Genomic DNA, 44,633 nt, shown 5'->3' on the forward strand with positions numbered 1-44,633 from the left:
GGCGGCGTAATGCTGCCGCATCATCGGCCCCTGGTGGTGGCGGAGCAGTTTCTCATGCTGGAGGCGCTGTTCCCGGGTCGTATCGATCTCGGCTTGGGGCGCTCGCCGGCGTTCACCGCCCCGGTGCGGCGGGCCATGCGGCAGGACGAGGCCGCACCCCACCGGTTCCCGGACGATCTGGCCGAACTGCGCGACTATCTCGACGGCACCGGTCCGGTCACCGCTCATCCGGTGAGCGACCGGAAGATCCCCATGTTCGTTCTGGCCACCGGGCAGGGCCTGACCGTGGCCGCGCGGCTGGGGCTGCCGGCGGTGCTCGGCGGGCCGCTGCTCGACAGCCCGGATCTGGCGGCGGCTCTGGCCGGTTACCGCCGGGATTTCCGGCCGAGCCCGCGGGCCGAGCGGCCGCGCGTGATGCTCGCGCTGGAGGTCACCGTCGCCGAAACCGACGAGCAGGCCCGCGCACTCGTCCTGCCCGAGGCCTGGGCGATGGCGCAGTCCCGGTCCACCGGCGTCTTCCCGCCGTTGGCGCCGGTCGGTGAGCGCACGGCGTGGACCGACCAAACGCGTCGTCGCGTCGAGGCGGCGGTGCGGCGTGCGATCGCGGGCACACCGCAGACGGTGCGGCGCCGGATCGAGCAGCTCACCGACCGGACCGGCGCCGCGGAACTGCTGGCCACCACCTCCACCTACGACCGCGCGGCGCTGGCCGCCTCCGATGCCGCATTGGCGCGGATCGTCGCCGGTTGAGCGTCAGGGCCGAGTGGGAGCCCAACGGGCTGTGGTGAGGCGCCGGATCTCCTCGACCACCAGGTCGGGTTCGGTCAGCGGGACGTAGTGGCCGGAGGCCGGCGCGAGCACATGGCGCCCGGCGGGCGATACCGCGGCCCGGTGGGCGTGGGCGGCGTTCGCCGCGGCGCGGATACGGGCGGTCATCCCGTCCCCGGCGCGGCCGCCCGAGATCACCGTCACCGGGATGGCGCCGAGTTCGGGCGGATCGTCGCGCCAGGTGGCGAGCTCGTCGAGGAAGGTGCGGGCCTGGACCGACTGCGTGCGCATGGCGCCCGGAGTGAACGCCTCTCGTTCCATATCCCGCCGGACGTCCGCCGGGACCGCGTTCAGCATCGAGCGGTACATCGATCCGAGCAACCCGAGTCGCGCGAGGGCGCTGTGCACCACCAGGGTGAGGCGCTCCACCCGGCGGATCGCCGCACCGAACAATAGGTCGGTCGCCTCGTCGGTGGGATCGACGAGCACGAGTCCGCGGATCCGTGCCGGCCGGCGGCACGCGGCGAGCCGGGCGACGACACCACCGGCACTGTGCCCGACCAGGACGAACGGACCGGGTCCGAAGTGATCGAGGACATCCGCCAGATCGCCGGCGATCCGGTCCAGGGCACGGCCGGCGGGGTCGGCCGGACTGCGGCCCAGCCCGGCCCTGTCGTAGACCACGGCCCGGGCGAACAGGCCGACCGCGGGCTGCACGAGACCCCACGACGAACGGGTCGCCGCCGCACCCGCTTCGAAGACGACGGTGGGTGCTATCGTTCCCGGCGGACCGGGCAGGACCATGGCGTGCAGCGGTCGGCCCTCCCGCGTGGTGATCCGCTCCGGCACACCCTGGGTGTGCTGATCGGGTCCGGAAACGAAATCCGTCTCGGGCAATTCGAGGGCACCTCATCGATTCGGCACCGCGGGCCGGACGACCCGGAGCGGCGGGCAGCGGAGTCGGGAGCGCCGGTGGGGCGCGGAGGCGACGCTATCATTCGTGGGGCGCCGACCGGGCACCTTCCTCGACTCTGCCGCGCGCTACCGGATGGGGGACCGGTTGCGCCGCAAGCTTTTCGATCACCCGCTTCCGGCCGCGCCGAGAGCTTACCCGCCCCGTGGGCCGCTCCGGGCGCTAACCGACGCGGGACGCGAGGAACTCGCGGAAGGCGCGCAGGGTCTCGGTCGGCGCCTCGAGCTGCGGGTAATGCCCCACATCGGGCAGTTCCACCACATCGGGCTCGGCGACCAGCTGCCGGTACCGGCGCACCATTCGCGCGCCCGATACCGGGTCGCGCAGGCCGTCGATCAGCCGGACCGGGACCTGCGGGCGGACCAGCGCCCCGACCCAGCGCTCCCGGTGGGCACGCCGCTCGGCCATATAGCCCATCAATTTGTGGCCGTTGCGCTTTCCGTGCTTACTGCACCACAGCATCCAGAACTGGTGCATCTGTTCCTCGTCCGGTCGCGACTCGGCGGCGAACACCGCGCCCAGGCTGTGCGCGAAGGTCTTCTCGTTGCCGAACCGGCCGACCAGCGGCCCCAGCGGGCTCGCGAGCAGGTTCTGGATGGGCCGGGGCCGATGGGCCTCGGGGAAGAGGCCGCCGTTGAGCAGGCAAACCGATTCGATCACCAGGGACCGATCGCCGGCGGCCCGGCGTTCGGCATCCCGGGCCAGCATTTCCTGGGCCACCGTATCGCCGTAGTCGTGGGCCAGGATGTGGAACTCCTGCACACCTTGTTCCCGGAGCAGCTGTTCGGCCAGATCGGCCTGGTCGGCGATCGTGTAGTCGTAGTGCTGCGGTTTGGCGGACCAGCCGAAACCGATCAGATCCGGGGCGAGGACCCGCTCGAACTGCTCGCACAGCTCCGGCCACAGGGCGTGCCAGTCCCAGGACGCGGTGGGGAAACCGTGTAGGCACAGTAGCGTCCCGGACGATCCGGTACCGCCCGCGCGCCAGAAGATCTGGTGTCCGCGATGGGTGAAACGCGCTCCGCTCGACCGCCAACTCGCAAACTCGTCCATAGCCCCAGCATGCCCCGCCGCGGGGCGCCGGTCGAGTAGGTCGCGGGCGAGTCGGCGCGACGTCGCCACCTGCGGAATGCGCGGGCAGTACGCAGGTAGGCTCGGCGCCCGGAGGAACTGCCGGCCGGGCCGGCGATCCGGCCCGGCCATTCGACGAGGAGGCACACCGTGCGTATCGGCATTCTGCTCAGTGAACGGTCCGGCGCCGACGCGCTGCGCCTGCTCACCGACGATCTCCGCCGGGTCGCCGAGGAGGGGTTCGCCTCGGCCTGGCTCTCGCATATCTTCGGCGTGGACGCGCTCACGGCGCTCGCGGTCGCGGGCGGCCAGGTGCCCGGGATCGAACTCGGCACCGCGGTGGTGCCCACCTATCCACGCCATCCCGGGGCGCTGGCCCAGCAGGCGCGGACCACGGCGCTCGCGGTGGGACCGGACCGGCTCACCCTCGGTATCGGACTGTCACACCAGGTGGTCATCGAGAACATCTACGGGTACGGGTTCGAGCGGCCGGCCCGCCATATGCGCGAGTACCTCGCTGTGCTGGGCCCGCTGCTGGAGCGGCGGCCGGTTTCCTACAAGGGCGAAACGCTGAGCGGGAACTTGGAACTCGGAATCCCCGACGAGGGCCGGATTCCCGTGCTGCTCGCCGCGCTCGGCACCCAGATGCTGCGGCTGGCGGGCCGGCACGCCGACGGCACCGTGCTGTGGATGACCGGCCCGGCCACTATTCGCGACCATATCGCGCCGACGATCGACGCCGCCGTCGCCGACGCGGGCCGGCCGCCGGCGCGTATCGTCTGCGCGCTTCCGGTATTGGTGACCGATGATGTCGCCGGCGCCCGGGAACGGGCGGCCACCACCTTCGCGATGTACGGCACCCTGCCGTCGTATCGAGCGATGATGGATCGCGAAGGCGTGGCCGGGCCCGCGGATCTGGCCATCATCGGGTCCGAGGAGCAGGTCGAGGCCCGTATCCGCGATATCTTCGACGCGGGAGCCACCGAATTCGTCGCCTCGGTCTTCGCCGGCGGGGCGGAGGCAACTCGAACGCGCGCACTGCTGTCGGGGCTGACGGGCTGACCGCGGCGCCGCCGTCCCGGGCCCGGTGGTGCGTCAGGCCGGATGGGTGATCATGACCGGGCACGCGGAGTGCTGGATGAGCGACTGGCTGGTCGAACCGAGCAGCAGTCCACGGAATCCGCCCCGGCCCCGGCTGCCGACCACGACGAGTTGCGCGCGTTCGGACCATTCGCGCAGATGCTGGGCCGGTGTGGACGGGTACACCTCGCGGTGCACGGTGACCTCCGGATAACGCTGCTGCCAGCCCGCCAGCCGTTCGGCCAGCACCGCCTGTTCGGCGGTCTGCAGATCCTCGGCCGGGATCTCGATCAAACCGGTGCTCGCGAATTCGGTGAAGGTCAGATCACTCCAGGTGTGGACGGCGACCAGATCGGTTTCGCGTTCGGCGGCCTCGGCGAAGGCGGCGGCGACCGCGGTGTCACTGACCGGGCTGCCGTCGACACCGACGACCACCGGGCCGCTGGTGATCTCGTCCCCGTTCTCGCGGACCGCGACGATCGTGCCGCTGCCGTGCGCGGCGACCGCCAGGATTGTCGAGCCCAGATGGGAGACCGCGCCACCCCGCCGCGAGCCGAGTACCACCATATACGCGGATTCGGACAATTCGATCAGCATCTTCGCTGGGCTGTGCTCGGAGAGCAGAGTATCGACCTGCACCCTCGGCGCCGCCTCCCGGGCCACCTGGGTTCCGGTCGCCAGCGCCTGCTCACCGTGGGTTTTCAGCATGTGCACGGCTTCGTCGACCATGGGCTGGTAAGCAACCAGCCAGGTCTTGGCCGGGGTCGAATTCATCGCGTAGGCGAGGACCAGACGGCGGCCGCGCCGCGCGGCGACCGCCGCTGCCCAGCGGATGGCCGAATGCGCGTCGGGAGTACCGTCCACACCCACTACGACGGCAGCGGATACGAGCCGGTGCGGAGTGTCTTCGTGTGCGGTCATAGGCCGAGTATCCCTCCGGCGGACAACCGCGGCGATATCCGCCGGGCGTGTCCGGCGAATTCGATTACGCGTATCGCGGGCTCGCCGTCCCGATATTCGCTACCACGGTTTTCGTTCGCGGCGCGCCGTAGCCGAGGCTTGTCGAATGCGGCGTGATGTGCAGATCATGATCGCGTGCTGATATCGGATGGGGTGATCGGGCTACGGCCGATCGCGGTAGCCGACGCCGCCGCGCATCTGGCGGCTCAGGGCCGGGAATCGATGCGCCGCGCCCCAGGACCGGGAACCCCGAATGTGGTGGCCGATTTCGAACGCTGCGCCGACCAGTGGGCACAGGACGGCCCGTACAAAACCTTCGGCGTGGTGGACGCGCTGACCCATGCGCTGGCGGGGACCCTGGACCTGGCGGTGGAACAGGAGTTCCTCGCGAAACGTCAGGCCGATATCGCCTTCGGTATCTACGCGCCGTGGCGGGGCCGGGGTGTCGCCGGCCGCAGCGTCGTGCTGGCGTGCCGCTATCTGGCCCGGCACGATCTGGCCGACGAGGCGGTATTGCGGATCGATCCGGACAACACGGCCGCGATGGCGCTGGCGCACCGGCTCGGATTTCATTACCACCACACCGGCGTGGGCCCCGAGGGCCGCCTCGACTGGTTCATCCAGGCGGTCTGACCAGGGTTCACGCGCCCTTCCGGGTTCGCTTCTGGGCGGTTTTCCGGGTCTTCGGCTCCGCCGTCTTGCGGGGTTGCGCTTTCCTGGTCGTAGACTTTCGCGCCTTCTTCGGGGCCGTGGATTCGGCGTCTCCGCCCGCGCCGCTGGCCTCCAGGCTGCGCTGCAACGCGGCCACCAGATCGACCACCTCGGCATCGGACTCCGCGGCGGCCGCCTCGGGGCGTTCGGGTGCCTTCCCGCCCCCGCCGGCGACGGCCTCGTCCAGCAGGCGCTGCAACTCGACCTGATATTCGTCGGTGTACTGGTCGGGGTCGAAATCGTCGGACATGGACTCGACCAGCGTCTCGGCCATCTTGATCTCCTGAGGCCGCGGCGTGCCCGCTTCCTCCAGCGATTCGAAGGAGACCGCGCGTACCTCGTCGGGCCACAGCAGGGTCTGCAGTACCAGCATGCCGTCCCGGACCCGCATGGCCGCCAGCCTGGTCTTCTGGCGCAGGGTGAAGTGCACGAGCGCGGTGCGGTCGATACGTTCCAGGGTGGCGGCGAGGAGCACATAGGCCTTGGGCGTATTCGAATCCGGTTCCAGATAGTAGGTCTTGTCGTACAGGATGGGATCGATCTGATCCGACGGGACGAATTGCAGTACCGGAATCTCGTGTTTCTCGGCGACCGGCAGTTTGGCGAAATCATCGTCGGTGAGGACGACTTTTTCCCCTTCCGGTGATTCGTACTGTTTATCGATATCGGCGAATGCGACCGATTTTCCGCATATCGTGCACACGCGGTCGTATTTGATCCGCCCGCCGTCCGCGGCGTGGACCTGATGGAATTTGATGTCGTGGTCCTCTGTGGCGGTGTAGACCTTCACGGGGACGTTCACCAGCCCGAACGCGATCGAGCCTTTCCAGATTGACCGCATCACTCCATGATGACCGAACCGGGCCCCCGGGGCGAGATCGGTCGAAGTCCGAGTGTCGCCGCCGCGAGCCGGGCCCGCACGGGGCCCGGAAGTCCGAAAAAGAGCCCGGACATGGCGGTGAGCATGCCGACCGGGTCGTCACGCCGAGAGAGATAGGCGCGTTGCAGTTCGATATCGAGGTCGAAGAACGCGTCGAAGAAACGCGGGATCTCGGTCGGCGGCAGCGCCAGCAATGCCCGCAGCCCGGCCTGCCGGAGCCGGTGGACCGCGCGCGCCGCGGCTGTCCACCCCGAGCCGCCGGCGGCAACGGACTCGGCGGCCGACAGTGTGGCCGCGACGCTGTAGCCGGTGGCGGGATGCAGATACCCACCTGCTGCGCCGAAGCGGCCGGCGCCGGGCCTGCCGCCGGCCACCGGGAAACGCACCCGCTCGACCGGTTCGTCGCCCGCCGTCGTGATGTGCCGGGCCCGCAGCCGGCGGTGCAGGCGGCGCGCGAGTTCCTCCTGAGTGAGGGCGGGTGCGCCCACCAGGCAGGTTTCCTCGTACAGCACGGAGTCGGCCCCCAGCGGTACCGCGTACAGGAACGAGGGGGGAGAATCCGGCGCGGCACCGTTGTCCGTTCGCCAGTCCATGAACAGGGCGGGGTCCGATGTGGCGTCGCGGGGCAGTTTCAGGCCGTAGGCGGTCTGCTCGGCCCGGCCCGGGCGGCGTCGCAGCCCGCGTGCGTCGATGACCCGGCCGGCGCGCAGGATCCGGCCGCTGTGGAGTGTGACCGTGCGCCGGTCGAGTGCCACCACCCGCCCCGGCACCACTGTGGCGCCGGTGAGGTCGAGGGACTGCTGAAGCAGCCCGGTGTCCAGGACGGAGTACGCGCGCGGGATGCTGTGGTCGCGTAGGCCGTGCGCCCGCGGTCGCGCGACGGTGGCCGCGACGACGGCGCTGTCGAGCCAGGCCGGGAGTTCGTCGGACCAGGCGGCGTAGGTCGCCCGCCAGACCCGCCGCGGATTCGGGTCCACGACGAGTACGGTCATCCCGCGGGCCAGACAGCGGTGGGCGAGCGCGCGCCCGGCCGGCCCGAGCCCGCAGATGGCGATATCGGCGCTCACCGTCGGATCGAAACACGGCCGCCGCGCATCGCGCGCGCCGGGGTGGTGGTGACCGTCGCCGCTCGCCGCCGTGGCCCGGAACAGCCGCTGCGGTTACGCGTGTTACGACTGGGTGAACCGACGACTCGGAAGGAACGTGGATGACGAACGTGGAGGCGGCGCGGGCCGCACCGGATACGAGCGGTGGACGGCGTGCCTGGTTCGGTCTGGCCGTACTCCTGCTGCCGGTGCTGCTGGTTTCCATGGATATGTCGGTGTTGTTCCTGGCGTTGCCCACTCTCACCGCCGACCTGGATCCGACCGCCGCCCAGCAATTGTGGATCCTCGACATCTACGGGTTCCTCATCGCCGGTCTGCTGATCACCATGGGCAATCTGGGCGACCGCATCGGCCGCCGCAAGATCCTGCTCGCCGGTGCCACCCTGTTCGGTATCGCTTCGGCGATCGCGGCATTCGCGCCCAGCGCCGGCGTACTCATCGCGGCGCGTGCGCTGATGGGTATCGGTGGGGCGACGCTGCTGCCGTCGAGCCTGGCATTGATCTCGAATCTGTTCCGCGACCAGCGGCAGCGGTCCACCGCGATCGGTATATGGACGGCGTTCTTCGCCGGGGGTTCCGCGGTCGGGCCGATCATCGGCGGCGTGCTGCTGCATCATTTCTCATGGGGTTCGGTCTTCCTGATCAACGTTCCGGTACTGCTCGTACTGCTGTTGTTCGCCCCGGTCCTGCTACCCGAACACCGGGCGAGCGCGCTGGGCCCGCTGGATCTGCCGAGTGTGCTGCTCTCCATCGGCGGCATCCTGCCCGCGGTGTACGCGGTCAAACACGTGGCCGAATACGGCCCGGATGTCGAGGCGCTGCTGTGCGCGCTGGTCGGCGTGGTGATACTGACCGTCTTCGTCCGACGGCAGCGCCGGCTGGCCGAACCCTTGGTCGACCTGGGTCTGTTCCGCCGGGCCCGCTTCTCCCTCGCCATCGGGTCGAGTACCGCGGCCATGATGTCACTGGCCGGACTGAGTTATCTGAGCAGTATCTGGCTGCAATCGGTGACCGGGCGTGATCCACTACAGGCGGCGCTGCTCGGGATACCGATGGCGATCACCGTTTTCGTTTTCTCGGTCAGCGGTTCCGCGGTCGGTCGCCGGCTCGGCGTGCGCTGGGCCTTCGCGCTGGCACTACTGGTGGCCGCGCTCGGCAATCTCCTGGTGCTGGGTATCGGCACAAGCGGCGGCACCGGCTGGTACCTGGCCGGATCGGCGCTGGCCGGTATCGGCTACGGGATCGTGTTCACCCTGGTATCCGAAGTGGCGGTGGCCGCGGTACCAGCGGAACGGGCGGGATCGGCGGTCGGCATCTCCGAAACGAGTTTCGAACTCGGTAACGCGCTGGGATTGGCGCTGCTGGGTTCGCTGGCGGCGCTGGTCTTCCGTTCCGGGGGCGATTTCGCTCCCACACTGGGCGAGACGATCGAGCGGCACAACGCGGATGCCGGGTTGCTCGCGGCGGCCCGGGAGGCGTTCGTCACCGGTGCGCATACCTCGATCTCGGTGGGTGCGGGCGTCCTGCTGGTCGTGGCGGCGATCGCAGTAGTGGTGGGGAAGGGCGGCCGCTCGGCCCCTACCGAGCCGATCGGCCCGTAGGCGTACCGCAGTTGGCTGCCGGATGTGAATGCCGGCACGTTCTGCCGCGGCGTCGTCGGGGGTTGCTGCGCCGAAACCGACCTATCCCCGCCCGTCAGGTGTCCGGCGGGTCAGCACCCGCCGGACACCCCGAATCACTGCGGCGGTGTGCCGTACGGTGCGGCGGTATAGGCCTCGGCCGCGCCGACCGCCCCGCCGATGGCCGCGCCGGTGAGTATGGCAGGCGCCGCGACGAGCGTGAATGCGGTGGTCGCGGCGATTACGGGCATATACACCAGACCGGCCGGCATGAACGGTATGCCCACGACCAGGCCCACCGCCCCGCCGACCAGCGCAGCGACGCCGGCGACCGGTGACGCCACCGCACTGCCGACCGATGCGCCGACCGCCGCGGAACCCAGGGTCTGCGCCGCCATCCGGTCCGATCGGCTCCGTTCCACACCCACCGAGTCGTAGAAGGTCGCCAGCTGCGCTTCGGCCTGCGCGGCGCCGGTATTGATCTCCCGGACATCGAACGGCGGCGCATCGATGACGACATTGCCCACCCGGAGTTTGCCGGGTGGAGCCTCGATCGGCGCCACCGGCGCGACCGGCTCGGGCGCGTGCAGCTCACCCTGCGGTGCGAGGTAGGCGTAGTTCGGCACCGGGCGCGTCGCGAGGGCGGGCGCCGAGGCGGCCGGTTCCGCGATCACGGTCGGCCGCGGGCCCGTGGGCACCGCGGGCGCGGTGTGGGTGAACGGTGCCGTGGCCGCGGTGATGGTATCGGTGGCCGATCGGACCGCGACCCGCGTGGCCTCCTGCACGGCATCGGTGGCCGTGCCCAACGGGTCCACCGCGGCGGCGATCGGGGCGCCGGGTAGCGCCGGTAGCGCGGCGGGGATCGGGGATGACGCGGGTGGAGCGGGGAGTACCTCGGCATTGGCGGTGCCGGCGCCGATCAGTGTCGCGATGAGCGGGATCGCGCCCGCCGCGACGACCGAGCCGGCAGCACGCCGGGACGGACCGGTTGCCCTGTGCTTACCCATGGTCGCCTTTCTCCGGGAATTTGTCGGTTTGCCAGACATTCGTTCCGGAGTGCGGCGTGGATGGGTTCGGCCTGTTCAGTCGGCTTACAACAACAGGTGGTCCGGGTTTTCCGGGCTTGGGTTGATAGTTGTCCGGCGGTTCGCCGGCGTGGCCGGTGTAAGTGGCGGTATGCGGGGATCGCACGTTGGGCCGCGCGGATGATCGGCGACGCGCAGGTTCGCCCTCCGGCCACACGACAACCGCGACCGCCGGACGCGACGTCAGCGCAGGGCCGGTCACCGTAGTCGCGGTAATCGAGGCGCCGTGGGCCGCTGGACCGGGACGCGGGACCGGTTCGTCATCCGGTTTCGCTCGGGGTTACATCGAAAGGGCCGCTGCATTCTCCGGGTGGCGACCGCCGGACCGGGCGTCCGGTTACAGGGGCGGCAGCGGGCCGAACGGTTGCGTGGTGAAACCGTCGGTCGCCCCGAAGGCGGCGCCGAGCGCGGCTCCGGCGATCACGGCCGGTACTGTGACGATCCCGTAGGCAAGGGTCGCGCCGAGGACGGGGCCGACGACGAGCCCGGTGGGGAGGAAGGGCAACCCGACCACGAACCCCGCGGCGGCGCCGAGCATCGCGAACGGAATGGCCACCGGTGCCGCGGCCGCGGCACCGATCCCGGCACCGATCAGGCCCGAACTCATGGCCTGGGCGGCGACCCGGTCCGCCCGGCTGCGCTCGATACCGGACGAGTCCAGGAAGGCCGTCAGCTGCTCTTGGACCCGGTCGGACCCGGCATTGAGCTCTCGCGTATCGAACGGCAGGCCGATCTCGAGGTCGCCGACCCGTAGGGTGCCGGGCGACGCCTCGATCGGTGCGGCCGGGCGGGCGGCGTGCGATGCCGTTCCGGGCGCCGGGTGGTCGTCCACGAGCTCGAGGCCCGGAGTCGCCGCCGGGATCGGGCCCGCGGGCAGCAGTGCACCGGGTACCGGGTGGATGAACCGGTCGGTGGCCGCGGTGACGGTATCGGTGATCGACCGGGTGGCCTCCTGGACAGCGCCGGTGACCGCGCCGAACGGATCCACGGCGGGGCCCGGAGCGGGCGGAAGCAGAACGGTGGGCAGCGTGGGCAGCGCCGGCAGTGCCGGGGGCGCAGCGGGCAGCGGGGGTAGCGACGGCAGTGCCGCGGGAACGGCGGGTGGGGCGGGAAGAACGTCGGCGTGGGCCGTCCCGGCGCCGATCAGTGCCGCGATGAGCGGGACGGCTCCCGCCGCGACGACCGAGCCGGCGGCATGCCGGGAACGGACGGGTGTCCTGTGCTTACCCATAGACGCCTCTCTGGAGATGATCTGATTGCCAGATGTTAGCTCCGAAAGGGCGTTGAATCGGGGAGGTGGGCCCGGTCAGCCGACTTTGCGATCGCCACCCGGTTTCCCGGGGAGGCCGGCTTCGGCGGTGACGGCCGGAGTTCCGGGCGAGGGAGCCGGAGGCCGGCGCCCCGCCGCGCCGCGCACGAACTCTTCGCCCTCCTCGCTGTCGCCGTACACCGCTTCCAAGGCCAGGCGCGCGAAGATCCACTGTTCGGTCGCCGCCATCTGGCCACGGGTACGGCCGAGGAAGGTGACGAACCACTGGATGATCGTGGTGATCCGGCTGCGGTAGCCGACCAGGTAGTACAGGTGCAGGCCGAGCCAGGCCAGCCAGGCGATGAACCCGCCGAACTCCAGCTTGCCCACCTGGCAGACCGCGCTGAAACGCGAGATCGTCGCCATACTGCCCTTGTTGAAGTAGGAGAACGGCCTGCGTTCCTGTGCCGTCTGCTTACCGGCCAGCTCGGCCCTGATCTGCTTCGCGGCATAGGTGGCGCCCTGGATGGCGCCCTGGGCCTGGCCGGGGACGCCCGGCACCGACATCAGATCGCCGACGACGAAAACGTTCGGATGCCCTTTGACCGTGAGGTCGGGTTCCACCACGACCCGCCCGGCCCGGTCGACCTCGGTGCCGTCGGACTGGTCGGCGACCATCTTGCCCAGCGGGCTGGCCTGCACTCCGGCCGACCAGACCTTGCACGCCGATTCGATGCGGCGGCTGGTGCCGTCGGCATCCTTCACCGTGACCCCGTGCGCGTCCACGTCGGTGACCAGGGCGTTCAATTGGATCTCCACGCCCATGGACTCCAGACGCCGCTGCGCCTTACCGCCGAGTTTCGGCCCCATCGGGCCCAGCACCGCGCCCGCGCCCTCGACCAGGATCACCCGGGCGTCGCGGGGGTCGATGTTGTGGAAAGTGCCTTCCAGCGTGCGGTCGGCGAGTTCGGCGATCTGCCCGGCCAGTTCGACCCCGGTAGGCCCGGCGCCCACCACCACGAAGCTGAGCAGCCGGTCGCGCTCCTCCTGAGTCTGTGTCACCTCGGCCTGTTCGAAGGAGCCGAGGATACGACCGCGCAGTTCCAGTGCGTCGTCGATGGTCTTCATACCCGGCGCGAAGGTGGCGAAGTGGTCGTTGCCGAAATACGACTGCTGGGCCCCGGTGGCCAGGATGAGGCTGTCGTAGGGGGTGACCGTCTTTTCGCCGAGCAGCACCGAGGCGACGGTGCGCTGCGCCAGGTCGATCTCGGTCACCTCGCCCAACAGCACCCGGGCGTTCTTTTGTTTGCGGAGCACGAGCCGGGTCGCCGGTGCGATCTCGCCGACCGACAGGATACCGGTCGCGACCTGGTAGAGCAGCGGCTGGAAGAGGTGGGTGGTGGTTTTGGAGATGAGGGTGACGTCGACATCGGCGCGTTTGAGGTGCTTCGTGCCGAACAGGCCGCCGAAACCCGATCCGATGACGACGACGCGGTGCCGGCCGTTTCCAACAGGTTGCGTGCTCATGGTCGCTCCTCGCCGGCGGTGGGCCCGGTGCTGCCCTGGTGATCATTTCCTGACAACGCACACGGTAGTAGCAGTACCCGGGTACGACACAGTCGGACGCACGTTGTTCACCCGCGGTGGTGCGGCAACTCACCACGATAGCGATTGCGACGGGATCTCGGCGGGGCGCGGGATGATACCGATTCGGTGGAATCGGCTGAGCCGTTGCAACAAAGACAATACGATGGGTACTGTCTCTCAGGAGGTTTCGCCATGGTCACCGTCGACCGTGTCGCCGCGCATCGCGCGCGTGCGCGCACCGATACCGAGAATTCGGCGCTCATCGAGATCCCGCATCGAACTGTGGTCGACCGGCTGCTGTCGAAGGTGCCGGACCGGCAGCGGACACTGGCCACTCCGCCCCGCGGTAGCCACACCGTCGCGGTGCGCGGTGACGCGGGCCTGCCGTATGTGGGGCGTACATTCCACTACATGCGCTGGGGTCCGGCCGAACTGCTGGACAAGTACCGCCGCTTCGGCCCGGTGAACATCAACAGTTCCATGGGTATGGACCGGGTGTTCGCCGCCGGGCCCGAAGCCATCGACGAGGTGGTCGGCCGGCGCCGTCGCGACTTCGGGCAGGGCTGGGACTACTTCATCGGCCCCTTCTTTCGCCGCGGGCTGCTGCTGCTCGAATTCGACGAGCATATGTTCCACCGCCGCATCATGCAGCAGGCGTTCACGCGGGAACGTCTGGAAGCCCACCTCGCCGAGCTGACTCCGGTGGTGCGCGCCAGTATCGGCCGCTGGGTGCCGCAAGGTGGTGGCGCGAGCCGGACCGTGCAACTGTTCCCGGCGATCAAGGAACTGGCCCTCGATATCGCGGGGGAGACCTTCATGGCGGTCGAGGTCGGTGACCGGCGCAAGGATCTCACCGACGCCTTCGTCGCCTGCACCCACGCCGGGCTGGCCCTGATGCGCCACAGTGTGCCCGGCGGGAAATGGCGCGCGGGGTTGCGTGGCCGCGCCGTGCTCGAGGAGTACTTCACCGCGATGGTGCCGGAGAAACGGCGCAGCGATGCCCCGGATTTCTTCTCGGGCCTGTGTCACGCGCGCGCCGAGGACGGGTCGGTGTTCGGTGACGCCGACGTGGTCAACCATATGATCTTCCTGATCATGGCCGCGCACGATACGACCACGACCACCGCCACGGCCGTAGCCTACTACCTGGGCAAACACCCGGAATGGCAGGAGAAGGTGCGCGCGGAGGTGCGGGCGCTGGATCTGGACAACCAGTCTCCGACGATCGCCGATCTGGACACTTTGCGCACGCTGGATCTCGTGGTGAAAGAGAGTCTGCGCCTTATGCCGCCGGTGCCCGGGATGGTGCGCCGTGCGGTGCGCGATACCGAGATCCTCGGCCACTATATCCCCGCCGGAACTCCGGTGGACCTCGGCTACCAGGTGAACCATCTGCTCGAGGAGCTGTGGACCGATCCCGAGGTCTTCGATCCGCTACGGTTCTCCGAGGAGCGGCGCGAGGACAAATCGCACCGGCTGGCCTGGATGCCGTTCGGCGCCGGTTCGCACAAGTGCATCGGGATGCATTTCGGCACCTTCGAGGTCAAGACGATCATCTCGGCGCTCGTCCGCGATTACGAGTGGAGTTTCCCGGATACCTATCGCATGCCCTGGGGCTTCACCACCATCCCGTTCCCCCGCGACGATGCCCCGATGCGGTTGCGCCGGCTCGAGTGAGACATCACTCGAAAACGACTCCGGGCCCCCGTCGCGCAACGGGGCCCGGAGTACGCCGGTCGCGGTGATCAGCGTCCGGCCAGCAGTTTTTCGGCGATCGTCGTATCGGTTTCGGCGCCCTCCCGGTAGCCGCCCTCCCCGTTCATCGCGGTCATGATCGCGAGCGTGTAGCGCTCACCCGGCCCGGCGAAACCGACCGAGTTCACCACCCAGCCGCCCTGCTCGTCCGACCAGCCGTTCTTCAGACCCGGCCGCATGGCCGAACCGGCGCCCCACACACCCCAGTGCTGATTGGAATCGACCCGGCGCATAACGTCGAGCAGGTAGCCACGATCGTCGGGGTGCATCCGGTCCAGCACATTGGACATGAGCCGGTCCAGATCGGCCGCGGTGGTCTTCTGGAAACCCCAGTTCGGGCGCCCGTTGGGTGATGGTTCGGGCCGCAGACTGGTCATACCGTTCGCGCGGAACGCATTGTTGAACGCCTGGCCGTCGAGGCCGGAGTACTTGTTCCACAGGATATCGGTGGCCTGGTCGTTGGAGGTGGCCATCATCTGCTCCAGGAGCTGACGATCCTCCGGCGGCAGGGTGATGGCCCCGACCCGGGCACGGTTGAGTAGATCCGAGGCGATGGCCAGCTTGATGGTGGACGCGGTGAACACCATGTCCTCGGCATGCGGGCTGGCGTAGACCGCGCCGGTCTGGCGGTCACGGAAGACGTAGCCGGTCACGCCGGGGCGGGAGTCCAGATACGCGTTCACGGATTCGATGCGGGCGGCCAGATCGCAGTCGAAGCCGTTCGCGCAACCCTGGGTATGGGCGTGCGGTACGGCGTCGGCCGAGGGGAGGCCGGAGGGCGCACCGGCGAACAGGATCGCGGCGGCGGCCAGGACAGTGGCGGGTGCGGCCACGCGGGGAGCCGCACCGGTGAGCAGGGGGTAACGCACGAGGAAACACCTTGTCATATCGGCGCTCTGCGCGCACGTTTTCCCCTCGGGCCGCTAACGGACTCGCGCGGTGGCCTTCAGCGCGGCGGCGGCGCGGCCGTTGAGCCGATAGCAGTGCTCGAATGCTTCGGTGTGTTCCGCGCGCGGCCACGAGTGCAGTACGACGGTGCGTCCGTAGTGCCGGGAGTTGACGAGCTCCCACCGGTCACCGGACCGGCGGACGGTGAATCCGTCCTTCGGTATCAGGGGCACAACCAGCGCTTTCATCGACGCGAACCAGCCTTTCGTGCGGTAACCGTTCCTCCCGGAGTTGCACTGTGACACAGTGCGTCCGCGAGATCGCTGCCATGCGACCGCGTGTCGGTGACTCATGTGCGCTAAATCACTGTGCGCCGGCTGTCGATATCCGGTAAAAGCTGTTGGCGCTAGGGACATTCGGGGATGATCTCCTGTCCCGGGGTTGTCCGCTCCGTCGTGGGGTCTTGGCGAGCGGTGTCGGACAGCGGGCGTATAAACGGGTGGACGATGCGCCCGCCCGAGCAGTGCGGACGTGACGAAGGATGGTGATCGAGCCGAGCGGAAGGGCGGAGATGGCGCTGCACATCCACCGTGCCGAACGCGCGGATACGCTGGTCACCGCGTTGGCCGGGCTGCTGGCCGAACCGCTGCCCGATCCGTTCGCCGCCGAGGTGATCGCCGTGCCCGGTAAGGGCGTGGAACGCTGGCTGACACAGCGACTCTCGGGTGTGCTGGGGGCTTCGGCGGCCTCCGGCGATGGTGTCACGGCCAATATCCGGTTCCCCGCCCCGGCCGCGCTGGCCGCGGAGGTATCGGCCGCGATCAGCGGTTTCGGTCCGCACGAGGATCCGTGGTCGCCCGATCGCGTGGTGTGGACGCTGCTGCGAGTGATCGATGAATCGGTGCGTGAACCGTGGTGTGCCGTGCTCACCCGCCATCTCGGCCTGGACGCCGAAGATCCGGTGCCCACCGGAGCCGAGCCCGTGCCCGCCGCCGGCCCCGAGCACCGGCGCGGCCGCCGCTACGCGACCGCCGCCCGGCTGGCCGCGCTGTTCGAGAGCTACACGGTCCAGCGCCCGGCCCTGATCACCGAATGGGCGCGCGGCGACGATACCGATGGCACCGGCCGGCCGCTGCCCGACGATCTGAGCTGGCAACCGGCCCTGTGGCGGCGGCTGCGCGACGCGGTCGGCGCGCCCGATCCGGCCGAACGGCTGCACACCACCTGCGCGCGATTGCGGGACGATCCGGGCGCGGTGGATCTACCGCCGCGGCTGTCGGTCTTCGGCGCGACCCGGCTGCCCGCCGCCCACCTGGCGGTGCTCACCGCCGTGGCCGAGCACCGCGAGCTGCATCTGTGGCTGGCCCATCCCAGCCCGGCCATGTGGGACGCGCTGGCCGGAATCGGCCCGAAACCGCAACGAGCGCGCGATGATTCGGCCACCCGGGTGCGGCACCCGCTGCTGGCGGGCCTGAGCCGGGATATTCGGGAGCTCCAGCTGCGCCTGCCCGCGGCCGCCACCGATATGCGGTATCCGGAACCGGCGGGCGCCCTGGTCCGCGCCGGTGCCCCGGCCGGGCACTCGGACGACGCGTCCCGCCGGGACGAGCCCCCGGCGACACTGCTGGGAACGGTTCAGCGGCACCTCCGTGACGATCGCTGGCCGCCCGGCCCCGAGGACGCCGACGCCGACGGCAGTGTGCAGGTGCACGCGTGTCACGGCCCGGTGCGGCAGGTGGAAGTACTCCGGGAGTGCCTGCTCGGCCTCTTCGCCGCCGATTCGACACTCGAACCCCGCGATGTGCTGATCATGTGCCCGGAGGTCGAGACCTTCGCCCCGCTGCTGCGGGCGGCGTTCGGGCATCCCGGGCCGGTGGGCCCGGAAACCCCTGCCGCTTCCGGGCATCCGGGGCACCGGTTACGGGTGCGTCTCGCCGACCGCGGCCGGGCGGTCACCAATCCGCTGCTCGGCGTGGTGGCGACCCTGCTGGAACTGGCCCGCAGCCGGGTCACCGTCACCGAGGTGCTGGATCTGGCGGCCGGCGAACCCGTGCGCCGCGCCTGCGGTTTCGACGACGACGATATCGAGCGCTTGCGGGAGTGGGCGGTCGAGGCCGGTGCCCGATGGGGCATCGGCCGGCGGCAGCGGCAGGCATTCGGTCTCGGCGATTTCGAGCAGAACACGGTGAACGCGGCGGTGGACCGGATCCTGCTCGGGGTCACCGCCGACGAGACCTCCGGGAGCTATCTGGACCGGGTGCTGCCGCTCGACGATGTGGACAGCAACGATATCGACCTGGCCGGCCGGTTCGCCGAATACGCCGACCGGCTGGCGTCGGTGCTGCGGGATCTACAGGGGCCCGGGCCCGCGGCACAGTGGACCGCGGTGCTGGACCGGGCCCTGGATCTGCTGACCGATGTACCGGAGTCGCAGTCGTGGATCCGTACCGAGGCGCGCCGGGAGCTGACAGCCGCCACCGCCCACGCCGGTGCCGTCGAGCTACGGCTGGCCGATCTCACCGGTCTGCTGCAGGAGCGCCTCGCCGCCGCCCCGGCCCGGTCCAACTTCCGCACCGGCGAGCTCACCGTGTGTGGCCTGTCCCCGATGCGATCGGTGCCGCACCGGGTGGTGGTACTGCTGGGCGTGGACGACGAGATATTCCCGCGCGGTGCGGGTATCGACGGTGACGAGGTGCCGGCCCGGGAACCGCTCCTGGGTGAACGCGACCCGCGCTCCGAGGACCGGCAGCTGCTGCTGGACGCGATCGGCGCCGCCCGCGACACCCTGGTGGTCGTGCACACCGGTGCCGATCCCGTCACCGGCGCCTACCGGCCGCCCGCCGTGCCGGTCGCCGAACTACTCGATGTGCTGCGTGCCCACGTCGGTGCCGCCGGGATGGCCGAGGTGGTCACCCGCCACCCGCTACAGGCACACGACCCGCGCAATTTCGCCGCCGGGCGGCCGTTCAGTTTCGACGCCGTCGCTTTCGCGGGTGCCCGGGCCACGGGCGCGGCGCCCACCGCGCCACCGGAACTGCTCACCCGCACCCTGCCCGGTACCGAGACCACCGAGATCGGGCTGGCCGAGCTGATCTCGTTCCTGGAACATCCCGTACGCGGTTTCCTGTGGCAGCGGCTCGGGGTGCGGGTCCCCGACCAGGACGACGATATCGCCGACCGGCTGCCCATCGAGTTCGGCGGACTCGAGACCTGGGCGCTGGGTGAGCGGATGCTCGCCGCGCGCCTGGCCGGCGCCGACCCGGCCGAATTGCGGGCCGCCGAATGGCGGCGCGGAATCCTGCCGCCCGCCGAACTGGGCCGGGCCGTCCTGAACGATGTGGAACGCACCGTCGAAACCCTGGTCCGGGCCGCCGGTCCCGACTACACCCGGCCGCCGCGCGATATCGATATCTCGTTCGACCTCGGCGACGGCCGCCGTCTCACCGGCACGGTCGCCGAGGTGCGCGGGGACCTGCTGGTACGCACCACGTATTCGCGGGTCGCGCCCAAACACCGGCTCGCGGCATGGGTATCACTGCTGGCGCTGGCGGTCACCGACGAGCGGTCGTGGCGGGCGGCGGTCACCGGCCGCGGCCGTTTCCCGACGCCGGCCTGGCGCGCCGAACTCACCGCGCCCGGCACGGCCGAGGCGACGACGATGCTGCGCACCCTGGTCGCGCTGCGCGATGCCGGTCTCACCGAACCGCTGCCCATTTCCACGGCCACAACCGCCGCCTACGCCGAGGCGCGATACCGGCGGCTGCCCCCGGAAGAGGCGATCGCCGCCGCCGACCGCGAATTCGGCGGCGGGGACAAGACCAGGGATTTCGCCGAACACACCGACCGGAATCTGCGGTACGTCTGGGGGCCGGCACCCGACCTGCGCGACCTCACCGCCGCCCCCGCGCCGTCCGGGGAACCGATCGAGAACACCCGTTTCGGGTCGATCGCCCGCCGCCTGTGGGTGCCGCTGCTGCGCGCCGAACAGCAGGGGGCGCCATGACCGCCGCCGTCCGCCGCCGTGGAACGGAGCAGCTGTGACCACGACCGCGCCCGCCCCACCGGCGGGCAATGCGTTCGAGCTGTGCGGCCCGTTGCCGCACGGCACCACCGTCCTCGAGGCGAGTGCCGGTACCGGCAAGACCTACGCCATCGTCGGGCTCGCCGCCCGATATGTCGCCGAGGCCGGCGTGGACATCTCCCGGTTGCTCCTGGTCACCTTCAGTCGCGCGGCGACCCAGGAGCTGCGCGAACGTACCCGCGACCGGTTCGTCGCCGTCGCCGCCGCACTCGCCGATCCCGACGCCGCCCGGACCGCCGCCGATGAACTGATCCGCCATCTGGCCGACGCGGAGCCGGAGGAGGTGCGTGCCCGCCGGACCCGGCTGCGGGCCGCGCTCTCGGACTTCGATGCCGGGGTCATCGCCACCACCCACAGCTTCTGCCAGCGCATGCTGGCCGAACTCGGTCTGGCCGGCGACCTCGAGCCCGGTGCGCGCCTGGTGGAGGAGGCCGACGACATCATCCGCACCGTCGTCGACGATCTGTATCTGAGCCGCTTCGCGCGGACCGCGGCACCGTTCTCGGTGAAACAGGCCCAGCGGTTCGCGCTCGCGGCGGTGCGCGACCGGCAGGCCCGGCTCGCGCCCGATACCGATGAGACCTCGGCGCAGCGGGTCGCGTTCGCGGCCGCGGTCCGCGCCGAAACCGAACGCCGGAAACGACTGGCGGGGTTGCGGGACTTCGACGATCTGCTGGTGCTGCTACGCGATATCCTCGCCGACCCCGCGCGCGGCCCGGCCGCGTGCCGGCGTATCCGGGACCGCTACCAGGTGGTGCTCGTCGACGAATTCCAGGACACCGATCCGCTGCAGTGGGAGATCCTGCGCCGGGCCTTCCACGGCCACAACCCGCTGGTCCTGGTGGGCGATCCGAAACAGGCGATCTACGCGTTCCGGGGTGCCGAGGTGCTGAGCTATCTGGACGCGGTCGGGCACGCCACCGCACGCCACGAGCTCACTACCAACCGCCGCAGCGACGCGGGATTGCTCGCCGCGCTCGACCATCTGCTGGGCGGAGCGGCACTGGGCCACGACCAGATCGTGGTGCCCGCCGTCACGCCCACCCAGCCGTGGAGCCGATTGCGCGGTCCCGCCGAACTGACCACCCCGCTGCGGTTGCGGTGTCTGCCGCGGACCGGTGCGGGCCCGCGCGGCGCGTCCGGGTTCCCGAACATCCACCGGCAGCGAGCCCGGGTCGCGGCCGATGTGGCGGCCGATATCGTCGCTCTCCTCGAATCCGGGACGGTCGTGGCGGATTCGCCGGGCACCCGGGCGGCCTCGGACGTCGCGGCCGACGACCGCCGGGAAAGGGCGGCGGGCCCCGGTGATATCGCGGTGCTGGTCCGTACCCACACACAGCTCGAGGTGGTGCGGGCGGCGCTGGAACGTGCCGGCGTTCCGGTGGTCTTGACCGGTGGTAGCAGTATTTTCGCGACACGCAGTGCCACCGACTGGCTGTGGGTGTTACGCGCGCTGGAACAGCCGCATCGCGCGGACCGGGTGCGGCTGGCCGCGCTCACCCCGCTGTTCGGGCATACCGCCGCCGAGATCGACAGCGGGGGCGCGGATCTGGTCGGCCGGGTCAGTGCCGATCTCCGGGACGCCGCCCGGTTGTTCGCCCGGGCCGGTTTCGCCGCCGTATTCGACGAACTGGCGACCGGGACCCGGCTGGCGCCGCGGCTGCTCGCGGTCGAACACGGCGAACGGCGGCTCACCGATATCCGGCATGTCGCCCAGCTGCTCGACGAGGTCTCGGTGACCGAGGGCCTCGGTCTCACCGCGCTCACCCGCTGGCTGGCCGACCGGGTCCGCGAGCCCGCCTCGGGGTCGGTGTCGGGCCGTAGCCGCCGGCTCGACCGGGATATCGCGGCGGTGCAGATCGCGACCGTACATGCCAGCAAGGGGCTCGAATTCCCGGTCGTCTATCTCCCGTTCGGCTGGGACAGTTCCGCCGACCCCAAACCCGCCACCCTGCTGATGCACGAGGACGGCGCGCGGGTGCTGGATATCGGTGGGCCGGATGCTCCCGGGTACGGGATGCGCAAGGAACGCGCCGACAGCGAATCCGCGGGTGAGGAACTGCGCCTGTGCTATGTGGCGCTCACCCGGGCCTGCTGCCAGGTAGTTGCCTGGTGGGCGCCGTCGTTCGGTACCGGCGCCGCGCCGCTGCACCGGTTGCTGTTCGGTCGGGCGCCGGGGGCGGCGCAGCCGAGTGCCCGCGCCGCGGTCGCCGAGGATGCCGTGGTGGTCGACCGGCTCCGGGCCTGGGCAGCCGGGGCGGGCGAGTCGATCTCGGTGACCGCGGCCGATCCCGCCGCCGAGCCACCCGCCTACCGGCCGCCGGCCGATGCCCGGCCCGGTGCGGTGTCGGTCGCGACCTTCGATCGGGAGATCGACGTGCACTGGCGGCGCACTTCGTATTCGGCGCTCACCGCGGCCGCCCACCTGCCGGCTCCGGAGTCCGAGCCGGTGGACCCCCTCGGTCCCGGTGACGAACCCGAGGCTCCGGCCCCGTCGGCCGAGCCCGAGCCCGGCGCACCGTCGCTGATGAACGAACTTCCCTACGGCGCCGAATTCGGCACCCTGGTGCACGGAGTCCTCGAGCGCGTAGACACCGATGTCCCGGATCTGGTCGCCGAGGTACGGGGGCGGTGCGCCGAAGCGATCGGCGAAAGGCTTTCCACCGCCGATCCGGAATTGCTGACCGCGGCCCTGGTGGAGGTCTTGCGCACGCCGATCGGGTTCGGCGCCCTCGCCGATGTCCCGGGCCGGGACCGGTTGTGCGAGCTCGAATTCGAATTGCCGCTCACCGGCGGTGACACCCCCTCCGGGGCGGCCGCCACTCTGGGCCGTATCGCCGCCACCGTGCGTGCGCACCTGGACCCCGCCGACGATTTCCACGCCTACGCGGACGCACTCGACACCCTCGAGGATGTCCCGTTACGCGGGTATCTCACCGGCAGTATCGACGCGGTGCTGCGCACCTCGGATGAGCGTTACGTCATCGTCGACTACAAGACGAACCGGCTGGGCACCGGCGACCTCACCGTCGCGCATTACACCCGCGACCGGATGGCCGCGGAGATGGTCCGCTCGCACTATCCCTTACAGGCGCTGCTGTACTCGGTGGCGCTGCACCGGTACCTGCGTTGGCGGCTCGCCGGCTACGATCCCGCGGTTCATCTCGGCGGTATCCGCTATCTCTTCGTGCGCGGCATGATCGGAATCGAAACCCCGGCGGGCGCGGGCGTTTTCGACTGGACGCCGCCGCCCGGCCTGATCGTCGCCCTGTCGGACCTACTGGCCGGAGGTGCGGTGTGATCCCCATCCGGGTGGCGCAACGGGGGACCGGAATCCTGCGCGAGTTCAACGAGGCCGGGGTGCTCTCGGCGGCCGATGTACACGTGGCCGAACGGCTGGGCAGGTTCGGTGGGGAGGACCGGGAACTGGTCCTGTTCGCCGCCGCGCTGGCGGTGCGCGCCGTGCGGTCCGGGTCGGTGTGCCTGGACCTCACCCGGATGCGGGATATCGGTGTGGACGCCGACCAGGAACGGGCGGAACTGCCGGTCGCGCCCGCGGATCTGCCGTGGCCCGAGGAGGCGCGAGTCGTCGAGGCATTGCGGGAGAGCCCGCTGGTGCTGGGCGGTCCGGCCGGACCGCTGCGCCCGCTGCGGCTCACCGAGCCGTCCCGCGCGGGAATGGGCCCACTGCTCTACCTGGATCGTTACTACCAGCAGGAGCAGATCATCCGCCGGGTGCTCACCGCCCGCGCCGCCGACCATCCGCGCACCGACCCCGCGGTGGTGCGCCGCGAACTGGACCGGTTGTTCGGCCCCCCGGCCGGCGTGGTGGACCGGCAGCGCATCGCCGCCGCGCTCGCCGCCACCCACTGGACCACCGTCGTCGCCGGTGGTCCCGGTACGGGCAAGACGCACACCATCGCCCGTATTCTCGCCTTGCTCGTCGCGCAGCACGTGGCTGCTCCCGCCGGCGCCGCCCCGCCGCGGATCGCGCTGGCCGCGCCCACCGGGAAGGCGGCCGCCCGGCTGCAAGAGGCCGTCCGGGACCAGGCATCCGACCTGGGGCTGCCGGAGCTGTCCGCCGCCACCCTGCACCGGCTGCTCGGCTGGCAACGCGGCCGTACCACCCGATTCCGCTACCACGAACACAATCGACTGCCCTACGACGTAGTGGTCGTGGACGAGACGTCCATGGTCTCGCTGACCATGATGAGCAGGTTGCTCGCGGCGCTGCGGCCCGATACCCGGCTTGTTCTCGCCGGCGACCCGGACCAGCTCGCTTCGGTGGACGCGGGCGCGGTGCTCGCCGATATGGTGGCCGCTCCCTTTCCCGGGACCGCCGATCCGTCGTTCGAGGAGGTGCTCGGCGGCGAAATGGCGGCCGCCCGGGAGGCGGAGCCGGCCGATACCGAGGCGTTCACCGAAACAGAACGGGACCGCTTGCGCGGCGGTATCGTCCGCTTGACCCGGGGCCGGCGGTTCGGTGGCCGGATCGCCGATCTCGCTGTCGCCGTCCGGGCCGGGGATACCGAGTCCGCGCTGGAATTGTTGCGGGCCGGCGGCGATATGCTCGAGCTGGCCCGCCCGGATGAGATCGCGGCCGTCCGTGCCGATGTCGTCACCACCGCGCAGCAGGTCACCACCGCCGCCCGCACCGGTGACGCGGCAGGCGCGCTCGCGGCCTTCGAATCACATCGACTGCTGTGCGCCCACCGCCGCGGTCCGTTCGGGGTCGAACACTGGGGCCGTGCCGCCGCCGAATGGGCCGCGGCGGCGGGGTCGGGCCCCGAGAACCGGTACGGCGCCTGGTATCCGGGGCAGCCGCTGCTGGTGACCGCCAACGACCACGAGGCCCGGATCTACAACGGGGACACCGGGGTGGTGGTGTGCCGCCCGGACGGGTCGCTGCGGGTGGCGTTGCAGCGCGGGGACCAGCCGTTCCTGGTGCATCCCACCCAGTTTCCCGCGGTCGTCACGGTCTTCGCCATGACCATCCATCGCAGCCAGGGCAGCCAGTACGACGCGGTGACCATCGTGCTGCCGGAACCGGGTTCGAGTCTGCTCACCCGCGAACTCCTCTATACCGCGATCACCCGGGCCCGTCGGCACGTACGCATTCTGGGCACCGAGGAGGCCATTCGCGCGGCGATCGACCGGCACGTCCTGCGCGCCAGCGGCCTCGGCCCGGACGACGCCGGCCCGGTGCCCGGCCCGGAAGGCTGACTTCGACGGCCGCGTCGTCCGCCCGTTCGACCGGGCGGACCCCATACGGCGAAAGGGTCACGGGGCCGGAGCCGACGGGCTGCCCTGCTCCGGCGACGTCTGTACCCCGTGGCCCACCGGTCCTCGCCGGTTCGGGGTCGCCGGGTAAGGCGACGAGGCGGGCCGGTGTTGTCCGGCCGCGGCGGTGCGAATGCGCGCGCATCGGCCGTGCCAGGTGCGGGCCTGCCGGTTCCACGGTGGCGTGCGTCTGGTGAGTGGCCGCCTTGTGGCGTCGCGGTCAGTGGCCGGGGGAGTCCGCCGGCGCCGCCGGGAAGATACCGGGCAGGCTCATCGCGTACTGCACATCGCCGGTGTTGCCGAGGGTGGCGAGTACCACGCGGATCATGGTCAGCCGGGCCGCGGCCACGGTGTCCGGATCCGGTTCGCTGCCCGGTTCGGCCGCGGCCGATATCCGGTAGACCACGTATTCGCACACGTGCAGCGCCGCGTCGAGATCGAGAGGCGCGGGAACCGGGCGGTCCAGTTCGGCGAACTTGGTGCGGACGATCGCGCGGATGCCGTCCAACGCGTTGTTGCGGTACTCCGACACCGGCGACCCCGGATCATGGAGTTCGGCGAACAATGGCCGCAGCATGGGGCCGTGCCCGCGCGCCCAGTCGAGATAGGCGTCGATGAGCCGGATCCCGAGATCCACGCCCTCGCCGGACGCCTCGAGGGCGGCCCCTATTCCACCGACGAGCTCGGCGTTGGAGACATCGAGAACCACATTGAGCGGTTCGGTGGCGTTGGCGAAGTAGCGGTAGAAGGTCGGGCGCGACAGTCCCGCCTGTTCGATGATCTGCGCGACGCTCGAACCGCGGGAGCCGTTGCGGGTGAACACCTCGGCGGTGGCCCGCACGATCCGGGCGCGCACCTGATCGGCCTGTTCCGGCGTCTGCGGTGGCCGGCCGCGCCGTGGCGCCCGTTCGGTGTCCGGGGCGCTCATGCCGCGGCTTCCGGTGGGTCTGTGAGATCCCACAGCCTGCGGTGGTTCCGGACTGTTGTGGGGAACGGAGCCCTTGACACGGCGTACGGCACGAGGATTACCCTAACACCGCTGTTCAATTAATCATTTCCGCTGTGGTTCTGCGGCCGCGGCGCGCGAACGTCCAGGAGAACGCCGACCATGACGACCGCCCAGCGTCCCACCGCCACCGGCGCACTGACCCCGGATCTGGTGAAACCGCTGCTCGCGCGGGCCGCAGCCGGTGGCGCCCCGGCTGTCACGGTGCACGCGCCGGCCACTGGGGAACGGATCGCCGAACTCCCGCAGTCCTCGGTCGCCGATATCGAGGCCGCGTTCGACCGCGCACGTACCGCGCAGCGGCGGTGGGCGAAGGTTCCGGTCCGCGACCGGGCCGCGGTGCTACGGCGTTTCCACGATCTGGTGCTGGCCGAACAGGACACCATCCTCGATATCGTCCAGACCGAAACGGGTAAGTCCCGGGCGCACGCCTTCGACGAGGTCGGCGATGTCGCGGTCAACTCCCGGTACTACGCCGCCACCGCACCCAAACTGCTCGCGCGCCGCAATCCGCGCGGCGTGCTGCCGGTGCTCACCGATGTGCAGGTGCATCAGCGGGCCAAGGGCGTGGTCGCGGTGATCTCGCCGTGGAACTACCCCCTCGCGCTGGCCGTCTCCGATGTGCTGCCCGCCCTGGTCGCCGGGAACGCGGTGGTCGGCCGCCCGGACAACCAAACCGCGCTCACCGCGCTGTGGGCGGTGGACGCGGCGGTCCGCGCCGGGCTCCCGGAAGACCTCTGGCAGATTGTGCTGGGCCGCGGCTCGGTGATCGGCGGCGAGGTGATCGACCGGGCCGATTATGTCGACTACACCGGTTCCAGCGCCACCGGACGCACCATCGGCCGCCAGGCCGGCGAGCGCCTCATCGGTTGCTCACTCGAACTCGGTGGCAAGAACCCGCTGCTGGTGCTGTCGGACGCCGACCCCGTCGCGGCCGCCCGCACCGCGGTCCGGGCCAGTTTCGCCTCCGCCGGTCAGCTCTGCGAATCCATGGAACGTATCTATGTCCACGAGGCCGTCCATGATCGCTTCGTGGCCGAATTCGTCACGGCGGTGAAGGCATTGAAGCTGGGCTCGCCGCTGGACTACTCCACCGATATGGGATCGCTGACCTTCCCGCGGCAACTCGATACGGTCCGCGCCCACGTGGACGACGCCGTCGCCAAGGGCGCGACCGTGCTCGCCGGCGGTGTCCACCGCCCCGACCTCGGTCCGTACTTCTACGAACCCACCGTGCTCACCGATGTCACCGCCGAGATGACGGTCTACCGCGAGGAGACCTTCGGCCCGGTCGTCTCGATCTACAAGGTGGCCACCGACGACGAGGCCGTGGCCCAGGCCAACGACACCCCCTACGGGCTCAATGCCAGTGTCTGGACCCGCAGCGCCGCCCGCGGCCGGGAATTCGCCGCGCGGATCAACGCGGGCTCGGTGAACGTGAACGAGGGTTTCATCGCCGCGTGGGGCAGTGCCGACGCGCCGTCGGGTGGGATGGGCATCTCCGGAACCGGCCGCCGGCACGGCCCGGAGGGGCTGCTGAAGTACGTCGACACCCAGACCATCGCGGTGCAGCGGATGCTGCCGATCGCGCCGTTGCCGGGGATGTCGGAGGCGATGTGGGCGAAGACCATGACACTCTACTTCCGGGTCATGAAGACGCTGCGCCAGAAGTAGGCCACTTCCTCAGCTGACTGCGACGACAAGGATCCGAAAGCGATGAAACTGGATACGGTGGCCGGTAAGAAGGTGCTGATTACCGGCGCCGCCATGGGCCTGGGCAAACTCTTCGCCGCCCGGGCGGTGCGCGAAGGCGCCGCCGCCGTGGTGCTCTGGGATATCAACGCCACCGCGCTGCGCGAGACCGCGGCCGAACTGACCGCGGCCGGGGGGACCGTGCACACCTACACCGTCGATATCTCCGACAGCGACGCGGTCAATACGGCCGCGGCCGCGGTGCGGGTCGCTGTCGGAGATATCGATGTCCTGGTGAACAATGCCGGGATCGTCCGCGGGAACACCTACTTCTGGGAGACCGAGGACCGCAACGATATCGACAAGACCATGGCGATCAACTCGCTGGCGCCGATGTATGTGACCCTGGAATTCCTGCCGGCGATGGTCGCCGGGACCACCGAGGCCCGGGTGCTCACCATCTCCTCCTCGGCCGGGCTGGTCCACAACCCACGGATGAGTGTGTACGCGGCATCGAAATGGGCGGCGCTGGGCTGGTCGGATTCGGTGCGAATCGAACTCGAACAGGCCGGTCACGGCCATGTCAAGGTCACCACCGTATGCCCGACCTATATCGACACCGGAATGTTCGAGGGTGCCAAGGGTTTCTGGCTCACCCCCATCCTGGACCAGCACAAGGTCGTCGACACCTCCTGGACCGCGATGAAGAAGGGCACGCCGGTGGTGATCCTGCCGTGGACCTCGCGCCTGAACAAGGTGCTGTCCGGTGTGCTGCCGCTCAAACTGCGCGATCTGTTCCTGAACACCGTCGGCGTCTACCACTCGATGGACGAGTTCACCGGCCGGAAGTAGCCGTCGGACGACGGCCCACGGCCACGGTGGCGTCGAGATCCGGGGAGCGCACGATCCGGGCGGTGAGCCCGCCGGTGGTGAGCAGTTCTCTGGCGGCCGGCATCTGATCCACACCTATCTCGATCAGCAGACTCCCGCCCGGCGCCAGCCATCCGGCCGCTGCCGCCGCGGTGCGCCGGGCCAGCGCCAGGCCGTCGGGTCCGCCGTCGAGGGCGACCTGGGGTTCGTGATCGCGCGCCTCCGGTGGCAGCCGCGCGATCAGGCCCGACGGTACATACGGGGTGTTGGCGAGCAGGATATCGATCCGGCCGCGCAGTTCTTCCGGTAGCGCGTCGAAGAGATCGCCCTGGTGGACGCGGCCGCCGACCGCCGCGAGATTGTCGCGGGCGCAGGCCACCGCGACCGGGTCGATATCGGCGGCCACCAATTCCACCGGCCGCCGGCCGAGGCCGGTGAGCAGGGCCAGGCCCAGGGCTCCCGAGCCACAGCACAGGTCGACCACCGTGCGTACCGGGTGCGTGGTGGCCAGCTCCAGCGCCTCGTCGACGAGCAGGGCCGAGCGCTGTCGCGGCACGAACACGCCGTCCCGGACGCCGATCCGAAGGCCGCGGAACCGCACCCACCCGAGCAGATGCTCCAGTGGAGTGCCCGCGACGCGGCGGTCCAGCAGGCCTGCCAGTTCCGCATCGGAGGCCGCCGCTTCGCGCAGTAACCGCGTTTCCTCTTCCGCGAACACGCAGCCGGCGGCACGGAGCCGCCGGGTGATCTCGGCGGTATCGAAAGCGGTCATGGGCACAGTCTGTCGGCTCCGCCCGCGGTGCGCACCGGAAATAGCGGGCGTGGCCCGCTACCGGTCGGCGGTGAAGGACCAGACAGCGGCCGGCCGGCCGGTGGCCTTGGTGCGGCGGCGCTCGTCGGTCTTGTGCAGTCCCGGCATACCTGCGAGCGTGCGGTTGAGATTCGCCGCATCGGGCCGGGCGCCCAGCACGGAGGTGGCGAGGTCGACCGCGCGGGTCGCCGGGAACTCGTCTCCGAGCAGGCTCCGGGTCAGCGACAGATCCTTCCAGAGCAGTGCCGACAGCAGACCGCGCGCCGCGACCACGATGCTGTCGTGATCGAAGGCCAGTGCCGGGGCGCCGTCGAACGACACCCACTGCGCGGGCCCGTCGTGCGCTGCGGTCACCGCCCACATGACGATGGACAGCGTAGGCCCGCGGGGGTCGCGATTGGGCTCGTCGAAGGTTACCAGTTGCCCGACCGGGCCGATGGCGCCGTCGGGGACACCGAGTTTCGTGTGTACGGCCCGGCGCGCCGCCTCGGCGAGGCGTTCGCCGCGTCCCAGCAGGACGCCGGGCAAAGCGACGTGCCCGGTGAAGGGCTCGTGCGGGCGTGCCGCAATTCCGAAGGTGACCGCGGCGTCGTCGGCCCAGAACCGCAACGCCACGACATCCACCGATACCGCCGATTGGTCCACAGCACCCATACTGCCGTATCGGGGACGGGGCCGACCGGCCCGCGACCTTCGGCCCACCGCGCCGCGCCACCGTGGCCGACCCGCCGGGCGACACGGAAGGTCGGCGACCGTTCGCGGCTCGTTATCGTGAACGAGTGCCCAGCCGCATCGTGAAGCGCACCGCGAAACTGGCCGACGGCCGGGATCTCATCTACTACGACGACGCCGATACCCGGCTCGGCCCCGAACGCCGGATCGACACCCGCCGCCTGGAACCCAGACCGCCGACCGCGGTGATGCGCCAGGATGTCCTCACCGGCGAATGGATCTCCATCGCCGCGGCCCGGCAGAGCCGGGTGGTGCTACCACCGGCCGATCGTGACCCGCTCGCCCCGCAGACCCCGGGCAACCCGTCCGAGATACCCGACCGGTATGACGTCGCCGTCTTCGAGAACCGATCCCCGTCCTTCGGCCCCGCGCTGGCGAACGAGCCGGCCGGTATCCCGCCGGTCCCGGCCGGAGCCGACGATATGGCCGCCCTGGGGTTCGACCGGGAACGGGTGGCGGTCGGACGCTGCGAAGTCGTGTGCTTCAGTCCGGCGCCCGAGGGTTCGTTCGGCGATCTCACCCCGGGCCGGGCCCGTACGGTGATCGAGGCCTGGGCCGATCGCACCGCCGAACTGTCCGCGCTGCCCGGGGTCGAGCAGGTGTTCCCGTTCGAGAACCGCGGCGAAGCCATCGGCGTCACCCTGCCGCATCCGCACGGCCAGATCTACGCCTACCCCTACGTGACACCGCGGACCGCCCGGGTGCTCGATTCCGTGCGACGACTGGGTCCGGACCTGTTCCAGCGCATCCTGGACGGTGAACGCGCGGGCGGGCGCGTCGTCCTGGCCGGGGAGCGGTGGACGGCGTTCGTTCCGTTCGCGGCCCGGTGGCCGATCGAGGTGCATCTGCTCCCACACCGGCAGATCCCGGATTTCGCAGCCACCGACGAGGCGGAACGCGACGAACTCGCCACCCTGTACCTGCGCCTGCTGCGCGGGATCGACGCCCTCTACGACGATCCGACCCCCTATATCGCCGCGTGGCATCAGGCGCCCGTACACACCGGACGCGATACCGTCCGCCTGCATCTACAGCTGACCTCGATCCGGCGCGGCGCGGACAAGATCAAATACCTGGCCGGTTCCGAGTCGGCGATGGGCGCGTTCATCGCCGATATCCCGCCCGACGCGGCGGCGGCCCGGATCCGGGCGGCCGTGGCCTCCGGCTGAGCGCTCGCACGGTGTGCGGCGGTTCCGTGTTCTCCCTTCCCCGCGCCCGGCCGGTCGGCCGGACGCGGGGAAGGGCGTCAGCGGCTGGTACTGAGCCGGAAGGTCCGAGTCGCATCGAGATAGATGCTGTACTGGGCCTGCTTGCTCGGCGGCGGTAACTGCGAGACCAGCTGGTTCAGCGAGGTGGTGGCACCCACCACCGGGATACCGGCGACATACAGATCCGCCACCGCGCGCCGGATATGGTTCGGTGAGGTCACCGCCACCGCGCTGTGGGCGCCCACCCTGTGCAGAATATCGGCGCTGAACAGCGCGTTCTGCACCGTGGAACCCGCCCGGTTCTCCACATGGATACGGTTGGCCGGGATACCGCGCCCCACCAGCCAGTCGGCCATGGCCTGGGCCTCGGTGATGCCGTTGCTCGGATTGTTGCCGCTGACCACGATCGGCGAGAGCGGTGAGGCGATGGCCTGCAGCCAGGCGGCCTGCAGGCGTTCGACCAGCTCGGGACGGGGGGTGCCGTCGGGCAGCAGCCCGAAACCGAAGACCACGATGCCGGTCTGCGGTCCGACCAGCGCCGGAAGGGGATTGGGGAGGGTGGCGATGCCCGCGCCGACCGCGTTCAGGACGCCCTCGGTGCCCGCGGCCATAGCGCCGTCGACCGCGCGCAGGCGGCCCATCGCATCGTGCAGGGCCGGGATATCACCCGCGTAATGGGACCAGATCGCCTGCAGGGACAGCGCCTCGGCATCGGTGGGATCCCGCCCGATCAGATCGTGCAGCGCGGCCCGGCCGGCGACGGAATCGCCGTCGGTGAAATGGCGCTGAGCGGAGTTGTACAGGGCGTCTGTATCAGGGCTGGCCTGGGCCGGCGCGCCGGCGAATCCGGCGAGCGTGATACTCGTCGCGGCGGCCGCGGCCGCCACCAGATACGGCAAACCTCTTCGACTGTGCACTACGGCGACACCTTTCCACGGGGGAGCGGGGTTCTCGCAGATGATTCGTTCGATGAAATTCGGGTGCGGTACGTGGCAACCCACCATAGGTCCGGTGTCGGCCGGAACCCGGTATTTGCGGCTGTCCGATGGGGGACATGTCCCATGAAACCCCTGGCTACAGCTGCGCGGGGCGCATCGGTGCCATCGACACACTAACGTCCGGCGGTCTGCGGGGTTGCGGGTGGGGTGCTCTCGGGCCCCGACCGTTAGGGTGAACATCCGTGGATACCGCATCGCTGACCGGGAAAGATCTCGCCGCCGCCATCAACGCCGACACCACCGCGCGGGCGCGGGCCCTGACCGAGCAGGTGGGCCGGGCCCCGCGGCTGGCGCTGGTCGTCGCCAACGCCGATCCGGCCAGTGCCTGGTACGTGAACTCCCTGAAGAAATCGGCCGCCAATCGCGGAATCGACTGCGATACGGTCGATCTCGGTGCGGACGCCTCCGTCGACACGCTGCGCACCGAACTCGCCGTGCGCAGCGCCGACCCCGAGACCGACGCCATCATGCTGCAGACGCCGCTGCCGGGCGGTGTGACGCTCGACGAGGTGTCCCCGGCGATCGTGGCCACCAAGGATGTCGACGGGGTGAGCCCGCTGTCGCTCGGACTGCTCACCGCCGGATCGGCCGGGTTCGCCCCGGCCACCGCCGAAGCGGTGGTGGAGTTGCTGAAACACCACGGTATCGAACTGGCCGGTCGGCATGTGGCCGTGGTGGGGCGGTCGAATGTCGTCGGCAAGCCACTGGCACAGCTGTTGCTGGCGGAGAACGCGACGGTCACGATCTGCCATTCCCGCACCACGAACCTGCCCCGGGTGACCGCGGCGGCCGATGTGGTCGTCGCCGCCGCGGGCCGGATCGGGCTGGTGACCGGCGCGAATGTGGGGGAGGGGGCTGTGGTGATCGATGTCGGCACCAATGAGGACGCCGACGGGAAGATCGTCGGTGACGTCGACGCGGAGTCGGTCCGGGGTATCGCGGGCGGGCTGAGCCCGGTGCCGGGCGGGGTGGGCCCGGTGACGACCGCGCTGCTCATGCGCCATGTCGTGCTCGCCGCCGAACGGGCGCGGTGATCCGCGCCGTAAACTGCTGTCGAAGGCGCTGCCGCTGCTGTCCGGGCTGTCGTGGAGGTTCGGGACCGGGCCCCACGGGGTAGCGCTAGTGTGTGTGCGGCTATCGGGCCGCACTCGCAGTCGAGTTAAGGTGACATCGTGAACGTCGAAGTGACACCCTTGCCGGGAATAGGCGTCCGCAAGGATTTTCCGCTTACCGCTGTACGCCGGCGGATCGGGGTCGTCGATCACAAGGACGGGACGATCGATCTGATCTTCACCAGGATCGGCGATCCCGACGCCACCACCCAGATTCCGATGACCGAGGCCGAGGCGGGCACCCTGGCCAATCTCCTGGGCGCCCCGCAGCTGGTGGGGCAGCTGCGCAACGAGCATCGGGACATGGACGGCGTGAACACCCGGCAGTTGCCGGTCAGTGAGAACTCGCCCTACGACGGGCGGACCCTGGGTGAAACACGGATGCGCACCCGGACCAAGACCTCCATCGTGGCGGTCATGCGGGCCGGCCAGGCGATGCCGGCCCCGGGGCCGGACTTCGTGTTCACTGGTGGTGATGTGTTGATCGTGGTGGGCACCTCGGAGGGGCTGGACAGCGCCGCGGATATCTTGAAAGACGGCTGAACCTGTAGCGATGAATGCGACCACGCTGGCGATGATCCAGCTGGGGGCGGTGTTCTTCGGGCTCGGAGTGCTCGGACGCATCGCAGCCCGGATCGGCATGTCCCCTATTCCGTTGTATCTGGTGGGTGGACTGGTGTTCGGGGAAGGAGGTTTCTTCGAACTACACGAGGTCGGGGAGTTCATCCATCTCGCCAGCGAGATCGGCGTGGTCCTGCTGTTGTTGCTGCTGGGTCTCGAATACAGTGCGGCCGAATTGTTCACCGGGATGCGCAGATCCTGGATGGCCGGCCTGCTGGACCTGGTCCTGAACACCACGCCCGGTGTGGTGGTCGCCTTGCTCCTCGGACTGGGCCCCACCGGGGCGCTGGCCATGGCCGGCGTCACCTATATCTCGTCGTCCGGGATCATCGCGAAGGTACTGAACGATCTGGGCCGGCTCGGTAACCGGGAAACCCCGGTGATCCTGTCGATCCTGGTCTTCGAGGATCTCGCGATGGCCGCCTATCTGCCGGTACTGACCGCGGTACTGGCGGGCCTCGGTTTCGTGGCGGGCCTGCAATCGCTGGGTATCGCCCTGCTCGCGGTGACCGTCGTCCTCGTGGTCGCGCTCCGCTACGGTAAATACGTTTCCGCGGTGGTGGCCAGTGACGATCGCGAGATCTTCCTACTCAAACTGCTCGGCTCGGCGCTGCTGGTGGCCGGGGTCGCCTCCGCGCTGCAGGTGTCGGCGGCGGTCGGGGCGTTCCTGCTCGGGATCGCGATCTCCGATACGACCGCGCACAGCGCGACCAAGATCCTGGAACCGCTGCGAGATCTGTTCGCCGCCATGTTCTTCGTACTCTTCGGTCTGACCACCGATCCGCGCAGTATCCCGCCGGTACTGGCATGGGCGGTGCTGCTCGCGGTGATCACCACGGTCACCAAGATCGCCACCGGTTGGTGGGCCGCCGCGCACGCCGGCTCCTCGCGGCTGGGCCGCGCCCGCGCCGGTGCGGCACTGGTGGCGCGCGGCGAGTTCTCCATCGTCATCGCCGGCCTGGCGGTGGCCGCGGGTGCGGTGCCCGACGAATTCGCCGCTCTCGCCACGACTTACGTGCTGCTGATGGCCTCGATCGGCCCGATCGTGGCACGCGTGGTGGAGCCGGTGCTGCGGATCATCACGCGGCAGCCGAAACCGGAACTCGATACCGCCGACGAGTAAAGCCGGGACTGGATCAGAGGGCGGTGTAGCTGCCGTCGACCAGATATCGGGCCCTCGTGATGAACGAGGTCTCCGCGGAGAGCAGGAATGCGGCCACCGCGGCGACCTCGTCGGCCCGGCCGAACCGCTCGAGCGGATGTTCGTTCTCCAGGAACTGCCGTCCGTCAATGGGCATTTCGGTGAGCGCAGTGGCGATGACGCCGGGCTGGACCGCGTCTGGTTCCAAACGTTGCGACCGTAACTCGCACGTCCACACCGGTCGGCCGTGCTCGGACACAATGGCCGGGGCGTACCAGTTCCCTGCCGTGGTTCGATCGTAGAGTGCAGACCCGAGAAGTCGCTGTCTCATATTCCATGAGTACGGAGCAGGTACCGGCGCTCGGCGTAGGCCATGTCGTCGCGCCACAGCCGGGCCGCCGTCCGATCCAGCAGCGGGCGCACCAGTGGCAGCACTCGGTGTACATGCCGGAATCCCGGTCGTTCGGAAGTGGCGATGGTCGCTTCCACGACCGCGGTGCGCGCGCGGCCCCCGGAATCGGTGCCGAGGGGCGTGGCGTGTGTTTCGACAACGCTGCCCGACCCTTCACCGTCCACGATGCGCATGACGATGGTGCGTGGATCCGGGCAACTGAACTCGGCGCGAACCGGCACGCCGAGCCGTCGGGTCACCCGGAATGTCACGTCGACCAGGAACTGGTGATTGTTTTCGGTGATCCCTTCGCGCGGAGGAGTTCGCGTCACCTCCAGGCGAGCGAACGAATAGGGATGGAACCAGGCGCCGTGCCATGGATCGAGCCGGTTGGCGATGATATCGCGGGGTTCACACACCCCTACCAGCCGAGTCACCGCGTGGACAGTGGAGTCGGCGGGGCGTGGACCGATGATCGGCGCGTCGGTGGGCGTATCTGCCCCGAGTGAATCCAATCGCACCCAGGCCAGCACCCCGTCGTCGAAACTCGGATAGCAATGCCACCGGGAGCTGCTGCTCACCTCGCCCACCCGCAGACCGTGCCAGCGGCAGATCAGCGCGTTGTCGTCGACCTGCGCGGTCGTCAGCGATGCACCCAGATGGGGACAGGTGCCGGGGCCTGCGTGCAGGTTGCCCGCGTCGTCGCGCCAGACCACTATCTCCTGGCCACTGACCCGGGCACCGTAGGGGCGGCCGCGGCGGATCGCCCTACTTGCGGCGACGGCGTACCAGTTACCCGAAGGGCGCTGTTGCGAGAAACGCAGTGCGGCCTCGATCAAGCCGGGATCGGCGTCGCGGTAGGTCGGTTGCTGCCGCGACCACTTCTCCGGTGAGAACCGCCGCAGGGGTGAGTTCTGCGGCCACCTCCCGGCGGAGTCGGAGCGAGGGCTCATTGCCGTTACCTTTCGCGAGTAGCGAGGGCGCGTAGTAATGCCGAGCGCCCGCGAACGGGAACCGTGTACAGGTCATGCCCGGCAGCGCCCCATTGGCGCAGGACGGTGTTGGCCGCCATCCAGCCGGTCGTCGCGGCCCGTTCCATCAACGCCACCGGGAGATCGACCCGGATGCCGTCCCCGGCCAGGGCCAGCCGTGCATGCGGAGTGGTGATGCCCGGACGAGTGGCGAAATCCCCCGGGGAGAAACGGGGGCAATCCTGGCGCCACAACATGGTTTCCCCGACGATATTCGCTGCCGCGGTCTCGGGGTATATCGAGTGCAGCCGCATCAGCAACCGGTCGCGCAGTTCGGCCCGAGCTCGTGGCGGTGGTGTCGTATCGGCCACCGCGTAGGCGTGCAGTTCGACAACACTGCCGGCCGTACTACCGGCCCAGTCCGTGGCCTGTCGCTCATAACGGTCCAGCACGCTGATGTTGTCGAGCGGTGGCGAACCGCCGGTGCCGAGGAAACACGCTCGCTCGGCACCCACCGGACGATCCAGCCAGAGCCGATGCACCGCGAATGCCGGGGCGGGGGCCAGCCCGGCCACTCGGGCGCGCCACGGGTCGTCCCCGAGCGTCGGTGATGCCGCGACGATACGACGGAGCCCGGCGATATCGGTGGCGAGCACCACCGCATCGGCTCGCGAGGTCGCTCCGGTGCTGTCGGCCAGCCGGAATCCGTCGCCTTCGGTGTCGATGCGGTCGACGGCGACGCCCAGACGAAATTCGACGGTGCCGGGCCGCGCCGACGTGGCCGGCCCGCTCAAGTACTCCGCCAGCGGCGCCCACAGAGCCACGTCGAAATTATCCCGCGCGACGTCGAAGACGAGCCCCTCGCTGGAACCGAGGAAGTAGATGTGGAACATCAGCGCCAACTCGGCGGCGGACATCCGCTGCGGATCGATGAAGAAGCTCCGGGAGAACACCTCGAACGCCAGATGCCGCGCGGCCGCCGGAAAATTGATATCGCGCAGAAACGTCTCCGCGTCGAGGTGATCGAGCCGGGCGTAGATATCGGGCACCGACACCGCGGCCAGCGGCGCTGCGGCGCGCGCGTTCATCCGAACGAGGTCGCGGAGCCGGAAGGTGGGGCTGCGCAGCGCGAATGCCAGCGCATTCCAGGGCGGGGTGTGCGGTAACCCGCGGAAGGTGTCTTGGCGGCCGTATGCGTCGACCAGTGGATAGTCCGCCAGCCGGCGCAGCCGTCCCAGCGCAGTATCGCTGCGCATCAGCAACTTCCGCAGGTTGTAGTACTGGGCGAAGAAGGCGTGGAAGCCGCGATTCATGCCCACGGTGGTGCCGTCGGCGAGGCGTTCGCTCCACCCGCCCACGCGCCCGCCCAGATAACGCTCCCGTTCGACGACATCGACGTGGCAGCCACGCTCGGCCAGACCTGTCGCGGCAGCCAGGCCCGCGATCCCGCCGCCGACGACGACCACTCGGGGTGGTGAGCCGTGACGGCTCATATCGTGATGGCCCGGTGGCGGCGGGAGATGCACGCGTCGCCGGTCGCGCCCGCCTCCCAGGCTCCCCGCGGTCACGACTGTGCGCCTGTCTGTCGCTGTCGTGTGTGTTCCCAGCCCAGTAGGACCGCGGTTACCAGGGCGAATCCGAACAGGAAATCTTCCACCGGAATGTTCCACGGAAACCGGAGCCGGAGAATGTGGTCTGGGTTGTACACCACGACCGAGGCGTCGCGCTTGGTGAGCCATCCGTCCACCAGGATCTGGAAGCCGAGGACGATGAGCATCGTCAGCCAGTAGGCCGGCCGACGGAACAGCCCGGTACGCAGCAGCGCCGGCTCGGCGACACACACCACGATCACGGCGGCAACAGCGGGCAGGGTGTATCCGACTCCGGTGAAGTTCATCGCCCGGCCGCGTTCCCGACGTTGTCGACCAGGCGGTGCCACCTCGCGAGCAGCGTCTGCACGGCGACGAAGGTGAGCAGGGCGCAGATCGGCACGACGAGAAAGAACAGGAACTCTTCCAGCGGCATCGCACCGGGCAAGAACACCCCGAGGATATAGCGGTCGTCGAAGCCCCACACACCCGCGGCGATCGCTACCAGATCCCACACGATGAACAATGCTGCGGCCGGCCACAATGCCCCCAGCAGCAACCGCGGCCGCCGATACACACCGGCGCCGAAGAACTCCAGTGGCGCCGTCGATGCGAGACAGGCCAGTAACGCGAGCAGGTAATGCCAGCGATCCATGCGATCTCCTCAGCGGTGCGCGCGGTTCGTCGATTGCGGACTGCGGTGGTGGGGCCGGTCACACCAGGGTGTGACCGTGCTGCCGGCAGGTGGTCGAATCGGGGCGGGAGGCCCGTGGGTGCTGTGTTCATCAGCGTATTCGCCTGCGTGTCGAGCGGAGATCCGGCCCGGCCCCATCCGCGCCGAGTTCGGCGAGGACATCCGAGATGATGTCCAGCGGCGATGTCTCCGCGATCTCACGCGCCAAACGAGCAGCCCCGCAACGATATTCGTTGTTGTCCAGTATCCGGTCGACCGCCGCCGCCACGGCCCCGGGCCGGGGGCGTGCCGTGCCCAGATCGATTCCCGTTCCCGTGTATGCGACCCGTGCGGCGACTTCCGGTTTGTCGGCATTGTCACCGGCGACGATCAGCGGTACCCCGTGCCGGAGAGCTTCTTGCACGCCGCCGTACCCACCGTTGGTGATCATCACGTCGACGTGCGGGAGCAGATGAGAGTAGGGGAGGAAATCGGTGACGTAGGTATTGGCCGGGATCGACCCGAGCGGGTCCCGCGAGCCACCGGTGCACGCCACGACCACAGTATCTGCTCGCCCGCCCAGCGCCTCGAGTGTGGGCCGCAGCAGTTGGCCGAGGTCACCGTTGTCCCACGTCCCCTGAGTCACGTGCACAACGGTTTTCGCATCGGACAGCACACCGCTCCAGCCCGGTTGCGGTATCGCCTGGGAACTCTCGATCGGTATCGGCCCTGTGAATACCACTGTCGGTGGCAGATCGCTGCGCGGATACTCGAAGCCGGGCACCGTGAATTGGAGTAGCCGGTCTGCCAGAACGGGCCAATCGAGCACGAACTTCGGGGCGGGCCCGAGAGCGAGCCCGCGCAGAATCGCATCGAGTCGTTGCTGAGCACCACGGAACATCAGGTGCTGGACAAACCAGTTCATCGCTGTGTGGTCACGATTCGGCCGCGGCTGCCATCCCATACCGAACGGTGTGGTGTCCGCGCTCGACAGCATCAACGGAACGACTCCGCAGCACAGGACCGGAGGACGCGGAGCGGATCCGGGCGACAACAACGGTATGGCGCCGGTGAACATCACGTCGACGAACACGGCGTCGACAGCTGCGCGTGTCAGCTCGGTGGTGACCGCACGGAACTGTCCGACGAGGGGGTCGAGGTAACACGAATACAATTCCGCGCATCCGGTGCGCCATCGGCCGAGCAGACCGGCCGCCTCGGCGCGGCGATGACCGGCCGATATCACCGGCGCCTCGATCGTCTGATCGGAACACTCGATTCCCTGTGACGTGACGGTGTCACGGAACAACGCACCGGTCAGAAATCGCACCTCGTGGCCGCGGCGCTGTAACTCCACTGCCAAGGCCAGCATGGGCCCGACGTGCCCCGGGATCGGAGTTGCAGCAAACAGATACCGTGCCATGCAGTAATTCCTTTGCTGATCATCCTCGATGCAGGCGTGATGCAGATTTCGGACGCACCGGTTCGGCCAGACCGTATGCGGCCGCCCGGACAGGGCGTCCGCGCGAACGTTCGGCCACCAACGCACCCACCGACTGCGGCGTGTGCCGCAGATGACTCACACCTATGGAGACCGTCCGACCGGAAGCGCTGCCGGATCCACCGGCCGTTGCCCGGACTGTCCGGTCGGGAAGTATTTCAGAACTCGATGAGATGACCGATACGACGCGCCGCCGTGGTCGGCGCAAGCGTGTACGACAAAACCGCTGCTGCGTCGACGGTGGCGACGGACTCGAACCGAGATTCGTGCGCGGTACGGCCGGGTGGGCGGTTACCGGTCGGCACCCGCGGATCGCGGCGGGGCCGGTCATCGAGGACCGACAGGGTCGGCGACCGGTTGCGGTGCGGAGCCGCGGTGACGTCGGGGCCGGGCGGAGGTGTGTCGTGTACACCAGGCGGTAACCAGTCCGGTTGTTCCGACCGTGATGCGTCGGGGCAGTGGGACGCGGGCGCGCCGGCCGAACACGGCGAAGTCGCTGTCTTCGACCCGGTCGAGTATCTCCGAGTACAGGGTCAGCGCAGTGGCGACACACGGCCGGGAGCGAGGTTCGAGCAACGCGATTCCACGGTGGGCGTATCGATATCGGGCGCGGGTCAGCGCATGCTGGTGGGCCAGGGCGCGCCGCAGCCTCGGGTCGGTCCGGCGGTGGTCGCGACACCAGTGCAACAATTCACGGTCCACGCCGTAGACAGCGAGTTCGTCGGCGGGGAGATAGATCCGGCCCCGAGCGAGATCTTCGTCGATATCCCGAAGGAAGTTGGTCAGCTGGAACGCATATCCGAGCGCCGCCGCGAACGGGGCGGCTTCGTCGCGCGGGGCGATGGTGCCGAGTATCGGCAGCACCTGAAGACCGATCACTTCGGCCGACCCGTGGACGTAGCGGTCCAGGGCGGCACGGTCGGGGTAGTCGGTGATCGACAGGTCCATTCGCATGGACTCGAAGAAGGCTTCGAACAGTTCCGAGGGCAGTTGATAGATGTCCGCGGTATGTGCGACTGCGGCAAGAGCCGGGTCGGCGTCGACGTCGTGGTGGCGAAATCGGTGGACCAGGGTCTCCAGTCGTGCGGTGCGTTCCTTCATATCGAGGTCGGGCCCAGGGGCGTCGAGGATATCGTCGGCGCGGCGGGCGAATCCGTAGAGGGCGTGGATGGCGGGGCGCTGGTCGGGGGCGAGTAGGCGGGTGGCGAGGAAGAACGTTTTCCCGTGTCGGGCGTTGAGGTCGCGGCATGCGCGGTAGGAGCGGCGCAGTGCCGGGTCGTGGATGTGGGCGGCGTCGAGTTCTTTCCTGGTCATGGCGTCAGCCTTTGCTGGAGGACCGGGGCGGGCATATGTATGTGAAGCGGGGACCGGTGATACGGTCGGCTGCCAGGCGCCCAAGAGATCAGCACCGGGGGATTCCGACTCCGGGCGCGGTGGAGCCGTCGGCGAGGACGACATCGTCCGGGCCGCGGATCATAGTGGCCGGACGCAGCGGTCCTACCTGCGAAAGGGGCGCGCCAACGCGAACGGAGTGTCGGTGATTATACCCTGGCGGGTCCAGTCCGCCGGAGCGGGCGTGTGCAGGATCCGGGTGCCGATCAGGGGAGGGGCAGCCGCTGGTTCACGGTGGCTGGTGGACCGTCGACGTAGGCAGGCACATCGCGGTCCCAGTCGATCGACCCGTGGCGAGGTTGGGTGCGTCGGGCGCGGGTGACGCGGCGGGCAGGGCGCGCGGGTGGGCCTGCATCGATGGTCGAGCCCGCCTCGTCTATGGAGCGTATGGGGCCGGTCTTCGCCAGATCGGCGACCGGCCGCGGTGGTAAGCCTGCTCGGGCGCCACATCCGTACGCTTCGTTCATCTACTTCGAATCGCGGGCTACACCCCCGTCGAGCCCGCGGCGCCGAAGAAGCCGGTCCGCCGATCGGCCCCGCGGCGAGGAGGTCGATCGGCGGATCCGTGGGCCGCCCTCAGGCTGCGGCGGCGTGGCGGAGGGAACCGATCGCGGTGCCGACATCGTCGACGTCGACGACCAGGCGGGTGTAATCGTGTCCGCGCAGGTCGATGCGGACGGCGTTACCACCGAAGAGGGTGTCCCAGTATTCTTTCCGGCCCTTGCCGCGGAAGGTGCCCGCGGCGATCGCGCCGGGAAAGAACACGCCAGGGGCGCGCACCCAGGGGGGACGGCGGTCGATTTCGGCCGGTTCGACGGCCACGATATTGGTGAGATCGAAGGTGATGTGGTCGCACAGCGACAGCACTCGGTGTGCGCCGCGGACGTGGACAGTGACGGTGGTGCCGGTGATCTCGAAGTCCACCATGGGTTCCTCCCTGATGCCGAGTTCCGCTCGTCCGATTCCAGGATGCCGCCGTGGCCTGGCCGTTGGCTGTGCTGCGGCTGTGAAAATTCTCAGGTTCGTCGGCGGTTCACCGGAGACATCGTCGCTGAGCGCGGTGGCGTTTCGTCGCAGGTGGCGTGCTCGCCGGCGGCGTGTCGAATACTGCGGTGGCGCGGCGCGGGCGCTATCGGTCACACTCGTCGGTGTGGAACAGAAGTCAGCTGGGTGGGCGGCCGGGGGCCGGGCCACCCGCGGGGTCGGCGGGTACCCGGTCCGGTACGTATCGGGTCGGGGTGATACGAGGTGACCGCGCTCGCTCCGGGGGAGAACCGGCCCGCGCCGGGTGATCGGCTGACGGTGACGGTGACCTGTTCCGCGGCGGTGGATGTGTCGGCGCTACTGCTCGCCGCGGACGGAAAGGTCAGGTCCGACGGCGATTTCGTATTCTTCAACCAGCCCGCCGGGCCGGGGGTGACCTACCGGCATGGGCGGGGCGCCGGCGATGTCGTCGACGTGCAGACGCCGGGCCTGCCCGGCGATATCGAGCGGGTGGTGGTCACCGCGAGCCTGGACGGCAGCGGGCCACCCACCTTCGGGTCGGTGGGGTCGCTCACCGCGACGGTGACCGGGCAGCAGGGCACGCTCACCTTCGCGGTGTCGAAGCTGAGCGCCGAGACGGCAGTGGTCTGCGTGGAGATCTATCGACGGGCGGGCGCGTGGAAGGTACGCGCTGTCGGGCAGGGGTACGACAACGGTCTGGCGGGTATTGCCACCGACTTCGGGGTGAACGTCGACGACGAGCCGGTTCCGCCGGCCCCGCCCGTACCGCCCGCGTCCCGTACCGATCCCACCGTGGTCGCCAACCCTGCTTCGGCGCAACATTATTCGGCTTCGCAATATCCGGCTCCGCAGCACCAGGCGCCGTTGTACCAGGCGCCGCAGTACCCGCAGCACCCCGGCCCGCCGCCCTGGTACCCCGCCGCGCCGCCGGCCGCCGGTTATCCGTCGTCGCAGCCGTATTCATCCGGGCCGGCCCATCCGGCGCCGCCCGCCCCCGCGCACCAGCCTCCCGCATATCCTTCCCAGCAAGGAGCTCAGCCGATGCACAGCGAGCTGTTCGACCCGCGTCATGCCGAAGTGTCCGGGATGGGCATCCAGAAGCAGGGCAGCAAGATGATCAAGGTCGGCGTGAACGGCGAAACGCTGGTCCGTTCCGGATCCATGGTCGCCTACCAGGGGGATCTGAATTTCCAGGCGCTCGGTTCCGGCGGGATCGGCCGGGCGATCCAGCAGCGGCTCACCGGCGAGGGCGTGCCGCTGATGAAGGTGTCCGGGCGCGGTGATCTGTTCGTCGCCAACGGGGCGGCCGATGTGCACATCATCGATCTGGACGGCACCGACGGGCTCACCATCAACGGGTCCAATGTGCTCGCCTTCGATCCCACTCTGGGCTACGACATCCGGATGGTGCAGGGCGCGGCGGGGTACGCCAGTAACGCGGGCCTGTTCAACTGCGTGTTCACCGGCCGCGGCCGGATCGCCATCACCAGCCACGGCGGCCCGGTCGTACTGAATGTCGATCAGCCCACCTATGCCGATCCGCAGGCGGCCATCGCCTGGTCGTCGAGCCTGCAGACGAGTGTGAAACGCAATGACTCCTTCGGGCTGGGCCGGCTCATCGGCCGTAGCACCGGGGAGGGCATGACCCTGGCGTTCGCCGGCCGCGGTTTCGTGATCGTGCAGCCCTCGGAGTTGCCGCCCGGCGGCATGATCGGCGGGACCGGGGGCGGGCAGGAGGCCGGGCAGAGCGGCGGCCTGCTGGGCGGTCTGCTCGGGTAGCCTCACCGCCGCCGCGGCGCCGGTATGGTATCGACGTCCTATGGTGAT

37 protein-coding genes (1 of these 37 only partly in view) are annotated in these 44,633 nt (G+C 69.7%); 15 read left to right on the forward strand and 22 right to left on the reverse strand.

Annotated features, from left to right (window positions below):
- A protein-coding gene (locus NGR01S_RS00840) for an MsnO8 family LLM class oxidoreductase (RefSeq protein ID WP_063034197.1) crosses the window boundary here: on the forward strand, positions 1–750 show its 3' portion. Its footprint begins 219 nt before the window's first position; only the last 750 of its 969 coding nucleotides appear in the window; its start codon lies off the left edge, out of view; its stop codon occupies positions 748–750.
- A gap of 3 nt (positions 751–753) precedes the next feature.
- Here the strand turns inward: NGR01S_RS00840 and NGR01S_RS00845 are convergent, their stop codons facing one another.
- Positions 754–1,665 carry an alpha/beta fold hydrolase gene (locus tag NGR01S_RS00845; RefSeq protein ID WP_245664371.1) on the reverse strand — a complete coding sequence of 304 codons (912 nt, stop codon included), beginning with the start codon at positions 1,663–1,665 and terminating at the stop codon, positions 754–756.
- Positions 1,666–1,903: 238 nt separating this feature from the next.
- On the reverse strand, positions 1,904–2,794 hold the full coding sequence (locus NGR01S_RS00850; RefSeq protein WP_063034198.1) for an alpha/beta fold hydrolase: 891 nt from the start codon (positions 2,792–2,794) through the stop codon (positions 1,904–1,906).
- A gap of 168 nt (positions 2,795–2,962) precedes the next feature.
- On the opposite strand from NGR01S_RS00850, the gene NGR01S_RS00855 reads away from it, so the two are divergent.
- Positions 2,963–3,874 carry an LLM class F420-dependent oxidoreductase gene (locus tag NGR01S_RS00855; RefSeq protein ID WP_063034199.1) on the forward strand — a complete coding sequence of 304 codons (912 nt, stop codon included), beginning with the start codon at positions 2,963–2,965 and terminating at the stop codon, positions 3,872–3,874.
- A 33-nt stretch (positions 3,875–3,907) separates the two neighbouring features.
- Here NGR01S_RS00855 and NGR01S_RS00860 read toward each other — a convergent pair whose 3' ends face one another.
- Positions 3,908–4,813 carry a universal stress protein gene (locus NGR01S_RS00860; RefSeq protein WP_063034200.1) on the reverse strand — a complete coding sequence of 302 codons (906 nt, stop codon included), beginning with the start codon at positions 4,811–4,813 and terminating at the stop codon, positions 3,908–3,910.
- A gap of 174 nt (positions 4,814–4,987) precedes the next feature.
- On the opposite strand from NGR01S_RS00860, the gene NGR01S_RS00865 reads away from it, so the two are divergent.
- Positions 4,988–5,485 carry a GNAT family N-acetyltransferase gene (locus NGR01S_RS00865; protein WP_063034201.1) on the forward strand — a complete coding sequence of 166 codons (498 nt, stop codon included), beginning with the start codon at positions 4,988–4,990 and terminating at the stop codon, positions 5,483–5,485.
- A 7-nt stretch (positions 5,486–5,492) separates the two neighbouring features.
- Here NGR01S_RS00865 and ku read toward each other — a convergent pair whose 3' ends face one another.
- Positions 5,493–6,404 (reverse strand): non-homologous end joining protein Ku, encoded by a 912-nt coding sequence (ku, locus tag NGR01S_RS00870; protein WP_063034265.1) that lies wholly within the window; start codon positions 6,402–6,404, stop codon positions 5,493–5,495.
- Positions 6,404–7,510 (reverse strand): lycopene cyclase family protein, encoded by a 1,107-nt coding sequence (locus tag NGR01S_RS00875; RefSeq protein ID WP_063034202.1) that lies wholly within the window; start codon positions 7,508–7,510, stop codon positions 6,404–6,406. Before NGR01S_RS00875 ends, ku begins: the two co-directional genes overlap by 1 nt.
- Positions 7,511–7,650: 140 nt before the next feature.
- Between NGR01S_RS00875 and NGR01S_RS00880 the strand changes: the two genes are divergently transcribed.
- Positions 7,651–9,150: an MFS transporter gene (locus NGR01S_RS00880; protein WP_063034203.1), complete on the forward strand. Its 1,500-nt coding sequence runs from the start codon at positions 7,651–7,653 to the stop codon at positions 9,148–9,150.
- Between the two features lie 134 nt (positions 9,151–9,284).
- On the opposite strand, the gene NGR01S_RS00885 is transcribed toward NGR01S_RS00880, so the two are convergent.
- From NGR01S_RS00885 to NGR01S_RS00895, 3 genes are all read right to left on the reverse strand, one after another.
- Positions 9,285–10,175 (reverse strand): hypothetical protein, encoded by an 891-nt coding sequence (locus NGR01S_RS00885; RefSeq protein ID WP_063034204.1) that lies wholly within the window; start codon positions 10,173–10,175, stop codon positions 9,285–9,287.
- A 415-nt stretch (positions 10,176–10,590) separates the two neighbouring features.
- Positions 10,591–11,484, reverse strand: coding sequence for a hypothetical protein (locus NGR01S_RS00890; protein ID WP_063034205.1), 894 nt, complete (start codon positions 11,482–11,484; stop codon positions 10,591–10,593).
- Between the two features lie 75 nt (positions 11,485–11,559).
- Complete coding sequence (locus tag NGR01S_RS00895) at positions 11,560–13,029, reverse strand: NAD(P)/FAD-dependent oxidoreductase (RefSeq protein WP_063034206.1); 1,470 nt, start codon at positions 13,027–13,029, stop codon at positions 11,560–11,562.
- 252 nt (positions 13,030–13,281) lie between these two features.
- Between NGR01S_RS00895 and NGR01S_RS00900 the strand changes: the two genes are divergently transcribed.
- The gene (locus NGR01S_RS00900; RefSeq protein ID WP_063034207.1) at positions 13,282–14,766 is read left to right on the forward strand and encodes a cytochrome P450; all 1,485 of its coding nucleotides are present in this window, start codon (positions 13,282–13,284) and stop codon (positions 14,764–14,766) included.
- A gap of 68 nt (positions 14,767–14,834) precedes the next feature.
- On the opposite strand, the gene NGR01S_RS00905 is transcribed toward NGR01S_RS00900, so the two are convergent.
- Together NGR01S_RS00905 and NGR01S_RS00910 are read right to left on the reverse strand one after the other, a co-directional pair.
- Positions 14,835–15,713: a serine hydrolase gene (locus NGR01S_RS00905; RefSeq protein WP_245664372.1), complete on the reverse strand. Its 879-nt coding sequence runs from the start codon at positions 15,711–15,713 to the stop codon at positions 14,835–14,837.
- Between the two features lie 54 nt (positions 15,714–15,767).
- Positions 15,768–15,980: a hypothetical protein gene (locus NGR01S_RS00910; RefSeq protein ID WP_063034209.1), complete on the reverse strand. Its 213-nt coding sequence runs from the start codon at positions 15,978–15,980 to the stop codon at positions 15,768–15,770.
- Between the two features lie 323 nt (positions 15,981–16,303).
- On the opposite strand from NGR01S_RS00910, the gene recC reads away from it, so the two are divergent.
- From recC to recD, 3 genes are read left to right on the forward strand one after another with little or no spacing between them, the layout of a single operon-like run.
- Entirely contained in the window at positions 16,304–19,735 is a 3,432-nt protein-coding gene (recC, locus tag NGR01S_RS00915) for an exodeoxyribonuclease V subunit gamma (RefSeq protein WP_063034210.1), read from the forward strand.
- A 34-nt stretch (positions 19,736–19,769) separates the two neighbouring features.
- A complete protein-coding gene (locus NGR01S_RS00920) occupies positions 19,770–23,114 on the forward strand; it encodes a UvrD-helicase domain-containing protein (RefSeq protein WP_063034211.1) in 3,345 nt (1,114 codons plus the stop codon).
- A complete protein-coding gene (recD, locus tag NGR01S_RS00925) occupies positions 23,111–25,036 on the forward strand; it encodes an exodeoxyribonuclease V subunit alpha (protein ID WP_063034212.1) in 1,926 nt (641 codons plus the stop codon). The genes NGR01S_RS00920 and recD overlap by 4 nt, the downstream gene beginning before the upstream one ends.
- A gap of 277 nt (positions 25,037–25,313) precedes the next feature.
- On the opposite strand, the gene NGR01S_RS00930 is transcribed toward recD, so the two are convergent.
- Positions 25,314–26,021, reverse strand: a complete 708-nt coding sequence (locus NGR01S_RS00930) for a TetR/AcrR family transcriptional regulator (RefSeq protein ID WP_063034213.1) — start codon at positions 26,019–26,021, stop codon at positions 25,314–25,316.
- Positions 26,022–26,201: 180 nt separating this feature from the next.
- Here NGR01S_RS00930 and NGR01S_RS00935 point away from each other — a divergent pair, with 180 nt between their 5' ends.
- A complete protein-coding gene (locus NGR01S_RS00935; protein ID WP_063034214.1) occupies positions 26,202–27,773 on the forward strand; it encodes a succinic semialdehyde dehydrogenase in 1,572 nt (523 codons plus the stop codon).
- A 42-nt stretch (positions 27,774–27,815) separates the two neighbouring features.
- Positions 27,816–28,643 carry an SDR family NAD(P)-dependent oxidoreductase gene (locus tag NGR01S_RS00940; RefSeq protein ID WP_063034215.1) on the forward strand — a complete coding sequence of 276 codons (828 nt, stop codon included), beginning with the start codon at positions 27,816–27,818 and terminating at the stop codon, positions 28,641–28,643.
- Here the strand turns inward: NGR01S_RS00940 and NGR01S_RS00945 are convergent.
- Positions 28,627–29,433 (reverse strand): putative protein N(5)-glutamine methyltransferase, encoded by an 807-nt coding sequence (locus NGR01S_RS00945; protein ID WP_063034216.1) that lies wholly within the window; start codon positions 29,431–29,433, stop codon positions 28,627–28,629. The genes NGR01S_RS00940 and NGR01S_RS00945 overlap by 17 nt on opposite strands.
- Positions 29,434–29,490: 57 nt before the next feature.
- Complete coding sequence (locus NGR01S_RS00950) at positions 29,491–30,117, reverse strand: NUDIX hydrolase (protein ID WP_084480272.1); 627 nt, start codon at positions 30,115–30,117, stop codon at positions 29,491–29,493.
- 134 nt (positions 30,118–30,251) lie between these two features.
- Here NGR01S_RS00950 and galT point away from each other — a divergent pair, with 134 nt between their 5' ends.
- Positions 30,252–31,373: a galactose-1-phosphate uridylyltransferase gene (galT, locus tag NGR01S_RS00955; protein WP_063034218.1), complete on the forward strand. Its 1,122-nt coding sequence runs from the start codon at positions 30,252–30,254 to the stop codon at positions 31,371–31,373.
- 77 nt (positions 31,374–31,450) lie between these two features.
- On the opposite strand, the gene NGR01S_RS00960 is transcribed toward galT, so the two are convergent.
- Complete coding sequence (locus NGR01S_RS00960) at positions 31,451–32,329, reverse strand: YdcF family protein (protein WP_245664373.1); 879 nt, start codon at positions 32,327–32,329, stop codon at positions 31,451–31,453.
- A gap of 263 nt (positions 32,330–32,592) precedes the next feature.
- Between NGR01S_RS00960 and NGR01S_RS00965 the strand changes: the two genes are divergently transcribed.
- The 3 genes from NGR01S_RS00965 to NGR01S_RS00975 all read left to right on the forward strand — a co-directional run bounded on the left by NGR01S_RS00965 (position 32,593) and on the right by NGR01S_RS00975 (position 35,266).
- Entirely contained in the window at positions 32,593–33,444 is an 852-nt protein-coding gene (locus NGR01S_RS00965; RefSeq protein ID WP_063034220.1) for a bifunctional 5,10-methylenetetrahydrofolate dehydrogenase/5,10-methenyltetrahydrofolate cyclohydrolase, read from the forward strand.
- Positions 33,445–33,582: 138 nt separating this feature from the next.
- Positions 33,583–34,065, forward strand: coding sequence for a cation:proton antiporter regulatory subunit (locus NGR01S_RS00970; RefSeq protein ID WP_063034221.1), 483 nt, complete (start codon positions 33,583–33,585; stop codon positions 34,063–34,065).
- A gap of 10 nt (positions 34,066–34,075) precedes the next feature.
- Positions 34,076–35,266, forward strand: a complete 1,191-nt coding sequence (locus tag NGR01S_RS00975) for a cation:proton antiporter (protein WP_063034222.1) — start codon at positions 34,076–34,078, stop codon at positions 35,264–35,266.
- Positions 35,267–35,279: 13 nt separating this feature from the next.
- On the opposite strand, the gene NGR01S_RS32775 is transcribed toward NGR01S_RS00975, so the two are convergent.
- From NGR01S_RS32775 to NGR01S_RS01015, 8 genes are all read right to left on the reverse strand, one after another.
- Entirely contained in the window at positions 35,280–35,615 is a 336-nt protein-coding gene (locus tag NGR01S_RS32775; RefSeq protein WP_084480262.1) for an SDR family oxidoreductase, read from the reverse strand.
- A complete protein-coding gene (locus tag NGR01S_RS00985) occupies positions 35,612–36,628 on the reverse strand; it encodes a DUF5914 domain-containing protein (protein ID WP_063034224.1) in 1,017 nt (338 codons plus the stop codon). Before NGR01S_RS00985 ends, NGR01S_RS32775 begins: the two co-directional genes overlap by 4 nt.
- A 5-nt stretch (positions 36,629–36,633) precedes the next feature.
- On the reverse strand, positions 36,634–38,139 hold the full coding sequence (locus tag NGR01S_RS00990) for an FAD-dependent oxidoreductase (RefSeq protein ID WP_063034225.1): 1,506 nt from the start codon (positions 38,137–38,139) through the stop codon (positions 36,634–36,636).
- Between the two features lie 71 nt (positions 38,140–38,210).
- Positions 38,211–38,543: a lycopene cyclase domain-containing protein gene (locus NGR01S_RS00995; RefSeq protein ID WP_063034226.1), complete on the reverse strand. Its 333-nt coding sequence runs from the start codon at positions 38,541–38,543 to the stop codon at positions 38,211–38,213.
- Positions 38,540–38,890, reverse strand: a complete 351-nt coding sequence (locus NGR01S_RS01000) for a lycopene cyclase domain-containing protein (RefSeq protein ID WP_063034227.1) — start codon at positions 38,888–38,890, stop codon at positions 38,540–38,542. Before NGR01S_RS01000 ends, NGR01S_RS00995 begins: the two co-directional genes overlap by 4 nt.
- A 130-nt stretch (positions 38,891–39,020) precedes the next feature.
- The gene (locus NGR01S_RS01005) at positions 39,021–40,331 is read right to left on the reverse strand and encodes a glycosyltransferase (protein WP_084480263.1); all 1,311 of its coding nucleotides are present in this window, start codon (positions 40,329–40,331) and stop codon (positions 39,021–39,023) included.
- Between the two features lie 405 nt (positions 40,332–40,736).
- A complete protein-coding gene (locus NGR01S_RS01010; protein WP_063034228.1) occupies positions 40,737–41,723 on the reverse strand; it encodes a phytoene/squalene synthase family protein in 987 nt (328 codons plus the stop codon).
- Between the two features lie 654 nt (positions 41,724–42,377).
- Positions 42,378–42,728, reverse strand: a complete 351-nt coding sequence (locus NGR01S_RS01015; protein ID WP_030520619.1) for a hypothetical protein — start codon at positions 42,726–42,728, stop codon at positions 42,378–42,380.
- A gap of 321 nt (positions 42,729–43,049) precedes the next feature.
- Between NGR01S_RS01015 and NGR01S_RS01020 the strand changes: the two genes are divergently transcribed.
- Positions 43,050–44,585 (forward strand): AIM24 family protein, encoded by a 1,536-nt coding sequence (locus NGR01S_RS01020; protein WP_063034229.1) that lies wholly within the window; start codon positions 43,050–43,052, stop codon positions 44,583–44,585.
- Positions 44,586–44,633 lie beyond the last annotated feature (48 nt).

Origin of the sequence: Nocardia grenadensis NBRC 108939 (assembly GCF_001613445.1) — a bacterium.
GTDB classification, from domain to species: domain Bacteria; phylum Actinomycetota; class Actinomycetes; order Mycobacteriales; family Mycobacteriaceae; genus Nocardia; species Nocardia grenadensis.

Coding starts and splice junctions, on each gene's coding strand:
- NGR01S_RS01005 (WP_084480263.1), bottom strand. CDS start 40,331: ATGGCACGGTATCTGTTTGCTGCAACTCCGATCCCGGGGCACGTCGGG.
- NGR01S_RS00995 (WP_063034226.1), bottom strand. CDS start 38,543: ATGAACTTCACCGGAGTCGGATACACCCTGCCCGCTGTTGCCGCCGTG.
- NGR01S_RS32775 (WP_084480262.1), bottom strand. CDS start 35,615: ATGAGACAGCGACTTCTCGGGTCTGCACTCTACGATCGAACCACGGCA.
- NGR01S_RS00985 (WP_063034224.1), bottom strand. CDS start 36,628: ATGAGCCCTCGCTCCGACTCCGCCGGGAGGTGGCCGCAGAACTCACCC.
- NGR01S_RS00940 (WP_063034215.1), top strand. CDS start 27,816: ATGAAACTGGATACGGTGGCCGGTAAGAAGGTGCTGATTACCGGCGCC.
- NGR01S_RS01015 (WP_030520619.1), bottom strand. CDS start 42,728: ATGGTGGACTTCGAGATCACCGGCACCACCGTCACTGTCCACGTCCGC.
- NGR01S_RS00945 (WP_063034216.1), bottom strand. CDS start 29,433: ATGACCGCTTTCGATACCGCCGAGATCACCCGGCGGCTCCGTGCCGCC.
- NGR01S_RS00890 (WP_063034205.1), bottom strand. CDS start 11,484: ATGGGTAAGCACAGGACACCCGTCCGTTCCCGGCATGCCGCCGGCTCG.
- ku (WP_063034265.1), bottom strand. CDS start 6,404: ATGCGGTCAATCTGGAAAGGCTCGATCGCGTTCGGGCTGGTGAACGTC.
- NGR01S_RS00900 (WP_063034207.1), top strand. CDS start 13,282: ATGGTCACCGTCGACCGTGTCGCCGCGCATCGCGCGCGTGCGCGCACC.
- NGR01S_RS00885 (WP_063034204.1), bottom strand. CDS start 10,175: ATGGGTAAGCACAGGGCAACCGGTCCGTCCCGGCGTGCTGCCGGCTCG.
- NGR01S_RS01000 (WP_063034227.1), bottom strand. CDS start 38,890: ATGGATCGCTGGCATTACCTGCTCGCGTTACTGGCCTGTCTCGCATCG.
- NGR01S_RS00990 (WP_063034225.1), bottom strand. CDS start 38,139: ATGAGCCGTCACGGCTCACCACCCCGAGTGGTCGTCGTCGGCGGCGGG.
- NGR01S_RS00930 (WP_063034213.1), bottom strand. CDS start 26,021: ATGAGCGCCCCGGACACCGAACGGGCGCCACGGCGCGGCCGGCCACCG.
- NGR01S_RS00860 (WP_063034200.1), bottom strand. CDS start 4,813: ATGACCGCACACGAAGACACTCCGCACCGGCTCGTATCCGCTGCCGTC.
- NGR01S_RS00935 (WP_063034214.1), top strand. CDS start 26,202: ATGACGACCGCCCAGCGTCCCACCGCCACCGGCGCACTGACCCCGGAT.
- NGR01S_RS00910 (WP_063034209.1), bottom strand. CDS start 15,980: ATGAAAGCGCTGGTTGTGCCCCTGATACCGAAGGACGGATTCACCGTC.
- NGR01S_RS00895 (WP_063034206.1), bottom strand. CDS start 13,029: ATGAGCACGCAACCTGTTGGAAACGGCCGGCACCGCGTCGTCGTCATC.
- NGR01S_RS01010 (WP_063034228.1), bottom strand. CDS start 41,723: ATGACCAGGAAAGAACTCGACGCCGCCCACATCCACGACCCGGCACTG.
- NGR01S_RS00975 (WP_063034222.1), top strand. CDS start 34,076: ATGAATGCGACCACGCTGGCGATGATCCAGCTGGGGGCGGTGTTCTTC.
- NGR01S_RS00850 (WP_063034198.1), bottom strand. CDS start 2,794: ATGGACGAGTTTGCGAGTTGGCGGTCGAGCGGAGCGCGTTTCACCCAT.
- recC (WP_063034210.1), top strand. CDS start 16,304: ATGGCGCTGCACATCCACCGTGCCGAACGCGCGGATACGCTGGTCACC.
- NGR01S_RS00880 (WP_063034203.1), top strand. CDS start 7,651: ATGACGAACGTGGAGGCGGCGCGGGCCGCACCGGATACGAGCGGTGGA.